The organism is Streptomyces sp. NPDC002680 (assembly GCF_042889145.1).
Taxonomy (GTDB): domain Bacteria; phylum Actinomycetota; class Actinomycetes; order Streptomycetales; family Streptomycetaceae; genus Streptomyces; species Streptomyces adonidis.
The window spans coordinates 168,383-224,524 of the sequence record NZ_JBIAQP010000015.1; the positions used below are offsets into that span (position 1 = coordinate 168,383).

General features: G+C 68.8%; 62 protein-coding genes (2 of these 62 only partly in view). 12 read left to right on the forward strand and 50 right to left on the reverse strand.

Features of this window, described 5'->3' with window-relative positions; genetic code table 11:
* The 17 genes from ACFYXF_RS34745 to ACFYXF_RS34825 all read right to left on the reverse strand — a co-directional run.
* Positions 1-324 carry the 5' portion of a hypothetical protein gene (locus ACFYXF_RS34745; protein ID WP_389355762.1) on the reverse strand. It extends 219 nt beyond the left edge of the window, so the window shows 324 of its 543 coding nt (coding positions 1-324); its start codon is at positions 322-324; its stop codon lies beyond the left edge, outside the window.
* A 24-nt stretch (positions 325-348) separates the two neighbouring features.
* Entirely contained in the window at positions 349-528 is a 180-nt protein-coding gene (locus tag ACFYXF_RS34750) for a hypothetical protein (protein ID WP_389355764.1), read from the reverse strand.
* Positions 525-1,031: a hypothetical protein gene (locus ACFYXF_RS34755; protein ID WP_389355765.1), complete on the reverse strand. Its 507-nt coding sequence runs from the start codon at positions 1,029-1,031 to the stop codon at positions 525-527. The genes ACFYXF_RS34750 and ACFYXF_RS34755 overlap by 4 nt, the downstream gene beginning before the upstream one ends.
* A gap of 54 nt (positions 1,032-1,085) precedes the next feature.
* Entirely contained in the window at positions 1,086-1,523 is a 438-nt protein-coding gene (locus ACFYXF_RS34760; RefSeq protein WP_389355766.1) for a hypothetical protein, read from the reverse strand.
* Positions 1,520-3,067 carry a DNA cytosine methyltransferase gene (locus ACFYXF_RS34765; RefSeq protein WP_389355768.1) on the reverse strand — a complete coding sequence of 516 codons (1,548 nt, stop codon included), beginning with the start codon at positions 3,065-3,067 and terminating at the stop codon, positions 1,520-1,522. The genes ACFYXF_RS34760 and ACFYXF_RS34765 overlap by 4 nt, the downstream gene beginning before the upstream one ends.
* Before the next feature lie 57 nt (positions 3,068-3,124).
* Positions 3,125-3,484, reverse strand: coding sequence for a hypothetical protein (locus ACFYXF_RS34770; protein ID WP_389355770.1), 360 nt, complete (start codon positions 3,482-3,484; stop codon positions 3,125-3,127).
* A 65-nt stretch (positions 3,485-3,549) separates the two neighbouring features.
* A complete protein-coding gene (locus ACFYXF_RS34775; RefSeq protein ID WP_389355772.1) occupies positions 3,550-4,221 on the reverse strand; it encodes a hypothetical protein in 672 nt (223 codons plus the stop codon).
* Between the two features lie 87 nt (positions 4,222-4,308).
* Positions 4,309-4,818: a hypothetical protein gene (locus tag ACFYXF_RS34780; RefSeq protein WP_389355774.1), complete on the reverse strand. Its 510-nt coding sequence runs from the start codon at positions 4,816-4,818 to the stop codon at positions 4,309-4,311.
* Between the two features lie 188 nt (positions 4,819-5,006).
* Positions 5,007-5,909, reverse strand: coding sequence for a hypothetical protein (locus ACFYXF_RS34785; protein ID WP_389355775.1), 903 nt, complete (start codon positions 5,907-5,909; stop codon positions 5,007-5,009).
* Between the two features lie 64 nt (positions 5,910-5,973).
* Complete coding sequence (locus tag ACFYXF_RS34790) at positions 5,974-7,119, reverse strand: PD-(D/E)XK nuclease family protein (protein WP_389355777.1); 1,146 nt, start codon at positions 7,117-7,119, stop codon at positions 5,974-5,976.
* 59 nt (positions 7,120-7,178) lie between these two features.
* Positions 7,179-8,369 (reverse strand): AAA family ATPase, encoded by a 1,191-nt coding sequence (locus tag ACFYXF_RS34795; protein ID WP_389355779.1) that lies wholly within the window; start codon positions 8,367-8,369, stop codon positions 7,179-7,181.
* A 27-nt stretch (positions 8,370-8,396) separates the two neighbouring features.
* Entirely contained in the window at positions 8,397-8,750 is a 354-nt protein-coding gene (locus ACFYXF_RS34800; protein ID WP_389355781.1) for a hypothetical protein, read from the reverse strand.
* A 230-nt stretch (positions 8,751-8,980) separates the two neighbouring features.
* Positions 8,981-9,538, reverse strand: a complete 558-nt coding sequence (locus tag ACFYXF_RS34805; protein WP_389355782.1) for a hypothetical protein — start codon at positions 9,536-9,538, stop codon at positions 8,981-8,983.
* A 160-nt stretch (positions 9,539-9,698) separates the two neighbouring features.
* Positions 9,699-9,941 carry a hypothetical protein gene (locus tag ACFYXF_RS34810; RefSeq protein WP_389355783.1) on the reverse strand — a complete coding sequence of 81 codons (243 nt, stop codon included), beginning with the start codon at positions 9,939-9,941 and terminating at the stop codon, positions 9,699-9,701.
* Complete coding sequence (locus ACFYXF_RS34815; protein WP_389355784.1) at positions 9,938-10,162, reverse strand: hypothetical protein; 225 nt, start codon at positions 10,160-10,162, stop codon at positions 9,938-9,940. Before ACFYXF_RS34815 ends, ACFYXF_RS34810 begins: the two co-directional genes overlap by 4 nt.
* Before the next feature lie 85 nt (positions 10,163-10,247).
* Complete coding sequence (locus ACFYXF_RS34820; RefSeq protein WP_389355786.1) at positions 10,248-11,093, reverse strand: peptidoglycan-binding protein; 846 nt, start codon at positions 11,091-11,093, stop codon at positions 10,248-10,250.
* A gap of 40 nt (positions 11,094-11,133) precedes the next feature.
* The gene (locus tag ACFYXF_RS34825) at positions 11,134-11,457 is read right to left on the reverse strand and encodes a hypothetical protein (RefSeq protein ID WP_389355788.1); all 324 of its coding nucleotides are present in this window, start codon (positions 11,455-11,457) and stop codon (positions 11,134-11,136) included.
* Positions 11,458-11,766: 309 nt separating this feature from the next.
* Here ACFYXF_RS34825 and ACFYXF_RS34830 point away from each other — a divergent pair, with 309 nt between their 5' ends.
* Positions 11,767-12,771, forward strand: a complete 1,005-nt coding sequence (locus ACFYXF_RS34830; RefSeq protein WP_389355790.1) for a hypothetical protein — start codon at positions 11,767-11,769, stop codon at positions 12,769-12,771.
* Positions 12,772-12,857: 86 nt separating this feature from the next.
* Here ACFYXF_RS34830 and ACFYXF_RS34835 read toward each other — a convergent pair whose 3' ends face one another.
* The 23 genes from ACFYXF_RS34835 to ACFYXF_RS34945 form a co-directional block, all read right to left on the reverse strand.
* Entirely contained in the window at positions 12,858-15,086 is a 2,229-nt protein-coding gene (locus ACFYXF_RS34835) for a hypothetical protein (protein ID WP_389355791.1), read from the reverse strand.
* A complete protein-coding gene (locus tag ACFYXF_RS34840) occupies positions 15,083-16,186 on the reverse strand; it encodes a hypothetical protein (RefSeq protein ID WP_389355793.1) in 1,104 nt (367 codons plus the stop codon). Before ACFYXF_RS34840 ends, ACFYXF_RS34835 begins: the two co-directional genes overlap by 4 nt.
* Positions 16,187-16,243: 57 nt before the next feature.
* The gene (locus tag ACFYXF_RS34845; RefSeq protein ID WP_389355795.1) at positions 16,244-17,173 is read right to left on the reverse strand and encodes a hypothetical protein; all 930 of its coding nucleotides are present in this window, start codon (positions 17,171-17,173) and stop codon (positions 16,244-16,246) included.
* 16 nt (positions 17,174-17,189) lie between these two features.
* Entirely contained in the window at positions 17,190-18,089 is a 900-nt protein-coding gene (locus tag ACFYXF_RS34850; protein WP_389355796.1) for a phage distal tail protein, read from the reverse strand.
* Positions 18,089-22,921, reverse strand: a complete 4,833-nt coding sequence (locus ACFYXF_RS34855; RefSeq protein ID WP_389355798.1) for a phage tail tape measure protein — start codon at positions 22,919-22,921, stop codon at positions 18,089-18,091. Before ACFYXF_RS34855 ends, ACFYXF_RS34850 begins: the two co-directional genes overlap by 1 nt.
* Before the next feature lie 2 nt (positions 22,922-22,923).
* Positions 22,924-23,229 carry a hypothetical protein gene (locus ACFYXF_RS34860; RefSeq protein WP_389355799.1) on the reverse strand — a complete coding sequence of 102 codons (306 nt, stop codon included), beginning with the start codon at positions 23,227-23,229 and terminating at the stop codon, positions 22,924-22,926.
* Between the two features lie 26 nt (positions 23,230-23,255).
* The gene (locus ACFYXF_RS34865; protein WP_389355801.1) at positions 23,256-23,771 is read right to left on the reverse strand and encodes a hypothetical protein; all 516 of its coding nucleotides are present in this window, start codon (positions 23,769-23,771) and stop codon (positions 23,256-23,258) included.
* Positions 23,772-23,857: 86 nt separating this feature from the next.
* Entirely contained in the window at positions 23,858-24,349 is a 492-nt protein-coding gene (locus tag ACFYXF_RS34870; protein ID WP_389355803.1) for a hypothetical protein, read from the reverse strand.
* Positions 24,350-24,495: 146 nt separating this feature from the next.
* Positions 24,496-24,933, reverse strand: coding sequence for a hypothetical protein (locus ACFYXF_RS34875; protein ID WP_389355805.1), 438 nt, complete (start codon positions 24,931-24,933; stop codon positions 24,496-24,498).
* Positions 24,934-25,132: 199 nt separating this feature from the next.
* Positions 25,133-25,570, reverse strand: coding sequence for an HK97 gp10 family phage protein (locus ACFYXF_RS34880; protein ID WP_389355807.1), 438 nt, complete (start codon positions 25,568-25,570; stop codon positions 25,133-25,135).
* Between the two features lie 3 nt (positions 25,571-25,573).
* Positions 25,574-25,957, reverse strand: a complete 384-nt coding sequence (locus ACFYXF_RS34885) for a hypothetical protein (protein WP_389355809.1) — start codon at positions 25,955-25,957, stop codon at positions 25,574-25,576.
* 159 nt (positions 25,958-26,116) lie between these two features.
* Entirely contained in the window at positions 26,117-26,539 is a 423-nt protein-coding gene (locus tag ACFYXF_RS34890) for a DUF6093 family protein (RefSeq protein ID WP_389355811.1), read from the reverse strand.
* Entirely contained in the window at positions 26,536-26,976 is a 441-nt protein-coding gene (locus ACFYXF_RS34895) for a DUF6093 family protein (protein WP_389355813.1), read from the reverse strand. Before ACFYXF_RS34895 ends, ACFYXF_RS34890 begins: the two co-directional genes overlap by 4 nt.
* Before the next feature lie 131 nt (positions 26,977-27,107).
* Positions 27,108-27,608, reverse strand: a complete 501-nt coding sequence (locus ACFYXF_RS34900) for an NUDIX domain-containing protein (RefSeq protein WP_389355815.1) — start codon at positions 27,606-27,608, stop codon at positions 27,108-27,110.
* A 51-nt stretch (positions 27,609-27,659) separates the two neighbouring features.
* A complete protein-coding gene (locus ACFYXF_RS34905) occupies positions 27,660-28,805 on the reverse strand; it encodes a hypothetical protein (protein WP_389355816.1) in 1,146 nt (381 codons plus the stop codon).
* On the reverse strand, positions 28,802-29,008 hold the full coding sequence (locus ACFYXF_RS34910; protein ID WP_389355818.1) for a hypothetical protein: 207 nt from the start codon (positions 29,006-29,008) through the stop codon (positions 28,802-28,804). The genes ACFYXF_RS34905 and ACFYXF_RS34910 overlap by 4 nt, the downstream gene beginning before the upstream one ends.
* Positions 29,009-29,118: 110 nt before the next feature.
* Positions 29,119-29,670: a helix-turn-helix domain-containing protein gene (locus ACFYXF_RS34915; RefSeq protein WP_389355995.1), complete on the reverse strand. Its 552-nt coding sequence runs from the start codon at positions 29,668-29,670 to the stop codon at positions 29,119-29,121.
* A 215-nt stretch (positions 29,671-29,885) separates the two neighbouring features.
* Positions 29,886-30,677 carry a GntR family transcriptional regulator gene (locus tag ACFYXF_RS34920; RefSeq protein ID WP_389355820.1) on the reverse strand — a complete coding sequence of 264 codons (792 nt, stop codon included), beginning with the start codon at positions 30,675-30,677 and terminating at the stop codon, positions 29,886-29,888.
* A gap of 70 nt (positions 30,678-30,747) precedes the next feature.
* Positions 30,748-32,142, reverse strand: a complete 1,395-nt coding sequence (locus ACFYXF_RS34925) for a glutamine synthetase family protein (protein WP_389355822.1) — start codon at positions 32,140-32,142, stop codon at positions 30,748-30,750.
* Positions 32,142-33,650, reverse strand: coding sequence for an amino acid permease (locus tag ACFYXF_RS34930; protein ID WP_389355823.1), 1,509 nt, complete (start codon positions 33,648-33,650; stop codon positions 32,142-32,144). The genes ACFYXF_RS34925 and ACFYXF_RS34930 overlap by 1 nt, the downstream gene beginning before the upstream one ends.
* A gap of 56 nt (positions 33,651-33,706) precedes the next feature.
* Positions 33,707-34,681: a hypothetical protein gene (locus tag ACFYXF_RS34935; protein ID WP_389355825.1), complete on the reverse strand. Its 975-nt coding sequence runs from the start codon at positions 34,679-34,681 to the stop codon at positions 33,707-33,709.
* Between the two features lie 204 nt (positions 34,682-34,885).
* Positions 34,886-35,167 (reverse strand): hypothetical protein, encoded by a 282-nt coding sequence (locus tag ACFYXF_RS34940; protein ID WP_389355827.1) that lies wholly within the window; start codon positions 35,165-35,167, stop codon positions 34,886-34,888.
* A 296-nt stretch (positions 35,168-35,463) separates the two neighbouring features.
* Complete coding sequence (locus ACFYXF_RS34945; protein WP_389355829.1) at positions 35,464-36,021, reverse strand: ATP-binding protein; 558 nt, start codon at positions 36,019-36,021, stop codon at positions 35,464-35,466.
* Positions 36,022-36,311: 290 nt separating this feature from the next.
* Here ACFYXF_RS34945 and ACFYXF_RS34950 point away from each other — a divergent pair, with 290 nt between their 5' ends.
* From ACFYXF_RS34950 to ACFYXF_RS34965, 4 genes are all read left to right on the forward strand, one after another.
* On the forward strand, positions 36,312-36,437 hold the full coding sequence (locus ACFYXF_RS34950) for a hypothetical protein (protein ID WP_389355831.1): 126 nt from the start codon (positions 36,312-36,314) through the stop codon (positions 36,435-36,437).
* A gap of 393 nt (positions 36,438-36,830) precedes the next feature.
* Positions 36,831-38,147 carry a hypothetical protein gene (locus tag ACFYXF_RS34955; protein ID WP_389355832.1) on the forward strand — a complete coding sequence of 439 codons (1,317 nt, stop codon included), beginning with the start codon at positions 36,831-36,833 and terminating at the stop codon, positions 38,145-38,147.
* 24 nt (positions 38,148-38,171) lie between these two features.
* Positions 38,172-38,717, forward strand: coding sequence for a GNAT family N-acetyltransferase (locus tag ACFYXF_RS34960; RefSeq protein WP_389355834.1), 546 nt, complete (start codon positions 38,172-38,174; stop codon positions 38,715-38,717).
* A 91-nt stretch (positions 38,718-38,808) separates the two neighbouring features.
* Entirely contained in the window at positions 38,809-39,222 is a 414-nt protein-coding gene (locus ACFYXF_RS34965; protein WP_389355836.1) for a gamma-glutamylcyclotransferase family protein, read from the forward strand.
* Positions 39,223-39,784: 562 nt separating this feature from the next.
* On the opposite strand, the gene ACFYXF_RS34970 is transcribed toward ACFYXF_RS34965, so the two are convergent.
* The gene (locus ACFYXF_RS34970) at positions 39,785-40,735 is read right to left on the reverse strand and encodes a pentapeptide repeat-containing protein (protein ID WP_389355838.1); all 951 of its coding nucleotides are present in this window, start codon (positions 40,733-40,735) and stop codon (positions 39,785-39,787) included.
* A 407-nt stretch (positions 40,736-41,142) separates the two neighbouring features.
* Between ACFYXF_RS34970 and murC the strand changes: the two genes are divergently transcribed.
* Positions 41,143-42,474, forward strand: coding sequence for a UDP-N-acetylmuramate--L-alanine ligase (murC, locus tag ACFYXF_RS34975; RefSeq protein ID WP_389355840.1), 1,332 nt, complete (start codon positions 41,143-41,145; stop codon positions 42,472-42,474).
* Here murC and ACFYXF_RS34980 read toward each other — a convergent pair.
* The 5 genes from ACFYXF_RS34980 to ACFYXF_RS35000 are packed head-to-tail and all read right to left on the reverse strand — an operon-like array spanning position 42,443 to position 49,096.
* Positions 42,443-43,441, reverse strand: a complete 999-nt coding sequence (locus ACFYXF_RS34980) for an NUDIX domain-containing protein (RefSeq protein ID WP_389355842.1) — start codon at positions 43,439-43,441, stop codon at positions 42,443-42,445. The genes murC and ACFYXF_RS34980 overlap by 32 nt on opposite strands.
* On the reverse strand, positions 43,438-44,835 hold the full coding sequence (locus ACFYXF_RS34985) for a Mur ligase domain-containing protein (protein ID WP_389355843.1): 1,398 nt from the start codon (positions 44,833-44,835) through the stop codon (positions 43,438-43,440). Before ACFYXF_RS34985 ends, ACFYXF_RS34980 begins: the two co-directional genes overlap by 4 nt.
* Positions 44,828-45,634: an NTP transferase domain-containing protein gene (locus ACFYXF_RS34990; RefSeq protein ID WP_389355845.1), complete on the reverse strand. Its 807-nt coding sequence runs from the start codon at positions 45,632-45,634 to the stop codon at positions 44,828-44,830. The genes ACFYXF_RS34985 and ACFYXF_RS34990 overlap by 8 nt, the downstream gene beginning before the upstream one ends.
* Positions 45,635-45,647: 13 nt before the next feature.
* On the reverse strand, positions 45,648-46,268 hold the full coding sequence (locus tag ACFYXF_RS34995; protein WP_389355847.1) for a gamma-glutamyl-gamma-aminobutyrate hydrolase family protein: 621 nt from the start codon (positions 46,266-46,268) through the stop codon (positions 45,648-45,650).
* Between the two features lie 44 nt (positions 46,269-46,312).
* Positions 46,313-49,096 carry a PEP-utilizing enzyme gene (locus tag ACFYXF_RS35000; protein ID WP_389355849.1) on the reverse strand — a complete coding sequence of 928 codons (2,784 nt, stop codon included), beginning with the start codon at positions 49,094-49,096 and terminating at the stop codon, positions 46,313-46,315.
* Between the two features lie 233 nt (positions 49,097-49,329).
* On the opposite strand from ACFYXF_RS35000, the gene ACFYXF_RS35005 reads away from it, so the two are divergent.
* Positions 49,330-50,772, forward strand: a complete 1,443-nt coding sequence (locus ACFYXF_RS35005) for a transcriptional regulator (protein WP_389355851.1) — start codon at positions 49,330-49,332, stop codon at positions 50,770-50,772.
* A gap of 370 nt (positions 50,773-51,142) precedes the next feature.
* On the forward strand, positions 51,143-51,409 hold the full coding sequence (locus tag ACFYXF_RS35010; RefSeq protein ID WP_389355853.1) for a hypothetical protein: 267 nt from the start codon (positions 51,143-51,145) through the stop codon (positions 51,407-51,409).
* Here the strand turns inward: ACFYXF_RS35010 and ACFYXF_RS35015 are convergent.
* On the reverse strand, positions 51,393-51,554 hold the full coding sequence (locus ACFYXF_RS35015) for a hypothetical protein (RefSeq protein ID WP_389355855.1): 162 nt from the start codon (positions 51,552-51,554) through the stop codon (positions 51,393-51,395). The genes ACFYXF_RS35010 and ACFYXF_RS35015 overlap by 17 nt on opposite strands.
* A 253-nt stretch (positions 51,555-51,807) precedes the next feature.
* Between ACFYXF_RS35015 and ACFYXF_RS35020 the strand changes: the two genes are divergently transcribed.
* On the forward strand, positions 51,808-52,236 hold the full coding sequence (locus tag ACFYXF_RS35020) for a DUF6233 domain-containing protein (protein ID WP_389355857.1): 429 nt from the start codon (positions 51,808-51,810) through the stop codon (positions 52,234-52,236).
* A 14-nt stretch (positions 52,237-52,250) separates the two neighbouring features.
* Positions 52,251-52,454 carry a hypothetical protein gene (locus tag ACFYXF_RS35025; RefSeq protein WP_389355859.1) on the forward strand — a complete coding sequence of 68 codons (204 nt, stop codon included), beginning with the start codon at positions 52,251-52,253 and terminating at the stop codon, positions 52,452-52,454.
* Positions 52,455-52,595: 141 nt separating this feature from the next.
* On the opposite strand, the gene ACFYXF_RS35030 is transcribed toward ACFYXF_RS35025, so the two are convergent.
* Together ACFYXF_RS35030 and ACFYXF_RS35035 are read right to left on the reverse strand one after the other, a co-directional pair.
* Positions 52,596-53,234, reverse strand: a complete 639-nt coding sequence (locus tag ACFYXF_RS35030) for a hypothetical protein (protein ID WP_389355861.1) — start codon at positions 53,232-53,234, stop codon at positions 52,596-52,598.
* Positions 53,206-53,679, reverse strand: coding sequence for a hypothetical protein (locus ACFYXF_RS35035; RefSeq protein WP_389355863.1), 474 nt, complete (start codon positions 53,677-53,679; stop codon positions 53,206-53,208). The genes ACFYXF_RS35030 and ACFYXF_RS35035 overlap by 29 nt, the downstream gene beginning before the upstream one ends.
* 121 nt (positions 53,680-53,800) lie before the next feature.
* Between ACFYXF_RS35035 and ACFYXF_RS35040 the strand changes: the two genes are divergently transcribed.
* Positions 53,801-54,691: a DNA ligase gene (locus ACFYXF_RS35040; protein WP_389355865.1), complete on the forward strand. Its 891-nt coding sequence runs from the start codon at positions 53,801-53,803 to the stop codon at positions 54,689-54,691.
* Positions 54,692-54,789: 98 nt separating this feature from the next.
* Positions 54,790-55,020 (forward strand): hypothetical protein, encoded by a 231-nt coding sequence (locus ACFYXF_RS35045; RefSeq protein WP_389355867.1) that lies wholly within the window; start codon positions 54,790-54,792, stop codon positions 55,018-55,020.
* A 138-nt stretch (positions 55,021-55,158) separates the two neighbouring features.
* Here ACFYXF_RS35045 and ACFYXF_RS35050 read toward each other — a convergent pair whose 3' ends face one another.
* A protein-coding gene (locus tag ACFYXF_RS35050; RefSeq protein WP_389355868.1) for a PIN domain-containing protein crosses the window boundary here: on the reverse strand, positions 55,159-56,142 show its 3' portion. The gene runs 234 nt beyond the window's last position; the window shows 984 of its 1,218 coding nt (coding positions 235-1,218); its start codon lies beyond the right edge, outside the window; the stop codon is at positions 55,159-55,161.

The following is a 56,142-nucleotide window of genomic DNA, read 5'->3' on the forward strand; positions in this document are numbered from 1 at the left end:
GAGGCGTCTGTTCGGCTCGTCCAGCAAGTTGAGGTTGGCCATGGACAGGACGTGACGTCCGGTCAGGACACAGGCCAGGCGCAGGACCTGCCACTCCGAGAGGTCACCGGTCAGGGGGCCGTCGCCGGCGGACAGGCATGCGGAGGCCACCCGCCGCCAGGCGATGCGGGACTGGCCGTCGCCGTCGTTGTGGATCAGGCGGATGCGCTCCAGCTGGGGCAGCCAGTGGCCGTGCGAGGCGAGCAGCCATACGGCGGCCTCTTCATGCCACGATCCGGCGGCGCGTTCTCCCAGGCGTGCGGCGAGGGCGGTGATGTGGTTCATGGTGTCTCCAAGAGGTGTTGTCGGTCAGGTGCGGGGCTTGGGGAGGTGGCCGACGTGCCAGCCGCCGCAGGCGCGGTTGCGGCACGGGTAGGCGGCCAGGCGTACGGCGCCTTTGGCGATCAGCCGGTTGCGGTGGTCCTCGGCCTCCTCGCGGGCGGCGTGGCGGCGTTTGCCAGTGCAGGCACGGCCCTTGGTGCGGATCACCGCACGTCCGCCTGGGTCTCGGCACTCAGGCAGCCGGGGCAGCGGCGGGCGGGTGCCTCCCAGTGGGTGGGGTCGGCGACCCCGGTGATCAGGGCGCCGCAGGCGGCCACCGACCCGTCTTTGGCGTGGTCGCGTTTGTGGACGCCGCTGTCGGTGCTGGTGCGCCACACCCACTCGCCGCGCAGGCTCACACAGTTGACCTCGATGGGGGTCCCGCCGATATGGCCAGTCATCGTGTGGGAAAGCTCGCCGGGGCGGCTGGTGGGCCGGGGAGCACCAAAGTCGGTGGCGTCGATCGCGCGGGCCCACTGTTCGTACACGTTGTCGCCGGGGTGGTACAGGAACACGCGCAGGCCGAGCGGGTCGTCGCCGGTGGCGATACCGAGGTGATCGACCTCGATGCTGTCGGCGGCCAGGCCGGGGTGGGCGCTGGCCAGGACCGCGCCGGCGATCATCGGCTGTAGGACTTGGCGCATCGGGCGCGCGGTGGTGGGGTGGGGCATGGTCTCTCCAAGGCGAGGTGGGACCCGCCCCCCGGGCGGGAGCGGGTGGGTCGGTCAGGTGGTACCGAAGTCCAGCTGCAGCTGCCCTGGCTCCTTGGCCTTGTCCGTCTTGCGGCGTGCGGCCATTTCGCGTGCGCCCTGGCGGCAGGAGGGGCAGACGCGTTCGCCGTGTCGTTTGTGGTCCTTGGCTCCGGCCTCGGTGCCGCACGAGGCGCGCAGTTTGGGCTCGGCCAACTCCCCCTCGAACACGTCGTCGAGGACGGCGATGACCTCGCCGTTGCACCACAAGCGCCCGCCGGCGATCCCGTCGAACTTGGCCTGGGCAGGCTTGACGGTTGCGATGCACACGGCGCGGTACGGGCACGGCCCGCACGTGGCAAGCTGCGGCCCCAACAGGCGCTTGAGGTCGCCTCCGTTGGTCCAATCGTCCTCATTGACGGTGAAGCCGTCCTGGCCGCGGCAAGGCGCGCGAAGGGTCCAGCCGCCGCTCACAGGACGGCTGTGATGGACTCGCCGATGTGCCGGGCGACGTTGAGGCACACCGCGCCACCGGCCTGCGCCGTCTGCTCGGCCTGGGTGCCGAGGACGATGTACCCGCGAGGGAACCGCTGGGCTTCCAGCTGCTCGCGGGGCTTGAGCATCCGGAAGCCGCAATCCTCCGCCGCGGGCGCTGAGCGAAGAAGCGCCGCCGAGTCGCGGGTGGTCAAGGTGTGAACGGGCTCGGCGGCTGTCTTGACGGCGGCCTTGCGGTAGGGGATGACCAGCGTGTTGCGCAGCTCGGCCGGGACCGGCCCGCCAGGGACGACCAGGCCGTGATGGTTGCCCTGAGCGGTGACGGTGGTGACCGGCTCGGTGGCCAGCGCCGGGTTGGCATTCTGCCGATAGGTGATCACGAACGGCTCGGGGTCGACGGTGACCAGTGCCTCGCTCTCGCGGGTCATCCGGGTGCGCATCGGGTCGGCGACGTCGCTGCAGGCGGTGTTCCAGCTCCCACCGGTCGGCACGAGCAGCGCGTCGCCCTGCTTGATGGTGCGGGTGGTAAACGGCCGCTCGGCCACTGCATAAGCCCGGTCGGTGCCGTCCTTGCCGTGGTTGAGGGTCACCGAGGACGGCGTGTGGGGGAACTTGACCAGGCCTGCGCGGATGCGCTCCATGGTGGTGTCCGCCAGCGGCTTCTTGCGGTCGCCGATGCGCTGACCCAGGTCGTCCCAGTTGATGACGGAGGCGGCCGGACGCACGTACGGCTCGACGACAGCGTGGCGGCAACGGCGGTTGGGGCAGCGGTAGTTGTAGTCGCGCCGGTACTTGCCGATGCGGTTCCTGGGGTCGAACCAGGCTTTCTTCGCGCGGATGTCCTTGCCGCACTCGAAGCAGAACGCCAGGGGGCGGGGCTCCAGGTCCGGCTTGGGCATGCCTTTGAGGCGGAAGACGATGTAGATGCGGTCCCGCCACTGCGGGGCGCGGAGGTTGTCGTCGTCGCCGACATGCGCGGAGCTGGCGCACAGGATCTGCGGGGGCTCGTAGGTGAGCTCCGTCATGGCCTTCACCCAGGTCTTGAAGAGGACCCAGAGCTGGGCGAATTCGACGACGTTCTCGATCACGACGTACGGGAACCGCTTGGCCTCGCACGCCCGCACCACGCACCAGGCGGTCGCCCGGGTACGTTCGAACGCTTCCGGCGTCAGGGCCTTCCACGACTCGGCATCGTCGTCGTCGCCGAGCTGGTCGAGGATCTCGAACAGGTCGATCTGATCGGTCGGGTGGACGAGGCCGCCAGCCGGGCTGACCTCGGTGCAGATGATCGACGCCCACAAGAGCAGAGCGCGGGGCAGGAACCGCATCGGGTAGCCGGTGACGTCGGCGGTCAGGTGTTCGATGTTGGGGTGGTTGGCAGCGTGGGAGTCCATCGCGGTCTGCCAGTGGTTCATGGCGAGCTTGCCGCGCCAACCGGCCTCCACCAGGCCGGAGGAGGATCCGCCGGCCCCGGCGAGCAGGTCGTTGAACGTCAGCTCAAGGCTGCGGGGAAGAGTGGCCAACAAGGTGTTCTCCGAGAGGTCAGGGTGACGCGCCGTGGTGGCGCGGGGTGGAGGAGGTCAGGTGCGGGCGGGGCAGGGGCCGGTCAGCTGCGCCAGGAGCAGGGGCTGGGCCTGCAGGTCGCCGATGTCGCGGGCGTAGGCGATGGCCTCGCTGATCCGCTCGCGGTCGTCGGAGGTAACGGCGTGGGCGATGAAGCAGGAGCAGGCGGGCGCCGGGGCCTGCGTCTGGGACTCAGGCCGGGTGCAGTTGTCGTGGTCGAAGCAGCGGCAGCGAGAGCACCCGACGCACAGGTGATCGCGCTCGGTGTCGCACCGGCCGCAGCCGCCGCCGAGGGCGATGTCGAGGCTGTCGGCGAAGGTGCTGCGGTCGATGGGGTTGGCCATCGCCTCGGCGAAGTTGCGGGACCGTTCGGTCATGGGTGGCTCCAAGAGGCCGAGCGCCCGGCCCCGCTCGGTGCGGGGCCGGGCCTTGTCGGGTGGGGTCAGAGGAGGGGCTGGCGGCTGACGAAGACGACCTGCAGCACGTCGCGGCGCTGCCAGACCGTCAGGGGCCAGTCGGTGCTGCCCTGTTCGTGGGCCAGGTGCCAGCCGCCCTCCATGAGGAGGTTGGCCTGTCGGCCGTACTCCTTGACCGCTTCCGCGTGGCTGTCGAAGGGGCCGGTGATGACCCGGCCTCGGCCGGCGTGCTGGGAGTCGACGCCGAGGAAGCTGACGGCGAACCGTTGCGCGGTCGCCAGCAGTAGCTCGCCGAGCTTGGCTCCGGCCGACTGGGTGTCCGCATCGGTCAGTGACTTGAGGTACAGGGCGGTGGCGGCGAGCATCGAGATGATGTCGGCGCCGTACTTTTCGTGCTCGCCGCCCTTGGTGGAGTCGAAGACGGGGCCGTCGTGCGTCGGGTTGTCGTGGTGGCCGCGTCTCACGTGCCAGCCGGTGACCTGCTCCAGGCGGTCGGGCAGCGCGTCGTGGTCGGCGATGACCAGGTGCGTGCCGTCAGGCAGGTCGGCGTAGATGACGGTCTGGCCGCCGCAGGTCTCGATGTCGCAGACGAGTCCGGCCGCGCGCAGCGGCCTGGTGATCGGCTCGTACTGCATCCACAGGGACTGCCACTCGGGGCGGCCGACGCGGCCGTGGTCAGGAAGGGGTGCGAAGTTCAACGTGATCTCCAACGGGTCGTACGGAACAAGGTTGTGGCACATCTGATGCGGGGCGGCTGAGCTGCCCGCCGCCCCGCACCGGGTGGGTCAGGCCGTGCGAGCGGGCTTGGCCGCCAGGGGGAAGCCGAGCTCGGCGGCGATTTGCTCGGCACGCTCGGCGCTGGCCGCGTAGCGGCCCTCTTTGTGCTCGCGGGCGGGGATCTTCAGGCCGTGGAACTCGCCGTGCGCCTGGGTGATGGCAACCGGCCAGGCGGCGTCGAGAAAGCCGACGACACCCTCGGCCTCGACAACCAGGACGTCACCGTCACGGATGTCGTCGCGGCACTGGGTGGCTCCGTAGGCCTCGACGGTCGTCCCGTCGAAGCGGTGGACCCTAGGCAGGCGCGCGAGCTCCAGCAGTTTCGCCACGACGTGGTCGCGGATGGTCACCGCCCCAGCCTGCTCGGGGTAGTCCCGCACGGACTGGTCCGCGTTCTCCAGCTCCAGCAGACCCTCCCCCACCGGGAGGGGGTTGTCCGCGTAGGCGCGAGCCAGACCGGCGAGGACGGCGGCGACCGCCTCCGTGGCATCCTGCGCGATGATCATCGATTCCGTCATGCTGTTTGCCTTTCGGTTGACAGGCAGGGGGCGCTCCCCTGCTTGGTGTTCGTTCGAGTGGTGTGGCATATCAAGCGGGCGACGAAATCACCTACCGCCCACCCGTGCGACCCTCCGCGCGACGCCGTGCAATCGGGGAGCGTCCCACCCTCCCCACTCCTCTTATTCTACCTGCCTTCATGTGGGGGTCAAGATTTTTTTCCCGAGGAACGGGCGTCACGAGCCTTCTCCCGTCCCTGGCGGGCCAACTGACGCGCCAACTGCCGAGCCGCCTCCACATCCTCAGGCCTTTCCTGCACGACGCGTCGCGCCCGGTCGAGGTCCGCCTTGTAGCCGCTTAGCCAGTCCTGCTGAGCCTGGTGCTCCGCTTCCGCCTCCTCACGCTGGCTGGCCGCGCGAGCGGCGCGCGGGTTGGTGCCGCAGGCACGGCAACTCGCAGCCGGGACCGAGTGCCTGGCGCAGCCAGCGGGCTCCTCTGCGACGCCAGCTGCAGGGGGAGGGGGGGAAGGAAGGAAAGAGGAAGAAGAAGGAAAAGAAGGGGTTCCCCGGGGGGAACCCAGTGGGTTCCTCTGCGGGAACCCTGAGGGTTCCCCGGGGGGAACCCTGCCGTCGCTCTCCTCAGGGTTCCCCCCGGGGAACCCTGCCCGCTGCACGCCCTCGCCGGCGGCCAGCGCCCGGGCGTCGATGTCTTCGTACGTCCTCGCGGGCTTGGACGGGGCTGCCCGAGCGACGCCCGAGCGGGCCAGCCTCGGGTTCTTCGGCGCGGCGTCAGCCTCCTTGAAGCGGGCCTCCAGATCATCGTTGGAGGGGATGGGAGGCACCGCCAAGGGGAATACTCGGTAGACCGCCCGGCGACCGGCCTTGCCGGTCTCCACGCGCTCTATGAGGCCCTTGGCGACCAGCTCGGTGACGATGGTCATGCACCGCTTTTCACCCACGCCGACCCACGCGCGCAGCCTGCGCAGGCCCGGCTTGGACAGGCGGGTCTCGTCGTCGGCCGAGTCACAGATCTTCATCATGGCCAGCTTCTGAGACTGGGTCACCACGTCCTCGGGCAGGTACGCGGCGACGACCATCAGGTGAATGGACAACGGAAGTTCCCTCCACGGATGGCCGCTGCCCGGTTCCGGCCGGAACCGGGCAGCGGCCATCCGATCAGGCCTTGAAGGGCCGCACGGTGATGGTCCTGGGCGTGGTCTGGGCGCTCCGCTTCTCAGGGACAGCCAGGCCCGCCGCCTTCAAGTTGTCGACCATGCGTTTCTCGTCGGGCACCATCGGCACCGGGATGCCCGCCTCGTCGTGCACATCGACCATGGCCTCGACGTCGATGTCCCACTTGGGGTTGCCGCCGCCCCACCCCAGCTCGTTAGCGCCGTACGCGCCCGCCGGAGAGAGGTCGAGTTTCGCGCGTGCAAGCTTCTTGATCCGCTTGCCCTCGGTCTCCAGCTCGTGTCCGCGTACGTAGTCGGCGAGAGCCTGGGTGCGGTCGGCGTCGTTGTGGATGAGCACCGTCTGCACGGGGGCTCCAGGCTGCTTGGGCATACCCCAGCAGGCCGTCATGAACGGGCAGTAGTCGCATATGGCGTCCACGCCCGGCCCGTCGAAGTCGCGGCGTCCCTCCTCCGGGGAGTTCAGCTCACGCACTCGCTGTACCCACCAGCGGGCGCGGGTGGCCTCCATCGGGTCGAACGCGAACTCCTCGACGCACTCTTCACCGTTGTCGCGGTTGACGAAGCGGAAACGGATCCGGGCCACCTCCAGCGGGCCGACCTTGGCCAGGTACCGCTGACCGCGCACATCCTCGAAGCCGGTCGTACGCAGCAGGTCGGCGTACAGGTACACCTGCCGCAGCTCGGCCTCGGTGGGCCCGTAGCGGCGCACCTTGTCCCACAGGAACGTCGACTTGGTCTTGACGTCCTCCACCGTCACTCCGTGCTGCGCGGGCACCCTGGGACGGTGGCGAGCGGGGACGCGGGCTGCGGTCGCCTCATCGAGCTGCACGGCGTCGATGTGGCCCTTGATCATGCCGTCGGCGACGGCCCTCTCCACCAGCCAGCCGTACTCGCTGCGCGCAGCGCCGAGCAGGCCCTCGTGGATGTAGGTGCCGAGGATCGCGGCACGCTTTTCGTTCTCGTTGGTCGGCGCGGTCCCGGCCACGATGTAGGCGGCGCGGCGCTCGCACACCGTGTCCGAGGCGCCGAGCTGCCGCTGTAGGGAACGCGGCCGTCTGGCGTCGACATCGTGTGCGGCCGTCCACAAGGACGGTGTGGACTCCGTGAACTCCACAGGCTGAGCAGTCATCAGATACTCCAGAGGTCGTGGGGCGGGCCGAGCCGTAGGGGCCCGGCCCGCAGGGCAGGTCAGCTCCGGGCGGCGGCTGGCTTGGCCGGGGTGCGCCTGCGGGTGGGGCTCGGCTTGTCGGCTGTGCGCTTGGCGGGGGCCTTGCGGACCGGGCGTCGGTCCGAGTCGGGTTCGTCTTCGGGCTCTTCGTCGCCTTCCTCGGCTCTGCGCTCGACGGCGGCCCGCAGCCGGTCGGCGTCACTGAGCGGGCCCTGGCCCATTTCCGTGGGCGGGTTCTCGAGCTCGGTGACCTTCCGTTCGATCGCTGCGCGGATCGAGACGACCTCGGCGCGGGTCAGGCCCGTGTCGTCCTCGGCGGCCTCCCACCACAGCTCGCGCAGCCGCTCGACGTCTCGCAGCTCCGTCACGTCGTTGTCGTCCAGCCACGCCTGCACGCGGTCACCAACCAAGGCGGGCATCTGGCGGGGCTGTGACTCCACCGAGCAGCCGAGCCGGTCGAAGACCAGGTCCTCGATGGTGAAGTTCGGCAGGTCCAGCGGTTGGCCGTCCTCGACACGCAGCTTCAGCGAGCGGGCCTTGATGACTTGGGGGGCGCGGCCCCGACGCATCCGCACCCACACGGAGGCGTCGAATGCCAGGTCCTTCTGCGCCTGGACCTTCCACTCCTTCAGGACGCGACCGCGGTCCTGGATGGGCTTGCCGTTGTCGTCGATGGCGGTGATCTGCTTGCCGCGGGCGGTGATGATGGCGATGCCGGGGAATGTCTGCAGGAGGTGGATGACATCCAGCCACCGCTCGGTGGCGTCGTTCCACAGGTTCATGCCGATGTCGATCGCGGCGTCCGGGTCGTCCTGCAGCCGCTGCGCGTTGCTCTTGCCGCGCCGGGCCCGCTCGTTGGTCCAGGACTTGAGCATCCGCCACAGCGAGGATCCGGAGTCGACCGACAGCACCACCGGCACCTCGCCGGCTATGGCGGCCCGGCGGGCCTCGGCGTGCACGGCGCGGATCTGCTCCAGGATGTCCCGGTAGGAGCCGTCATGGTCGATGATCAGGTAGTGGGCTCCTGGGATCGCCGCGTACTCGTCGGCGCTGCCCTCTGCCAGGTCGATCCAGTACATCTGGCCTATCCGCTTCGAGGCGGAGAACTCGGCGGCGGAGTACGTCTTTCCGGCGCCCTCGTCTCCTTCGAGGAGGATGAGCGGCCACGGCACGATGCCGGTCGGTTCGCGGGTTTTCAGTTTGATGCCCATCTGGGCTGCTCCAAGAGGTCGTTGGTCTCATGCGGCGCGCAGGGCCCTCGTCTCGAACAGGTGCGCCCACTCGCGGTGGCGTTCGATCAGGAGCCGCACGTACCGGCTGCGGTAGTCGTTGTTGAGGCGGAAGGCGTCGCCCTGGGTCGCCTGTCCGTAGCGCCAGCGCAGGAGCTCGAAGAGCATCCCGATGCCGACGCGCTTGAATCCCTTGGCGACGCAGTCGGCGGCCAGCGCCTCCAGATGCCGCAGCACCCAGGGGTTGAGGGCGTGGAACGCCTCGAACCGCTGCTGGATGGGCTGGCCGGGGTGAATGACGGGCTGCTGGACCGGCTGGATGCCGTCGTCCAGGTCGAGCACTTGCTGTTCATAGACGGGCACGACACCCCCGAAAGATTCACTACATACGAATGTTGTGGCATATCTTTCACGAATGGTCCGACGCGATCAACCAGCAAAGTGCACCGAATCCCGCACCTGGCCGTCGGCGACCGGGCCGCAACTGCGACAGCGTGCATCATTTCTCCCAAAGACAAGAGCAGCGGCGCCGTCCGGCGCCGCTGCTCTTATTCTATCTCAACTATGGTTCGTGTCGAGTGACTTTCCGCAGGTCACGAGGCCTTTGCAGCGGGCCCACGGGGGACTATCGCAGAGCCTGGTCCGGTGTAGCGCCCCTGCCGCAGCGCCGCCTCGATCTGCGGCACGATCGCCCACATCACCTTGCGTGACTTCGCCCGGATGTCGGGGGCGGCCTCGATGAGAGTGTCCAGCAGCCACAGCGGCGACCCCGACAGCTGGTAGTCCGCCGGCGCGAACCGGCCCTGCCGCACCACCGCCGACAGGTTCTGCTGGCTGGAGAGGCCGAACAACTGCGTCGCCTCCTGCAGACCGCACAGCGGCGGCACCTCGTCAACGCCGCGCGCCCACACGCCAGGCTCCTGCGCGGCCACCAGCTGCTGTAGCACCAGCTGGTCCAGCTCTTTGGGCCTCGGCTGCGTCTGGCCGTAACCCCGCACGAACGACAGCAGCCAGTACGGCGACCCCGACAGGATCACGGCATTCTCGTAACCCAGTACGCCTCGCCCCAACCACTGTGTGACCTGCTGCCCCCTCACCCCGTACAGGGCGGCGAACTCCTGCCTGCCTGCCAGGAACGGCTTCTTGCTCACCACCGCCGACCCCCTCTCTCTCCTCCTGATCTGCACTCAGATTCTACCTAGAACGGTCAGCAGGACCGTTCTAAAGACTGCTACTCTGGATGCTCCAAGAGGTCGAGGCCCCCACCGCACGCGGTGGGGGCCTTGGTCGTTGCCGCGCCGGTCGGCCGTACTACACGGCGAGGTCGTACTGGTACTGCGGCGGCCTCGCGTAGCCCAGCAGCCACCCGAACTTCGGTGACATGTAGTGCTCGGCCAGACGGAACACCGCGTAGTAGCAGAACGCGGCCAGCGGGATCAGTACCCCGGACAGGGCCTGAGCGTCGAGGCCCAGGCCGTGGTGGGCGGCCAGCGCCACCAGCCAGCTCACCAGCGCCGGGACGCCGGTACGGATCAAAGACACGTACAGGTTCACAAGGTCTCCTTGGGTTGTCGGGCGAGGGCGGCGTCCGCCCAGAACATGACCTCTTCGAGGCGGAACATCGCAGCCTGCTTCTCCGCGCCGGCCGGCAGCTCCGCATGCAGCATCAATGCCAGCTCCAGGCACCCGGAGCGGACGTCCTCGTGGGCCTGGCGGCGCTCGGCGGTGTCGGCCGGGTGCAACGTAAATCGGTTGATGATCTCTGCGGCGTTCATCGGGGCCTCACTTGCCGCCGTAGACGAGCCTGAAATGGTCGTCCGGTGGACGTCGTTTCGCCTTGGCGCGTTTCGAGCCCGTGGATCAGGCGAAGAGACGGCGCCAGGTCTCCGGGCCGGGGTAGCCGTCGGCGGCGGAACCGGCCCACTTCTGGGCTCGCTGGAAGGCGGCGACGTTGCGCCGGTCAGCCTCGCCCCAGTCACGGGAGGGACCGACCTGGTAGTGCTGGCCGTAGCCCTTGCGCACGAGTTGCTGCCCCAGTAGGAGAATCGAGGTGTTCGACTTGCCGGGGCCGAAGGCGCTGCGGCCGGGGAACGCCGGCGGGCCCGGCTTCGGCGCCGACGTACCACCGGGCCATTTCGGCATCGGGCCAGGATCGGTGTGGGTGTTCTCGGGCGTCTGGCCGTGGCCGTAGTGCCCGCCTTCGGCCTCCCAGGTGCGCTCGCTGCGGTTCGCCTCCCAAGTCGGGGAACCCATCGGCCAGACGTCCGGGACCCCCCAACTCCGCGCCCAGGCCAGGATCTTGTCGAGACCCTTGGCCGGGGTGTCCTGGACGGTCGCGTACGTCCGGCCGTCTACCCGGCAGTGGGGGAAGAAGAGCGTTTCGACCTGGAGGCATACCCGTCCGGTGCGGTTAGTCCGGGTCCCGCCTGTGGTGTCGGCGAGCGACTTGGACCGGCTGTTCGCGGGATAGAACTGGGCGGTCCTGCCGGTGAAGGGATCCCAGAGGAGATGCGGGGCAGTTCCCTTGCCGCCACCGGTGAAGTACTGCACGAGCCGGTCGAACGGCACGAGGTCAGCCGGCTTGGCGGCCGTAGCGTTCTTGTCCCAGGTGATGTGCCAGATGACGCGTGGGTCGTACTGCGCGTCGGTGGGTGCGGTGTCGCTGAGCGGGTGACGCTCGGCTCCAGGCAGCCAAAGATCAGGCATGGCGCGTTCCTTGTTCTCCCCCGCGCCTGCTGTTCTGAGCCTACAGTCCGAGCTTGCCGGTGACGATCGCGACGATCACCCCGACCACCACGGGGGCGACCAGGGCGGTGACGGCCAACCGCCTGACGTTGCGGGCCTCTTGCCGTTCCGTCTCGCGCTCGCGCTTCATGGCGGTGATGTCGTCCTCGACGGACTTGATCTTCAGTTCGTCCGCGCGCCGATCGGCGTCGTACTGGATCTTTGTCACCATCTCGGCGAGTCTCGCACCGAGTGCGGCGAAGTCAGCGCGCAGGTCGTCGCGCATCTGCTGCATGGTCCGCAGCAGTTCCCACGGTGTGGGGTCCTGGCCCTGCGGCTCGGACACGGTGCTCCCTTCGGCAGCCCCGCGCCTCCAGGAGATCAGTCTATGACGGTCTTGAAAACGGCGGGCTGGACCAGGACAGCGATCTCCCCCATGCCGGAATTCGCTGAAGGGATCGGCGATCGCAGTCTGGGCCAGCCAGGTCGCCCGTTCTCCCCAGCCGTAGGACACAGACAGCGCCGACACTGGTCAACCGGCGGAAAACGGACCTGCCTTCACCAAGCCGGTCCGCCCCTGCAGTCAGGACAACCCCATGTCCACCGTCCGAGGACTCTCATAGGCTTGTCTCACCGTCGAAGTCGGGGGAGACAAGTGGCTTCTGCAGGCCAACCATCCTGGATACACCCGATTTTGCGAAAGCATCACCGATCTGTCGAGAAGCAGGTGACAGCTGCTCAAGCCGCCGCGGCGGAGTTGAACATCAAGCTGGAAGTCGACACCATCCGCGCCGCGCTGGCGTATGAGCGGGGCCAGCTTCCACGGATAGCACTCAAAAGCGCCGGCGCGCTGATCGCTTTTCTTCTCCTGTTGATAGCGATCAACCGCGGAGCATGTACGCCAGGTGGAATGCTCGAACCGACTTCCAGTGGAGACTGCACCTCGGGACCCGACGGCAGCTTCTTTTGGAAGTCCATCGGCATGTTCGTGCTCGTTCTCAGCGCGCATTGGAATGGGGCAGCGGAACGGGGCGAAATCATACCGCGCTGCTCGCGGCCGATTTACCCCTTGCTTGAGCTGCTGACGACCAGCGCAACCGTCGCCCGACCAACCACGCGATACACAGAAGGCATCAAGCTCAGCCAACAAGTCTCCCACTTGGGACTCCCGCTGCGGACGCTCGCCCGCCACGCTGCCGCAGATTTCGGCAAGCGTCGCGCCCTCCGGAGCGCACTGGCCACGCATCTCAGCCGTGTCGACGCCACCTTCATCGAGGCAGCCGACCGGCTTGTCGCCGATCGCGCGGCCTCTGCCAAACGGTTGGCCGAACTTGCAGCTGTCACCGCCAACAACATCGCCGCCGGCCGTTTCACCGAGCTGCTGCCAGCCGAGGCCCTGGCCGAGGAGGCCGCCGTCGAACCGGACCGGCTCGACGGGCGCCGCCTGGCAAGCGCCTGCCTGTGGGCGGCAGCGATCGTGATCGTGTCCTTCCTCGGCCTGTCTTCCCTGGGGGCGCCTGCGGAACTTCTAGTGCCGCTGGCGCTGGTGGCATTCCTCGTGATCGTCTACGCACTGCTGGCCTTCCTGCACGGGCTGTCGGAGGCCACGCGGTTGACGCGAAGCATCGGCGGATTCTTCTCGCCGAGCCCACCTATGTAGCGGGTAGGTGGCTTCGGGCCGTCCTCTCCGTTGTCCTCAAGGCTGTGTGAGGCGCGGGCCAGATCCGGATCACTGTGTTGGGGCGGTCAGGTGATGGCCTGTCCGCTGTAGTCGTCAGCGGAGCCGCAGTCCTCCACCAGGAGGTAGGCGGTGTTGCTGCTGCTGGCGGTGATGGTCCATGTCTGGGCGACTGTGCCCTGAGCACCGCTCCAGCACAGTGCTGTTGTGATGTCGCTGCCGGTGGTGTTGGTCAGGATGGTCTGGACGGTGACGGCTGCGCTGGCTGAGGAGCCTTGGAGATTGTTGATCCGGATCTGATCCTTGTAGATGGTCCCCGCCACGGTGTTTTTCCGGATCCGGTACAGGGCGTAGTTGTCGCTCGCCGCGCTGTGGAGCGCCGAGATGGAGACGCGGTAGGCGCGGCCGGTTTTGAAGGTGATGCTGCCGGTGGTGATGAGGGCCGTCTCGGTGCTGGAGAAGGTGACGTTCGCGGTGAGGGTCCGCTGTGCGACGAACCCGCGGCCCTGGTCTCTTCCGTGGATGCTGAGGTCGCCGTCGAGGGCGAGTCCGCGGGAGGTGAGTGTGGCGGTGGACCGGGCCGAGCCGGACGGTGCGTCTCGGACATGTAGTTCGATGGAGGAACCGGCAGTGGAGGTGTCGGCGCCGTAGCCGTTGATGTATGCCACTCCGTTGCCGCTCAACTCGTTGGCGTACAGGTTGAATACTGAGCCCGCGTAGCCGGGGACGTGCGCTTGGAGGAACAGGCCTGTCTCCTGCGCCGAGCCGTTCACCATGGGGGCGCTGAGGGAGAGGCTGGGGATTTCGTAAGTGACGGAGCCTTCTGAGCTGTAGGCGATGGCGGTGTTGAGTTCGGCGGGGGCGGACTCGTTGGCGCTGCCGGAGTAGAACTCGATCGATCCTGTCTCCGGGTTGGTGTTTCCGGGGCTGATGACCACGCGCTGTCCGGTCGCCGCGGTGCGCAGCACGCCGCCGGTGATGATGGCGCCCTTGATTGTTTTGCCGTTGATGGCGTCGGCGTCCAGCATGCCGGCGTTGATCACTCCGGCGGTGAGCAGGGCGAGCCGGGCGGAGTTCACGTCCAGGTGGTCGCCGGTGATGGAGGCAAACTTGATCTCCCTGCCGGTGAGGGTCTGGGCGACGACTTTTTCGGCGACGACGGAGTCGGCTGCGAGTTCGGGGGTGCCGACCGATCCGGCGAGGATGAGGCCGGCGATGACGACGGTGCGGATCTCCGCGTTGTCGAAGTAGGCCTGGCCTGCGGCAGATTGGTAGGTCTCCAGCCACACGGTGGCGCTGACGGTGTTCGCGGGGGCCCGGACCTGTCCGCTGATGCGCGTCCAAACAGTGGCCGGCGTGGAGGGTGCCTGGACGACGCCGAAGCCGAGGGTGGCCCCGGTGGCGTCGAGCCAGCGCAGGTAGAACTTGGCTGCTGACCCGGTCCAGTCGGCGGACGTCTTGTAGTCGACCGCGAGGAAGAACCGTTCTCCCGGCAGTGCGGGCAGGGTCGTCAGCCGTAGGCTGCGGGTCGTCTGTTGCGGTGCGGCGGCGTTCACGCGCAGGCAGCGGGCCGAGGCGTTGCCGGGGCTGTCGGTGAACCAGTCGCTGTTGTCTTCGATCAAGCTGTCGGTGTACGGGCCTTCGAAGCTGGCGTCGGGAAGGAGGTTGCCGGTGCCGATGGCCATGCGGTCGGCGTCGACCGCGCCCACGGCGATCTTGTTGCGAGTCACGGCGGCTTCGGCGAGGGCGAGTTCGTCCACGATGCCGTCCATGACCTCCTCAGCCACGACCGCTCCGGGTGCGACCGGCCCGGCCTGCCCGGACGGAGCGGAGGCGGTGCCGGAGGTCGAGCGGGCGACCAGCCGGACGTACAGCGGCTGGCCGGCCGGAACGAACAGGGTGCCGCCCTGGGGAGATTCCAAGGTGGCCCGCAGCGTCGCCGGGGTCGGCTCAAAGCCGTTCACGACGGCTGTGTGGATCTCCAGGCGGGCCCAGTCCAGCGGCACGACCGCGGCGTCGGTAAACGCGCCGGCCCAGTTCACGGCGATCCCCCCGAGAACCGAGACCACCGCCGGAGCCACCGGGGTCGGTGGAGGCGGGCCGTTGACGGCGATGACGCCGCTGGTCCCGTCGGGCTGCTGGCCGACGATCGCGCGCAGGGAGCCGTCCTCGTCGAAGACTTCGACCGCCCCGTTCTCGATGGACGAATACGCCAGGCGTGCGGTGCGGGTCGTGCGCGCCAGCTGCCGTTCCAGGACGGCGACGCGGGCGGCCAGCCGGGCGATGTCGCTGCTCACGTGGTGCCTCCGCCGTAGGTGAAGCGGTCTGCGCGCTGGAGCTGGAGGACGGCCTGCTCGGGGTCCTCGCCGGAGGCGGGCCGGATCTGCCAACCGACGATGCGGCACCAGGCGTCAAGGTCGGTCCACTGGTCGTGGACGCGGACTCGTACGTCGTCACCGGTCTGCCAGGATCCGTAGCGGGCAGCGGGGTGGTCGCGGACGGTGATCTCGGTGACCTCGCCGATGACCTGGCGGGAGACGCGTTCTTGGCGGGCGCGGGCGGCCAGCCGGTCGTTGGCCTTCTCCCCCGGTACGTCAAGGAGGTGTTCCAGGCGCAACCGTCCGTCGCGTACGGCGTCGACGGCGCGGCGCCGGTTGCGGCCTTCGCCGGCTCCGAGGGCGATGACGACCTGGGCGAGGTTGTCGGCGTCGTATTCGACGGGGACGGCCTTGACGATGTTGACGCCGGACTCGAAGTGGATGTCGGTGCGGCGCCGTCCGAGGCGGGGCCACCCGATCCGGATGCGGCCCTGGGGGGTGCCGTTGTGCCAAGCAGCTTCCTCGGTCCACTCGGGGCCGCCCTCGACGGCGGCCATGTCCGCGACGACGTCGCCGAGCGAGGGGGTGTCCCACCAGTCGATCCGGTAGGGGTCCGCCGGGGTACCGACGGTGACCTTGGAGGTGGTGTCGTCGACCTGGATGCCGAGCCGGCCGTCGGGTGTCTCCTGGCAGTACGCCCACACGTCGCGGATGACCTCGCACGGGTCCGCGTGGGTATAGGGGCCGCGCGCGTTGAGCTGGCCGTGGACGTCGTAGCGCCGGTAGGGGTAGGAACCCCAGCCGGAGGCCTCGATGTTCAGCTGCTGGCCCTCGGGGTCTGCGCGCCAGATCAGGCCGCCCCACAGCAGCCGACCGTCACGCTCAGCGTAGATCTTGGTATTGCCGGGCTCCAGCTGGGAGCGGACGAGATGGGCCAGGCGCGGTTCGACCGCGCCGGTGAGGCTTCCGGTCGCGGACAGTGCGGGCCCGAACTCGACGCCGGTCAGCGGCAGGTCCCAGGCCAGGACCTTGTCGGTGAGCGCGTCGGTAGTGAGATAGCGGTACGACGGCGATGCCATCGGGCGCGTTCCTGCTTCTCCCCCGCGCCGTGGTCTGGTGTTGCCGGTGTCGTCGTGTCAGAGGAGGCCTTCGGTGAACTCCACGTCGGCGATGAGGGACGTCGCCGCGTCCACGCCGAGGTTGCCCCACTCGGCTTTGGAGGGCTGGGTACGTATGTACAGGTCTTGGGTGGTGCCGCGCAGGGCATCGGAGAGTGTGATGGTGTCGGCGAGGACCACGGTGTTGCGGCGGATGTTGGCGCCCTGGTCGTCGTCGATGGCGGTGCTCTGCCCGTAGTCGGTGCCCAGGGCGGTCTGCATGTTGGCGAACACGTCGGCCTCCGACAGGCGCAGGCCCGCGAGGGTCACCACCAGCTTGGCGCCCGTCGCCCAGCTCGGGATGGGGACCTTCCAGCGGGCTGCGGCCGGCCAGTTGTACCACTGGCCGTTCTGCGCGACCAGTCGACTGAGCGAGCCCGGGTAGGCGGTGTGGAGGGTCCGTTCACGGCGCGGGTTCGCAATCTGCCGCAGGTCGGTGATCATGGCGCTGGTGACCGTGGCCGTGTTCGCCGGCAGGTCGAGCCGGGCGAGCGGGATCGCCGTCATCCCGGCCGGGACGGCTCTGGTCGAGGCGGAGACGCCGGACACGACGTGGAAGTAGCCGATCTCGTCGGCGGCCGGGTTCCGGTTGCCTTCGTATTCAGGGTCCTCCACGCGCAGGCACAGGAAATCTGAGCGGGCCGACGAGCCGGTGGGGGCGATCGGCACGGAGGCATCGCCCACGTTGTACTGGGTGTAGCTGCCCTGGCCCCAGGCGGCGCCCCGTACGACGGCCGAGCCGTCGCCGACGCGGACGCCGGCACCGGGGGTCGCCCACGCTCTGACCTTCAGGTCGTTGCCTTCGGTCACACCCTGGTTCCCGGACGCGAGGTCACGGATCATCATCCGGAAGGCGCGCGCGGGATGGGTACCGCCATGGGTCAGCATGGGCGGCTGTATCAAGGCCATCTGGGAGTGCTCTCCTCTACAGGGCGGTGTGGGCGTCGCGCCACGACACCGTGAGGCGCGTGGAGTTGGTGTAGTCCGCGCCGATCCACCGCAGTTCGCTCGTCCCCGGCGGGATCTGGAACAGGTCGAGGCGGGATACGGAGGAAAGGGCGGTGGCGACGTTGCCGCCGTTACGCAGGACCCAGCGTGTTCCGGGCCGGGTGTCGATCTGGAGGATGTCGCTCTCACCGAGCGTCAGCGACAGGTCCAGGACCCGCCCTGTCTCGGTGATCCAGATACGCGGGTTCACCACCGGGCCCTTGATCCGCAAGGAGGGCCAGGCGGGCAAGTCACCAGCGTTGGTCGCCCACCCAGGACGCTCCACCGGATTGGAGACGCCGGTTGTGATCGGCGCGGTCACGGGAGCAGTGAACCCTCCGTTGTCGTCGCCGCGCGCGAGGGGAAGAGTGACCTGCTGCTCGGGTTCTCCGTGCCATACCGGGTCGGTCACTTCGAACACAAGGTTCAACGGGATCCAGCCGAAGACAGCCTGTGCCATGGACACCGGCTCGACGTCGCGAATCCTTCCCAGCACGCGCTTGGGCCCGGCGCGGCCCGGCCAGAACACGCGCAGCGTCTGCAAAGCCCCTGCGGTTTTGCGCGTCGTGGGGTCCGACGCGGCACGCTTCAGCTCAGCCAGGGCATCGCCAGCGGCGGCCGGATCGCCCGGTGTGCGGATGCCGGCTTCGATCGCCACCGTCTGGGTGCCGTAGTAGTCCACGCCGGGGAAGGCGCCGTCCTCGGTCGGCAACTCGACATCCTGAGAACGGGCTTTGGGCGTGCCAAAGCCGGTGATGTCACCGACGGGGTAGCGGGTTCCGGGGCCCAAGAGGACACCGGCGAAGTCGACCTGCCACTCCTGCGTGATCGTGGCCATCAGAGTCGACCTCCTCGCTGGGCGTTCCGAAGGCGCCGCATGATCTCTGTGCCGACGCGGTCGGCCGCTTTGGCGTCGGCGCCGCCGTTGACGGTCACGGGCATGGCTCCGACGAGCGCGGCGGGCCGCTCCTCGCGGACGACGACGACCTGCACACCGGACTGTGGGCGGGCGTCGACCATGTGGATGGGCCCTGCGGCGCCGGACGGTGTGAGCTGGTAGCCGAAGCGTCCGGCCACGTCGCTGAGGACTGCGGTGGCCGGGCGGCGCTGGGCCTGGCCGAGCGGGACGAACGCCTCCCCCTGGGTGGCGGGTTCGGCGAACCGCACGATGCCGTTCGACGTGGCGTAGATGCCGGGGGTGAGGATGCCGCCGTTGAGATAGGCGAGACCCTTGGTGGCCTTGTCCAAGTCGGACAGGAACCGTCTGGACTTGCCGCCGAGAGCGTTCTGGATACGGGCCCTTCCCACGGTGGCGATCTCGATGACGCGGTCCTCGTCCAGTTCAGTGGCTTCGGCGACGTCGTGCAGGCCAGTCTTCGGCGTCTTGATCGCCCCGATGACGGCCACCAGGTCGGGGAGGTCCTCGTCGGGGATGGTCTTGTTCGCGGACTTCGCCGCGTCGTTGGCGGACTTCGCCTTCTTCCGGGACTTCACGGCCTCGGCCGCGAGGGCTTCCGCGTCCATGTCGCCCTGCTCCGCGAGCACGCCGGCCAGGTCGGCGTAGCCCAGCGCCGACAGCTTCGCAAGGTTCGTCTCGAACGCCTGCTGGTCCCTGACCGCGTTCTTCAACTGGGTGGTGAAGTCGCCCAGGGTGGCCTTCGCGACCGCGCCCAGGCGCTCCAGATCCTTCGTCATCTCCTGGACGTAGCGGGAGCTGCCGGTGGCCATCTTGCGGGTCAGCTCCACACCGTCCTCGCCCATGGCCTCCAGGGCGTCGGCGACCTCCTGCCCCGCGCGCCGGGCCACGGTGGCGAGGTTGCGACGCCAGGCCGCGGCCTTCTTCGACGCCTTGTCGAGGTTCTTCTCGAACAGGGCCAGGTCGAAGATCTCGACCTCCTTGCCCCGGCGTTTGACCGTTCGCATCGAGTCCCCACGGATCGACGACACCGAGGCCAGCTCCGGCCGGGCGGCGGGACTGTAGGACCAGCCCGACAACCCGCCGTCGGCGTACCAGTCGACGTCCTTACCGCCGAGGCGCCGTACGACTTCCGCGGTGATCGCCCGGGACCGGGCGCGCTTGTTGTGGGCGAGCGGGATGTACGCCTCCGGTCCTGCGGCTTCCTCGGCCCACACCCGCCACGAGCCGGCTCGGGCTATCTGCGCGACGTGGTTCTCGCGTTCGCGTACGCCGCCGTCGGCGTAGAAGTCGAGGACCGAGCCGTTGGCCTGCTTGACGGGTGCCTGGATCGAGTCGGGAACACCGTTGGCGTCGCGGTCCCACGACGATCCCTGACGCTGGATGATGAGCGGCACGACCACGGGCGGGGGCTGGTTCGCCCGCACGCTGACGGTGACGGTCTTGCTGCCAGGAATGTTCTGCACCGAGACCCCGATGGCGTCGAGCTGGGTCCTGACCGCGGCCATGTCGCCGGACAGCAGAGCGGACGTAAGCGACGCGGCGGCCTGCGAGCCCTTTTCCTTCGACACGATCGTGACCAGGTCGAGCATCCCCGCCCAGGAGTCCCGGGCGTTCAGGCCCGCCGTGCGGAAAGCACCGACCACACCCGCCAGGTCGGGGGCCTTCACCTGTGCGTCAGCACCCCAGACCGACTGCAGGGTGCCCATGGCCTCCTCGACGCGGCCGTCGAGGAGAGCATTCTTGAATCCGGCGGCCGAATCCTTGCCCTTGCGGCGGGCGACCTCCGCAATCAGTTCCATACCGCGTTCCAGCTCTTGGCGCGCATCCGCCGAACTGGCCTTCGCGGCCTCGCCGAGCTGGCTGAACGCCATCTTCGAGGTGACCCTCGCGAACGCGGCCGGGTCGTTCGTCTCGGAGGCCTTCGCCCACTCGCGGGCGATCTTCTCCCCGTACTGGGCGGCGATGGCGGGCAGCAGGTCCAGACCCTGCTTGTACGCCTCGGTGGACCGCTCGGCGTCCTCGGTGACGATCGCCTGCATCTCGTCGGCGATCTTCGTCTTTCCCGCTTTCAGGTTCTTGACGAGCTCGGCGAGCATCGGCGCCGAGTCGACGCCGAGTTCCGCGAAGTGGCCCGTCAGGTCGCTGTAGCCCTGGATGGCCAGCTCGGACAGGTTCGACTGGAAGTTCCTCTGTGCCTCGGCCTGGGCGCGCAGTTCCTTCATGTAGTCGCGAAGCGACACCTTCGCGTCGTCGGCGTCCTTGCCCGCCTTGCGCATCGCCTCGCCGGCCTGGGTCTGCGCGTCCTTGAACGCCCTGGACGGGTCGACCGCGTCCCCGACGGCGGTTGCCAGGGCCTTCATGTCGTCCGTGTACTGGGGGGCGCCGTTCTTGTCGAGAGGGATCAGCTGGTCCAGGTTCCATGCCGAGTTGCTGGTGGCCTGCTGCTTGATCTTCGCGGCGATGATGCGTTCCTGCTCCAGGCGCTCCTGGTAGTCCTTGATGGACTGGTTCCAGATCGTGCGCCGGTCGTCGAGCGCCTGCTTCGCCTCGGAGAACTTGGTGACGTTCTCGACGCCACCGGGCTCTTCCCCGGCGAGGACCTTCCGGTTGTACTCCAGGGCGTCCTGGTCGAGCCGCGCCTTGAGCGCAGACAGTTTCGCTCCGCCCGAAGTGATCGCGTCGACGGCATCGTTGATATCCACCCCAGCGTCCTTCAGCGTGTCGAGGTCGTCCCCGCCGGTGATCTGCTCGACCAGCTTGCGCAGCGCCAGACCGCTGCCCTGCTGCTCGCCCTCCGACTGCAACGCTGCGACGAGTTCCTCCGTCGCGTCCTTCGCCTCCTGCTTGGACGCCGTATAGGCCGCGTATCCCAGGGTGCCGACCGCGAGCAGCGCGGTCAGCCCGGACACCGCCAGGCCCGCCCCGCCCAAGACAGTCGGCAACAGCGCACCACCGGCCCGGGTAACGGCCAAGTTGTTGCGGAATCCGGTGACTTGGAGGCTCAGTTTCGCGAACGCGGCCCGCGCGATCAGGGTGGTGGCGACGAGGACGGCCAGCCCTGCTGCCACGGTCTTCACCGGACCGGGAAGGCCGTTGACCGCCCCGGCGAAGACGTTGAGGGTTTCACCGACCGCCTGCAGCGCGGGCAGTAGTGCTCGCCCCAGGTCGATGCCCACCGCGCGGGCCTGGTTGCCGAATAGCTGCCACTGCCCGGCGGTGGTGTCCATCTGGATGTCGTAGGCCCGCTGCGTGGCCCCGGCCCGCGCGACCTCGTTGGCGATGCCCGCGTACGTGTCCGCGTAGTTGTTGCCGTCCGCCGCCGCGAGCGCCAGCGCGGCACGCGTCGCCCGGATGTCATGCCACAGGGTCGACAGGTTCTCCGCCGAGCCGCCGACTGACTGGTTCAGCTTGTTGACCACCACATACAGGCCGTCCTGCTCCACAGCGGACGCGGTCGACTCATACCCCAGCTCCCGGATCTCTTCCTTGAGTTCCCGGGTCGGCTGCATCAATCGCGTCATCAGCATGTTCAGTGCCGTCGCGGACTCAGCGGCGGGGATACCGGCCAGCGTAATCGCGGCCAGCGCCGAGGAGAGGTCGTCGAACTCCACGCCGGCCGCGGCAGCCATCGGCACCACGTCACCGAGCTGCTGCGCCAGGTCCTCGTAGCTGATGACGCCAAGGTTGACGGTCTGGAACATGACGTCCATGACGTCGGCCGCGTCCGACGCCTCAAGGCCGTACGCCTTGAGAACGCCCAGCAGCGCGCGGGCGCTCACCTCGGACGTGGTCAGGCCTGCTGCAGCTCCCCGGGCGGCGATCTCCAGGATCGTCATCGCCTCGGCGCCGTCGAAGCCCGTGCTGACGACCTGGTAAAGGCCCTCCGCCAGTTGTTCGGCGGTCTGCGGGAGCTCGGTGGACAGCTCCACGATCTGGTCGGTGAACTGTCCGACCGTGTCGCCAGTGATCTGCTGGCTGATCGTCAGGATGTTCGCCATCGCCTTTTCCAGGCCGATGGCGCTGGCCACCCCGACGCCCAGGACGGCACTGATGATCAGCCCGGTCTGGGCGAGGGAGACGGCACGCTGGTGACGGGCGGCGGCGAGCCCAGCCTCCGCCCGGGCGGTGCGCTGCGCCGAGGCCGCCGCGTTGCGGGCGGCGGCGAGCTGGGCTTCGTCGCGCGCCGCCACCGCGTTGCGGGCGCGTCCTTCCGAGGTCGCCACCACGCCGGCGGCGCGGGCGGCTGCCGCCTGGACGGCCGTGGTTCTGGTCTGGGCTGCCGCGTGGGTCTGTGCCGCACGGGCCGCCGCCGTCTGAGCGGTGGCCGCCGTGCGCGCCGCGGCCGTGGCACCCCGGCCGGTGACGGTGGCGGCTCGCGCGGCCATGGTCTGCGCGAGCGTCTGCGCGCGGGCGGCACGCTCCCCCGCCACGGCCTGGGCCGCGGCGGCGGCCTGCGCGCGGGCCGATGTCCGGGCGGCGACCGCCTGCGCGCGGGCGGCTACCTGCTGGGCCCGGGCGGCACGCTGCGCGGCCTGCGTGACCTGGGCCTGGGAACGCACCATCTGCGCCGAAGCCTCCGCCTGCGCACGGGCGAGCTGCCGGGTGGCGTTCTGGACCCGGTTCAGGCGGTTGTCGACACCGCCGAGTTGCCCGTCGAACGCGCGGAGCTGGGTTGCTCCCGTGCGCAGACCACTCGTCAGGTTGCCGAAGTTGGCCATCATGTTGACGTACAGGTTGTAGGCGCCGGCCACGGCTACGTGTCCTTCCGGGGCCGAAGCCCGATCTTGACCCCACGCCCCTCTGGACCCTCCGGCACCTGGTCCCGCTCCATCTCGATCAGCTCGCACCCCGGGCAGCGCGTCGTTTCCGGGATGTAGGCGAACCGGTCTCCGCCGTTCGTCTCGTCCCACTCACCGGCTCGGGTGCCGCAACTGGCGCACACCGCGCGCGCATACGCCAGCCACGCCAGGGCCTTCGCCCGGTCCAGAGTCGACCAGCGCCCCTCGCCGGCCCCGGTGAACTGGCTGTGCGGGATGCCGTACTGCGCACACAGCTCCATCTCAGCCCGGAAGCCCGGATCATCCGTCAGCCTTTTCCCAGGTCGGCCCGCAGCGTCTGGTTGGGCAGGAGAGCGGCGGTGAACAGCGCCTTGGCATCCGCGTCAGACCACTCGTCCAGCAGCTCCTGCGCTTCGCTCTCCCCCATACCGTCCACCGAGCAGGCCGCGATCAGAGCAGCGGGGAACGACTCCACGTTGTACTCGTGGCCCATGTCCGCCTGGGCCTCGGTCGGCGGATGCTCGCCCAGCAACTGCGCCCACACAGGCCGGGGCAGCGCCCGGAAGGTGAGCCGGATCGTTCCTTCCTCCAGCGCGTTCTCAGCGGATTCCACCGCGGAGAGGGCAGCGAGCACGTTCGGGTGCGCCTGGATCCACTGCTCGCGCGCCTCTTCGGCCACACCCTGCTCGATCGATTCCGCCGAAGCGGACGTGCGGGCCTTGGCAAGTCCCAGCGCCGCTTCACTGACCCCCGTCTTCAGCCGAGGATCGTCGACGAACGTCACCGGACGCTGGGCCAGCTTCCGGGCCCGCAGGCGCTCCATCTTCGCGGACCAGTGGGCATCCCGTGCTACTGCCTGCGCGGGCGGTTCGTGTGTTGTGCTCGTGGTCATGTGACTGCCCCGCCCGGTCAGGCCGCGGCCGGGACGGCGGCGTCGAGGGTGGGCTCGGCTGTGATGGCGAAGCTGACCTTGAACTTCGCGGGCTCCGCGCTCGCCGTGAAAGCAGCCGCACGGCTGCCAACGCGGACGGGGAACACGTCCATCGATTTACTGCCGGCGATGTCGCCCTTGCGGAGGATGACCACGTACCCCTCCACGCCCTTGGACAGAAGGGACTCCAGCGTGTCGTCGACCTTGTCCTCGTAGAACGTCAGCGAGCTGTTGTCCGCCTTGTCCTCACCCGGGATGTTCGACGTGAACTCGCTCGCCATGTCCGGGGTGTCGATCGCGGTGTTCTCCAGCGCCCACCCTTCGATGTCGCTGATGGCCGCCGACAGCTCGGTGGCGTTGGGACTGACCAGCTCCGGCCGCACGGGGACGTTGTCGTCCGCCTTGATGGCCTTGAGGAAAAGGAACTTCGTGACGCCGCGGCGCATGTACCGCTGCTGCGTGATGGCCACTGATTCTCACTCTCCGGGGACAAGCCCCAGGAGCGTGCACCGGAGGCCCATCCCCCACAACTCGCATGACGCGAAAGAGGGATACGGCCCGTACCGGTATGGCCGGGCGTCCGCGACAGGGCCTCCGCGGTGAGGTAGCCGATACGTCAGGACCCGAGAGTGGTCACCGTAAGGACGTACCGCTGGACATAACTGTATACGCCCCCACTGACCGTGACGCCTTCCTCCTTGTCCAACTCCCTGCCGATCACCGCACATCCGGCGATGGTGATCACCGTGGCGAAGTCGCCCTTCGCCGTGCGGCCGAGGGTCGCGGTGCGGACCTTGTCGGCCATCCACTCCGCCTGCTCCGCCGTGGAGGCAACACAGGTGACCTGGAACAGCACCCGTGCGTCCGCGTCGGCGTCACCGTATGCCGGACCGGACGTGGTGATGCCCAGCGGGTACAGCACGCTGTACGGGATGACCGCGCCCGTAGGCGTACTGGATGCGGTCGGCGCAGTGCCGTATCCACATGACCGAGTCGTCGCGGTAGCGAGCATGGACTGCGCGGCCAGCGACACAAGCCGTCCAGAGACGGGCATACCTACTCCTCTTCGTTTCCGTCATGGGGACGTCCGGCAACCACATCGGATTCGGTATCGAACAGGGGATATCGAAGAATCTCCCCTGTTCTGACCTCCGGACCTGCCAGAGAACATCCGGCCAGCAGCCCGTACCCGTTCTGCTGGCACACCCCGGCGACCGCAGGATGCAGGTCTGTGCTGAACCTGCCGCTGCCGCTCATGGTCCGTCGCCGATCGTCTCGCCGAGCGTCACCAGGAACAACGGGCGAATCTCTTCCACGGCCGGGCCGACATGGGGGAACGGCGGCTGGTTGTAGACCCTTCCCAGCGAGTCCTGACCCACGAAGCCGAACTCCAGCCTTCTCGCCTGAGGTTTGTTGGTGCCCACCACAGCCGTGACGGCCACGCCGTTCGACGACACCTCATGCGTCCACGACCGGCGGTAGTCACCGGTCGGCGCATTCGGGCCCGGCCTCCCACTGGCCTTGGCCTTGATACGCGTCTCCAACAGCATCGCGTAGTGGCGGACTACCCCGGTCACCTCGGGCAGCGTGCTGACGGCACGGACCTCGAACTGGGCTGCGATCAGGGCCGCGTTGGAAGACGCGCCTCCTCCCGGTCGGGCGCTCGGACGGGCTGGAGGCAGGGAAGCCACCGGCTACTCCTCGTACGTCGAGGGCTCGTTGGCGTCCCGCCACTGCCCGAGCGCCCATTCCCTGAGCTGGGCCAACATGACTCGGATGAGCTCGTGCGGGCCGCCGTCCATCAGGTCGTGTCGGGCCAACGACGCCTTCTCCAGTTGACCGGCATCGATTGCGCCAAGGAAAGCGGCGGCAGCCGGACCGGGATCCGGAGGCTCGCCGACCACCACATGGGCCATTCCGTCAAACACGGCGCCGCCGGCAGCATGGGCCGCCAACCACACGACGACCTCGGGTACCTCACCGTCCCTCTGGCTGATCGTGTAGGCGGCCACCTGCCTGGAGACATCGTGCCCTTCGATCTCCACCACGGCGCCATGGCCCGAGGCAGTGACCTTCACGGGACGCACACCCAACTCCGATATAGGTTGGGATCTTTTCAGTGTTGTCACACATCTAAGGTACGGCCTACAGCTGTTGGTCCGATCTCTCTTTCCCCGGGCACCGCCAGCCTCGCCGCATCGCTCACGGACGGTCTCTCGGCACGCGCCCAAGCCCCATCACGGCGGAGTGATCTCGTCCAGGCGGGTAACCCTCGCGATCTCCACTGTCGAGGCCTCTGACGGATCAAGGACCTGCCACACCCGTCCCAGAGTCGCCGCATGCTCCGCCGCAGCCTCGACGACCTCCACCCGGTCGTAGCGCGACGGCACCGAGGTGGAGATCGGGGTAAGGAGCCGGTACCAGGACACCGTGTCGTCCAGCCACTCGCGCCCCAGAACATGCTGCGCTGTGACTTGCCCATGCCCGGACAGCACCGCGCCGCGACCTTCATAGACGAGTACCGAGGGGACCGGGCCAAGCAGCCCCGTCTCCGTATCCAGAACTGCGGTACCAGTCGGCCGCGTGATGCGCACGGTGTCGACCAACACCTCGGCCTCCAGGCGTTGCCGCTCCGCCTCCGTGTCGACGGGTGTGCTCACGAGGTGCTGCCACTCGTCTGCGTGACCTGGTCCAACCAAGTCGTACGCACCACGGCGAGCGTTGAAGTCTCGCCAACATCGAGCACCCGCCAAGTACGGCCCACCGCCGCCGGATCAGCGGCGGCCGTGACCGTCACCGTGTCCTCACGGGAGGCAACCGGCGCGGCAAGCGGAGTGAGCAGCTTGTACCGGGACTTGGAGTCGTCCACGTACGCCTGCCCTTCCAGGTGCAACACGATGCCCGGCCCGCCCTCGGGGAACACCCCGCCCCGTCCGTCGTACACCGTGACAGGCGGACCGGGCTCGTACTGGCCGGTGTCCGGGTTGAACACCGGCTCGCCGGGCCGGGAGATCTTCACCGTGTCGGTGAGGATCTTCCTCTCGATGATCTCGCTGACGGCCCCCAGGGTCAGCCCCTCATTCACTGGAACACTCATGCGTTCGAGCGTACGGAGTGTCGCGGACAGCCTCGGGCGCACCGCAGATCGCCAACCGGCTTCCCTCACTGAGACGCAAGCCGCTTGGCCCTCCACGACGCGCCGGGGAGCCGCCTCGTGCCGCGGGCGGGTCAGATGTGGCGGCCTCTGACGCGGTAGCCGCGCTGGGCGGGGTCGGCGAGCGCGGTCAGCGCCTGTGTGATCCTCCGGAGCTGGTAGGGCAGGCAGTAGTCGGCGAGCTGACCGGGCGGGACGAACGCCCATGCCGTCAGCTCGGGCTGCTGCCCTGGCCGCGGGGCGGGCAAGGTGATGGTGGTGTCGTCTTCGACGGTGCCGCCGTCGAAGACGAAGTTGATGCCCTCGGCGGCGCTGCCGTCGCCACTGGCCCGGATGTAGTCGGCGATCAGCAGTGAACCCACCGCCAGATCGCTCAGCCCGGTCTCCTCCGCGCCTTCCCGTAAAGCGGCAAGATGCGGCGCCTCGTCGGGCAGTGCCCCGCCGCCCGGCAGGATCCACCCATCCCGGTAGGAGGGGCGGACCAGGAGGACGTCCCCGGCCTTGTTGAGGATCAGCAGGAGACAGCCGAAGCGGCGGTGGCCGGGCTGCGCGTAGTCGGTATCGGCGTGTGCCATGGCGTCATGACCTTTCGTGGGAAGGGTTGTCGGTGGTCAGGGAGGGAGTCGTCAGGCGGCGGGGGCGCTCGTACGGTCTCCGGGGCCGGGAACACTCGTATCGGGCGTGGCCGGCTCGGGGAGCGGTGATTCCCGTGCGGCAGCCGCGTGCAGTCGGCGGTTGATCCACCAGGCTGTGGCTATGGGGATCACCAGCGCGATCCGGTAGCCGAAGGGCAGCAGTAGGAACGGTCCGAAGGCGAGGTTGAAGGCGCCGTGGCCGGCCATCAGGGGGATGAGCCGCCGGTAGCGCAGGTACAGCCAGACGCGGCCGATGCCATAGACAGCCATGCCGATCGCGGGCAGTCCCATGTAGGCGTGGAAGAGCACTTCGAGGGCGCAGACCAGCGTGTATATCTCCCAGGCGGGCCGGTGGATGGCTGTCAGCAGCGCGGTCGTGGCCGCGACGAGCACGATGTCCTCGATCGCCACGGCCCACACGACCGTGAGGGCGAGGCTGGTGAAGCGGCTGATCCCGAGCGTGGACAGCTGATCGCCCTGCATCACCGGTACGCCGTCGATACCGGTCCAGCGGACGAGCAGCGTCAGCACCGTGACGCACAGGCCCCCGAATCCGCAGGCGTAGAGAGTGCTTCCCGCGATCCTCCACTCGTGGAGACGCTGGGTGGCTGTGGCGGGAAGGCCGGTGCCCAGCGGGACGCCGTGTGCCCGGCACACCTCCAGGGTCAGCCACGCCAGCACGCACCCGAACACCGCCGGTCCCAGGGCAACCCTGGACGGGGTGAGGGGTGTTGCTGCCGTGTACATGGCCGCGATGCCGCAGGTGACAGCGGCGCCGCGCTGAAGCAGCCGCTGCCGCGGGGAGCCCCGGTCGAGTGGGGTTCGGGCGATCACCCTCAACGCGAGCCAGAAGAACACGAGGGCGGCGGCACCAGTCTGGGCGATGACGAGGACGAGGGCCTCGCGCCGTCCCCATGGCACGCCGTACATGTCGCTGACTATCGCGGCCCCGCTGGTCAGGGGGAGCAGGGAAGCGAGCAGGAGCAGCCCGATCACGTGCACGCTCACGCGCCGTGTCGAGGGGCCGGGTAACGGGCTGCCGGTTTCGACGCGGGGCCTGGCGGTGAGCGTCTCCTGGTCCTGCAAGCCGAAGGCCAGGAGTATCTGCTTGGCCTCTGCGGCGATGTGCGCTCTCATGCCCGCCCTCCAGGAGTGAAGGACGCGAAGGCGTCGGCGTCGTACGTGGTGAGGTGCGCCCACGGGTTGGTGCTGGAGCCGAATCGCGCGGCTTGCTGTGTCAGGTCGAACAGCAGGTCGAGTACGACGGCGGTGATGCGGTCGGCACGGCCTGGGCAGTGCTCGGCGGACTGGGAGACGACGCGGATCGGATCGTCGGGCATTCTCAGAAGATCTTCCTTAAAGGATCGGTCTGGTCCTTCGCTTCCCGGACTACCGTCATGCCCTGGAGAAGAAGAGGAGTTGGGCGGTGGCCCCACCGGAGGTCAAGGCGCTATGAGGGCGGGACCGATCGACGGACGAGCGTGCCCAGCGTGTACGCGCGGGATCCCATCAGGACCCGTTGCGTCTTCAGCGTCTTGACGGCCATGTGGACCGTGAACTGGCTGACGTCGAGTTCCTTGGCGAGTGTCACGCCGGATGGAATCCTCGTCCCCGGAGGGTAGGTGCCATCGTTCACTCGCTCCCGGATCACCCTCGCAACGAAGTGCTGGCGATTTTCTCCGTCGAGTCGGCGGACGGAACGGCCTTTGCGCTTGCTCCGGTCGGACAGCGGGCACCCGGGCGGGCGAAGGACTTGTGCCTGACTAAGGGTTCTCTGGACCACGCCGTACGAGCGCCCGGTTTCGGCAACGATGCCGCGTACGGTTCCACCAGCCCCGTATGAACGTGTGACCCGGTCGCGGAACTTGGCGGCGGCGTCGCCGGTCAGATGCTGGCCCGGCGTGTACGCGGGCAAGTCCTGCAAGATCTGCTTCCACTTCGGGAGGGAATCCGGTCCTGCGGAGCGGTCCGTACCCGGATCCGGTGGAGAGCTGGTCGCCATGCCGATGGATTTCTCAACGGCTTTCAAGGCTTGTCCTTCATTGGCTTCGTGGGCCCCTTCGCTCCTCGGCCACCGTCAAGGCCCGGGGAGCGAAGGGTGTCTGTGGTGGTGTTCCTCCCCGTCGCCGGACGGGAGTTGGGGCTTCGAGCCCGGCGACGGGGAGGCGGGGAACCGCGCGCGGCAGTGGACTGCGACGGGGCTGCCACGCGCGGGAGTCAGGCGGAGGCCTGGTCGGGAGGCCTCGAAGAAGGCGGCTGTTTGGACGCGGGAGCTGCGAACATGCCCTGCCTCGAAACGTGCTGGCAGATGAGGCGCTCTCTCTTCAGCGGTCTGAGCGCGTTCTGAACCGCGCTGACGCTGACGCCGAATTCGCCGGAGAGCGCCCCGTAGGTAGGCAGTCGTTCCCCGGGCGGGTAGGTGCCATCGGTCAGGCGCGTCTTCATGACGGCCCGGATGTGCGCGGCATTCGTGACACCTGGCCGGGGAACGGTCCAGATCTCTTCTCGGCCGCCCTCCACGCTCACGCGATGTGCAGACCCGGTTGACGGAACTCGTGGATCCGTCACGACGGTGCCCAGTCCCATCACGCTCATCACCAGTCCGGCGTCGGTCAGCCGTCTGATGGCCTGCTGGACTTTGTGCTGCGAGACGCCGAGGTCCTCACACAGCTGCGCGTGGGAGGGCATTTTCGTACCGACCGGGTAAGTGCCGTCGGCTATCCGCTCCTTCAGCATCTTCTCGGTCGGATCTTGTCCAGTCCGCTCCGTAGGGGCTTTCCGCGGCCGGCGAGTAGGGACCTCGGCTGGAGCGGCGGGATCGAGGACGTAGGTACCCAGAGGGTGTACCGACGTGACGAGGTCATCCGCGATCAGGCGTTTGATCGCGGCCTGGGCCGTGTAGGACGTGACGCCGAACTCGGCCATCAGATCCCGCAGGCCCGGCAGCCATGTCCTCACGGGGTAGGTGCCGTCGGCCAGCCGCGTACGCAGAGCCTGCTCCACTCGCACGACGCCACCGTGGGGCGCGGGGGGAGCCGGGGTGCGCTGGGCGGCCAGCTCCTTGGACCAGGTGGCGAGATCAGGCACGGAGGAATCCCCGTTCGCGGTCGATGTCCGTGACCTGGCCGCGCTCTGCGGCGATCTCGATCTCGGCGGCACGGGTGTAGTGGTCGACTACTTCGGGGCCGACCGCGTGCCGGGCGATGTGGCTCTCCCGGAAATCGGTCAGGGCCTCGTCGAGGGTGCGGGGCACCGGCATCGAGTCGACGTCGGTGTACGCGTCCCCGGTGACCGGCTCCGGCAGCTTCGGATGCCCGGCGAGGCCGTGGTTGATCGCCGCGATCACGGCGGCGAGGACGAGGTACGGATTGGCGTCGGCACCCGCCAGCCGTACTTCCAGCCGCGTGTTCTCGCGGTGGCCCGCGACCCGTACGGCGCAGGTGCGGTTGTCCACTCCCCAGGTGAAGTTCGTGGGGGCGAAGGAGTGGGTGGCGTACCTCTTGTACGAGTTGGTGGTGGGCGCGTACAGCGGTGCGAGGTGCGGCAGGGCGCCAAGGAGTCCGGCAACGGAATGGAGGAGCAGGTCGGGCAGTTCGCCGGGGGATCGGGGGGTGAAAGCCGGTACGCCGTCGCGCCACAGGGATACGTGCAGGTGCAGGCCGGAGCCGACGCCGGTCTGCGGGGCCGCCATGAACGTCGGCGTCATACCGTGGCGGGCGGCGATGTGGCGGGCGGCGTGCTTGTGGACGGTGTAGGTGTCACAGGCCCGGACCGGGTCCCCGTACGGCCAGGTCACCTCGACCTGACCGGCCGCTCCCTCCGTCTTGACCGCCTCGACCGGGGACCGGGCCTGGGCCTGGGCGTCCTGGAGGTCGTGGAAGAACGCGCGTAAGACCGGCGGGTGCTCCAGTGCGTAGTCGAGGTTGTGGGGCGAGGCGGGCGTCAGTCCCTGGTACCCGGCGTCGCGGATCTGGGCCTCGGTGCCCTGGTACAGCACGAACTCGCTCTCGACACCGACCTCCATGTCCAGCTGGTGCCGATTACGGAGGATCCTCAGCTGCTCGCGGAGCATCCGGCGCGGGGCGACATCGACAGCAGTGCCGTCGGGATGCTCGACGTCACCGAGCACGAGGACGGTGCCGGGCAGGTAGCTCAGCCGCCGGATGGCCTTCCGGTCGGGGACGACGTGGAGGTCGCCGTACCCGGTGTGCCAGCCCGCGAGGCCGAAGCCGCCCGCCGTGTTCATGTCCACGTCCGAGGCGAAGACGTACGCGCACATGTCCGGGCCTGCGGGGAACTGGGCCAGGAAGTGCACGGGGTCCAGGATCTTGCCCTTGAGGCGGCCCATCATGTCCGGGACGCCGACCATCACCGCGGTGATCTCCCCGCCGGTCACGAGGGTGGTGAGTTCGTCCACGGAGAGCAGGCCCACGGACTGTGCCATCGGGTCGTGCTGGGGATTCTGGCTGGTCATCAGACCATGCCTCCTGCGATCTTGGAGTCTTCAGCAGTAGAGGCCGGCAGAGGCATGGAGTAGTTCTTTCTGCCTGTGGTCATCCACGAGATCCATGCGAGCAGGAGCACGACGGCCAGGGTGACCGGCGCGTAGTTGAAGGACTGCGTGGTGAGGGGATAGGCCTGCGGCAGGCAGAAGAAGACGGTGAGCACGACCACGTAGGTGACCGCGATCACGCCCAGGGGCTTGCTGAACCGTCCCAGGTTCCACTGGCCCTGCTTGAACCTGTCGCCGGCCTTCAGCCGCAGGAAGACCGGGATCGCGTAGGCGGGGGTGATGCCCAGTACGTTGATCGCGGTGACCGCTGCGTACGCGGTCGGTGAGTACAGGCTCGGCAGCGCCAGGACCAGCGCGCTGCCCACGCACAGCCACACCGCGGGCGTGGGGTTCGCGGTGCGGGCGTTGACCCGGCTCCACAGCCTCCAGCCCGGCAGCGCCTGATTGCGTGAGAAGGCATAGGCCATCCGTGACGCCGCGGCGGTCTCCGCGTTGCCGCAGAAGAGCTGAGCCACGATGACGACCAGGAGCAGGGCCTTCGCCATGCCGGTGCCCAGGACGTCGATGAAGATCTGCGCGGGCGGGACTCCCGTGGCTGTGCCGAGCGTGCCGGTGTAGCTCTCCATGGCGAACAGCATTCCGACGATCAGCACGAAGCCCGCGACGCCCGACCAGACGATGGCGTGGACCATGCCCCACGGAGCCGCCTTCTGCGCCTTGGTGGTCTCCTCGGCCATGTGGGCGGAGGCGTCGTAGCCGCAGAACGTGTACGCGGCCATGAGGCACCCGACTCCGGCCCCGTACAGCGGGTTGCTGATGCCCGAGTCGTTGTAGTACTCGGTGAAGACGAAGGCCGGGGACTGCCGTTCACCGGGGGCAAGCAGGAGCGTGCCGACGATGAGGGTGACGCCGCTGAACTGCCACCACACGGATATCTTGCTCAGCACGTCGACCAGGCCCACCCCGAAGCTGTTCAGCAGGCCGTGCAGGAAGAGAACACACACGAAGACCGCCATGGTGTTCTCCGGCGTGGGCTCGAAGCCCCACTGAAGACTGGCGAACGCGCCGATGAAGGACGCCGCGCCGTAGTCGATGCCGGCGATGGCGCCGACGAGCCCGAGCAGGTTGAGCCAGCCGGTCACCCATGCCCAGCCGGGCCCGCCGAGGCGGTGAGCCATGTGGTACAGGGCGCCGGACGTGGGGTACACCGACGTCACCTCTCCCAGGCAGGCGCCCAGGACCAGGGTCATGGCGAAGATGCCGACCCAGCCCCACACCATCACGGCCGGGCCACCGTTGTGCAGACCGAACCCGAACAGGGTCATTCCGCCGGCCAGGATGCAGATGACGGAGAAGGAGACGGAATAGTTCCCGAACCCGCCCATCTTGCGGACCAGCGTGGGTGTGATGCCTTCAGCGATCAGCACGGCGTCATCGTCGAGCAGGGCTGCGGTTCTTCTTCGAGACAAGGGGATATGTCCTCGTGGTGTCGTAGGGGAGAGGTGGTATGGCCTGGAACGCCTGTTCAGTGACTGACGGGCTCTTGATTGAGGGCGTAGTCACGGGCCTTGAAGAAGCGGTCGGCCCAGTTGGGCCGGGGATCGAGGGTCTGCCACGGCATAGCGGTGGCGTACGGGCCGATGGCCCGGAAGACGGGGCCGGCGCCTTTCATCCCGCTCACGGTGAGCGCGTATGCCAACAGGTTGAGGTTGATCGAGAGGGCTGGTGAGCTGCACGTCTCGGCGTCGAGGTACTTGAACCAGCCGTCTCTCGCTCGCTTCACGTAATGCCGCACCCGCTGGTCCGTCCAGTACGTGAAGTCGCTGGCCTGTTGGCTGTTCCGCCGGTGCCGGAAGTCCTCGGCGTATGCGTACAACGGCAGCAACAGCAGGCTCGAACACTCTCCCGCCCGCATCGCCGTCCACTGCGCGAAAACGTGCGCTCCGGTACCGCGGGCGTAGAAGAACTGGAGCATGCGCTGGTAGGCCTCACGGTTTTCCGGATCGCGCTGGCGCACCGCCCAGAACAGGGGCCACGGCCCTTCCGGCAGGGCATCCTCGGTCTGCGAGGGCGCCCAGTGCTCCGCTTTCTGCTGGTATCTCGGGTCGGCGTCGAACTGCGCCAGTGCCAGCAGATCCACCCGTGGCACCGGATCCTGCGGACAGGCCCGTATGGCAACGTGGCAGGCGCGACGGGCGTGATGGGCCGCGTTGATCACCCTGGGGTCGTTCGCGGAGTGCTGGAGTTGGAACATGCGTTGCGTGACAACGCGGGCCCACATCATCAGTGCGTCCGGGTTGCGGGGTTCTTCCTGGTGCCAGTAGTCGATGGCCCGGGTCTGGGCGGCGTACAGGGCGATGACCTGGCTGCGGAACGTGCGTAGCTGCCAGTTGTGGCCTGTCTCGGCAAGTACTTCTTTCACGACCCGGTAGCGGTCGAGCTTGAGCTCCTCGAAGACGGGATACAGCGCGATGTCGCCGCCCGCGGGGTGATCCGTCAAGGACCTGTCATCGACAGGCATCGGCGCACCCCCGTATCGAACGAAACGGGGTGGCCAGAGGGATGCACTGGCCCTGTGTGCGTAAGAGGGACATGAGGGGTGAAGTCCTCAAAGCAAAGGGGGTGGAGCCGCCGAGCGGCAGCCAACTTGGTTCCCGGTCCGTGTGCTGGAGCCAGAGCCTGATGACTGCGACCCGGCGGCCGATCAGGGGGAATCGGCGAGCAGGGAGGAGCGTGGCCTGAGTCGGACCTGGACGATCTTCTTGTCCCCGTCGGGGGAAGGTCTCCAGGTGGTCGCGCCGCCAAGCTCCCGTACGCGGGGAAGTCCCGTGCTCTTCTGCGCGGAGACGGCCTCGATGAATCCGGGGAACTCCGGATTCTGGTCCGTCACAGCGATCAGGAGTGTCTCGTCTTCGGTGACGGTCAGATCCAGCACGATGTCGCCTGCGGGGTGCTGCGGCCCGACGTGTTCAACGGCGTTCTTCACCAGCTCCGAGACGACTTTGGTTGCGTCCTCTTGGTCTCCCGGCCAGCTCATCATCGTGAATCGCGTACGGGCGTAGGTACGTGCGGCCGGTACAGCATCCGGCTGGGTAGAGAAACAGCCGCTCCAAGTCTGCGGACGCACAGGCCGGAGCAGAGCCTCCGGGGAGCGTTCGCGCGCGCCTGAAGCCACGGCGTGTTCCATGTCATCGTCCTTCGCGCAAAGGGTCGTTGCCGATGGAGCGGGTGAGGAAGAGGCCTCAGCCGTCCTCGTCATTGGGGAAGTCTCCGAGTCGGCGGTCATCGTGAGGACCCCGGGAGTGGCGCTGGACCCACTCGTGCCGGCGTGAGCGGTACCTCGCACCAGGCAGTCGCGCCGTCCGGAGTAAAGCCCCAAGCACCGCCCAACTCCGTGATAAAAGCATCGACCAGGAGCAGGCCCCGGCCGCTCTCGGCCCCCGAGTCAACGTGCTGTGGCGAGGGAACCGCCGAGGGGGCGTCCCGCACTTCGAGGCGGACTCGGCCATCGGGTCCCATCCGGCCGCGCAGCCCGAACTCGTCGACACGGCCATGCACGATCGCGTTGGTACACAACTCGCTGATCACGACCACAAGGACGTCAGTACGGTCCTCCGCCATCAGACACCGCCGACTCAACCACGCCTTAGTGATGCGCCGCGCATGCTCGACACGCGACGGATCGGCGCGTACAGCAACGTCAAAAAACGACGGCAGTACGACCGGAGCCTCCATCACGCTGGTTGATCCAACAACGCTGGAGGCACCGGAAACTTCCTGATTCATGATCTTGCTCGGACGTTCACTCTCAGCCAGTACGGCGGTCGTCATCATCATCATCAAGTCCTCTGGGGGGAGTGCAGGAGAGTCCTGACGGCCGACACGGTCCTACGCAAAGGGGGGCGTTTGCTTGGACCGAGGAGGGCCTGGGCCTCCGTGATGCACCGTGCGAGCGGGACGGGGCTGGTGAGCAGCGGCGCGCCGCCAATGATCTGCTCGTCGTCGGGCGGCTCCAGCCACTGCGCGAGCAAACTGGCTGGCCGGGGTGAGGGCACGAGGATCACGTGCCCGACGCTGAGGCAGGCGGGTCGGGGCTGACGTTCGGGCCATTTGGCTGTGGCCATCAGTCCATGCCAGCGCGAGGCGGTGCCTACCGGCACGAGCACAGCCGCGGAACGGAGGTTGGTGAACAGCACTGCGGGGCCAAGCGGCTGCTCGTACTGGGCGAGAAGCTGGTACGCCATACCCACAAGTGACCTGTCGGCCATCACTATGTCGAAGGCCACGCCGCACTGAAGTCGCCGGGGGAGATGGGGGTTCTCCTCCCAGAGGCCGATCGCCGTGTTCGGGTCAGGAGTCGCTGTCGCAAACCACGCGGACAGTGCCTCAGTCTCGGCCCGTTCGCAGGTTTCCATGAGCCCTCCCGGCATCACGACGACACACCCGGTGTGTGCGGTGTGACCCAGTGCAGCGAATGCGCCGCGCGGTGAACAGGTCTTTTCCCCGGAACTCTGCCAGCCCTTAACCGGCCCTTCGGCGGCCCTTTCACCGGCCCTTTCCTTCTGACCAGGGCTTTTCAGTGGGGACCCCTCACGCACCGGCACCAGAGTCGCTACCGTGAGGGCGAAACCAGACGGCAAGGGGTGGCCATGCGTGAACTCAGGCGGTTACGCATCAGAGCGAACCTGACTCAAGAGGCGATGGTCGACAAACTCACCGTCCTTGCCCGGCGCCTCCGCGATGAGGGCCGTATCGGCTCGCTCCCCACGTTCAGTGCAAGACAGCTGCGCAAATGGGAAGGCGAGGAGCCTCCCCCTTGGCCGCACCCGGACGCCCGCGCGGTACTTGCCGCCTACTGGAAGCGCCCCGTGGAGGAACTCGGGCTGCGACCACCGCAGCCCGATGACGTCCCCCTGGTACTTACGCCGGTACCGCTGGCCAGTCAGGCTTCTTCGGCAGGCCCTCTCTTGATCGCATCCGCTTCAAGCCCGCTAACAGATGAGGCGCCACCACCGTGGCTAGCCGAGACCACCACCGGTACCAACCGCTCTGGTGAGTGGCGGATCGCTCCGGAGGAAGTGGAGCTACTGTCGGCCGCCGCAGACGACAACTACGCGATCGACCAGCAGTTCGGCGCGAACCGGCTCTGGCGTCCAACGCGGGCGCATCTGCTCTGGACGCACCACATGATCGACCGGGGCATCTACGACGAGCCGCTGGGGCAGCAACTGCATGCCCTAGCCGGAAAGTTGACCACGTCGCTCGGCTGGTTCTGTTACGACGCCGGCCTCCAGACCCAGGCGCGTCAGTACTTCTCCGAGGCACTGAATTCCGCCAACTTCTCCGGCGACGACGTACTTGCCAGCCGCACACTGAGCAACATGGCCCGACAGGCCGTCGACTTGAACAAGGGACGAGAGGCTGTGCGCTTCTCCAAGCTCGGCCAGCGCCACGCGGAGCTGTGGGGTGCGCCCAGCCGTGTCGCCGCCCTCCTCTCGATTCGAGAAGCGCAGGGGCACGCACGGCTGGGGGACGACTTCAACTGCGAGGCCGCCATCAAACGGGCGTGGACGGAGTGGGAGCGCGGCGACAACGAGCGGGACCCGGACTGGGCCTTCTTCCTCAACCTCGCAGAGCTGACCTGTCTGGAGGGCATGTGTCGCCTCGACCTTGGGCAGACGGCGCGCGCCCAGAAACTCCTGGCACGGTCGGAAGCACTACAAGATGTCACCCACTCCAGAAACCGGGGCATGTGCCTCGGCCGACTGGCAGTCGCGGCAGTCGCGAACGGCGATGTCGATCACGGCATGTCGGCCGCGTCCGACGCCCTTCGACTTGTTGAGAGCGGAATGTCGTCTGCCCGAACAGCCGGACAGCTGAAGATCATCCATGACGGGATGCTCCCCCATCGCAGCGCCCGAGGCGTTGGGGATCTACTCGAACAGATTAGTACTCACGTCGCGTGAGCCAGCAAAAGGAGAGTGCACACCGTGGACCCGGAGTTCCAGCGGCACGACGCGAAGTCGGCGAAGAACATTACTTCCGAGCTGGTCGACGTGTACGCCAAGGTGTACGACGTCCCGCCCTACATCGGTGACGAGTTCTTCTCCGTCGACACTTTCCGGACCCGCCTCGAAGCGGCCTTCGACACCAAGGGATTCGAAACCGTCACCGCCTGGCTCGACGGGCGAATTGTGGGATACGTGCACGGCGCGACCCTGCCCGCTGACAAGCCTTGGTGGATCTCCCTCGACGACCGTCGGCCCGCCGAACTGATCGACTTGGCCGAGGCCGAGGGCATCTTCTGGCTACGGGAGCTGATGGTCCTCCCTGAGCTGCAGAACCAGGGGCTCGGACGTCAGATCCACGACACGGTCATTGCCGGACGCGCAGAGAGCGTCACCGCCCTGACCTGCATCGTCGACAACCAGCCTGCCCACGATGCTTACCTGCGATGGGGGTACACGATTATGGGACAGATCAAGCACGCCGAAGAGTCACCCCTCTACGACGCGATGTACCTGCCCTCCACCTAGCCCCGGAACGCACATGACACAAACGATCACAAGTCCCACCCCGGTCCCGGAGACCTCTGGTCGCCGGGACCGACTCGCGCACGCTCCCGACGTGCTGTTCGTCTACGGCACGCTCCAGTTCGATGCCGTTCTCAAGGCCCTGTTGGGCCGAATACCGGAGCAGGTACCTGCCTCCGCCCCCGGGTACCGTGCGGCCAAACTCAAGGGCCGGGTCTATCCAGGTCTTGTCCAAGCGGGCGGCAGATCGGCTTCCGGCGCGGTCTTGCTCAACCTCGACAACCACGAGTGGCGCATCCTCGACGCATTCGAGGACGAGCACTACGAACTCCGGGAAGTCCCCCTGTCTAACGGCAAGTTGGGGTGGGCGTACGTCTGGCCAGGCGGAGACGTCCAAGCCGCCGACTGGAGAGCCACAGAGTTCGAGGAACATCACCTTGAGGAGTACGCGGCGCGGTGCGCCCGAATCGCTCCCGGACTAGCAGCAGGCGAGCCGAAGAGCGAATAGGCCGGCACGGCGTACGGCGGGCAGCCCGTCGTACGCCGCTCTGGTGTCCCGGGGCCCAGGCAACAGCCGCTGACTGTGCGCACGGGTGCGGGCGGCCTTGTCGGGGTCCCTGTGGCCCGCCCATCCGCATGGCCTTGGTGATCGATGCACTTCCCGGGCTGTTGACCAGCGGATACGGCGAAGCCGTAACAGGAATCGGTACTCCGACGTACAGGGCTGAGGGCTGCCCGTCCTCGCCCGAACAAGGAGATGCCTCTCCATGAACACCCCTCGGCCCGTGTCCCTGCAGTGGTACGACAACCGCGGCATGCCCGTTGCACCGACGTGGGACCGTGCCCACCTGGTGGACAAGGTCATCAATACGTACGCGCTCAACGGCACCCTCCTCGACCGCGATGTCGTCGACCTCTACCTCGCCGAGGCCGCCGACAAGGCAGCGTGTTCCCTGTTGAGGGACCAGTGGAAAGACGGCTTCCCAGTCGCTGCGTACTCCAAGCTCCTCTCGGCAATTGCCGCGCTGCGGAACCTTCTTGGCTACCCCCTGAGCCGGTCGCACAGCCGGTTAATCTGCACGCGGAAGCCCGCGAGCGCCGTTCCGTGTCGCGCCAGCCAGCTTCACACCGGTCAGCGTTGCGCCACGGAAGTCCGCGTAGGAGAGGTCCGCGCCACGGAAGTCCGCGTGGGAGAGGTCCGCGCCACGGAAGTCCGTCCTCTGCATGTACCCTCCGCGAAGGTCGGCGTCGGCCATCTTGGCATTTCGAAGGTCCGAGCCGTTCAGGGTGACGTTCTGCAGGTCCGCGCAACCCGTCTCCGTATCAACATCGATAATAAATTCGCACTCCAGGACTGCTTCGCGAAGATCCGCGCCCGGTAGCCACGCGGCGGTAAGTTTCGCCCCTGTAAGGTCGGCGCCCCTGAAGTTCGTCTCACCAAGGACGGAACTGTGCAGGTTCGCGTTAGCGAAAATCGCCTTGCGGAGGTCCGCACCGGTCAGGTCGGCCCAGCGGAGGTCCGCGTCGGAAAAATTCGCTCTTGGAAGCCTGATGGAAGCCGCCTTGTCTGTGAAGACAAGGCCGCGGAGATCGGTCTTGCTCAGGTCGACGACCGTTCCGCCGTCGCGGTCGGCGCGGCGTTTTGCCAGGGCGGCGGTAGCGGCCCGGACGTCGGCCTTCGGTCTGTGGGCGTCGGGTTCCTCCGCCAGCGGTTCCTTCAGGCTGCCCTTACTCGACCCGGCGTGCTGCTGTGCGAAGGCGGCCAGCACGGAGACGACCGTGGGATGGTCGCGGGCCGAGTCCTCCATGATGCGCTGCAGGGCGTAGATGCCGCCCAACCGGACGTCTAGGGACTCCGATCCCAGATTGCCGATCGCGGCATTGAACCGGCTGGTGATCTGCCCCTGCTCAGAAATCCGCAGTTCCTTAGTGGCCTGCCCCACCTGCATCCAGGTGAACAGCAACGCAGCCAGAGCGGCGAGCCCTGGCAGGCTGACGGCGACCAGCCCGACCAACTCCATCCGGTACCGGCTCTCAGACGTGGATGCCGCAGACCGGGGAGGTGGTCGACGCCGACAGACACGTCGCCGATGGGCCATACGGCAACGACAACCTTCGATGCCAGGTTTCCCCTTCACCTCCTCATCGCATCTCGCAGGCCGAGAGGCCGCAACTCCCACTACTCCAAGCACTGCCACCTCAATGACACCGCACAAGGAACGTGCCGCGGCCGGGTGACAGTTCCAGTCGCGGCACGCCACAGTTCATGCTATGGCTGCCGGTTCATCACGCCCCGGCTAGCGACTCGCACAAATGCGCCTCTTGACAGCACATCAGCACCACTTAGCTACTCGGCATCTGCGCCGCGCCGCCGCAGGCGCCCTTGACGTACGCCGGGGCCGAGGGGTGCGCCGGTAGGCTCCGAGTCATGCCAGATATCCGTAAGCCGTTCGCTGACCGTCGTCTTCACTTCATCGGGATCGGGGGGTGCGGCATGTCTGGGCTGGCCCTCGTGGCCCGGGAGCTGGGCGCCCACGTCAGCGGCAGCGACGCCAAGAAGACCATCTACACGGAGTCTCTGGAGCGCAACGGCGTAACAGGGGTGACGATCGGTCACGACACCGGCAGCGTCCCTGACGCACCGGCGGAGGTGGTGTTCTCCAGCGCCATCAGGCCGGAGAACATCGAGCGTGCCGAGGCCAGCCGCAAGGGCCTGGGCGAGCTGCACCGCTCGGGGCTGCTGACGCAGATCACGGCTCTGCACGAGACGGTGGCGGTTGGCGGGGCGCACGGCAAGTCGAGCACGGCTGCGCTGCTCGCGCACGTACTGGCCTTCTGCGGAAAGGACCCGAGCTACGTGGTAGGCGCCCTGCTGCGCCCGCCCGGGGTGCACGCGGCCGCAGGATCCGGCGGCACTCTGGTGATCGAGGCGGACGAGTCCGACAAGAGCCTGCTGAACTATCAGGTGCACACCGCGGTGGTGACGAACGTCGACCTGGACCATGTCGGGGACGGCGGCGCCTACCAGAACATCGCGGACGTGGCGCGGGTGCTGGGCGAGTTTGCCGCCAAGGCGAAGGTGGCGGTGGTCTCCGCGCAGGCCGCCGAGCACCTGCGGCCCTTTGTGCCGGACATGACCGTAGCGGAGCCGGAGCTCATCGATGGTGAGCCGATGCGGTTCCGCCTGGACGGCGAGGTGTACGAGGTCAACCAGCCGGGCGTGCACCAGCTGCACAATGCCGCGCTGGTGGTCGAGATCGCCCGTCGTGCCGGCTGTGCGACCGGGGACGTCCGTAACGCCCTGCTGGCCTTCCCCGGGCTGGCACGCCGGTTCGAGTTGCGGGGCAAGACCGCCTCGGGGGCGCGGGTGTATGACGACTACGCCCACCACCCGGTGGAGGTGGCCGCCGCTTTGGCGGCGGCTCGCCAGGTCGCGGGCCGCGGGCGGGTGTTGGCCGTCTTCCAGCCGCACCTGTTCAGCCGCACCCAGCAGTTCCAGACCGAGTTCCTCGATGCGCTGGCCACCGCCGACCTGGCGTGGGTTGAGCCGGTCTACCCGGCCCGGGAGAACCCAGAGGAGTGGACGCACGTCGCCGAGCGGCTCGCGGCCGACGTCGACGGCAGGGCCCCCCAGATGCGGATGTCGCCGGGCCGGGACCAACTCGCGCGACAGCTCCAGGACGAGGCGACGGGCGGCGACGTGGTGATGCTGATCGGCGCCGGCGACGTCAACGCCCTGGCCGAGCCCTTGGTCCGCTGACCTGGCCCGGGACCTCCTCCGCGCTCGCCGGTGCCCATCCTCGCTCAGGGACGCAGCGGAGTGCGGCGGACGGGAGCGTACGGCAGTGATCGGTGACGGCGGCCACCTGGGCATCGCCCTCCGGGCCCCAGCCGAGCAGCAGATTGGCCTGCCGGGCCGGAACAAGGACACGGCGGTAGGTCTCACCGCTGTCCGGATCAGGCGCTGCCGGCCCCAGCCCCAGCAATGGCGCGGTCATCCGCAGCTGCGCGTAAGGCGCTTGGTTGTGCTCGTCGACCTGCTGGAAGCCGAGCAAGACCGGCGCACCGAGGCAGGCGGAGGACTCCTCGGCAGCTTCCCGGGCCATGGCGTCGGCCCAGTTCTCGCCGGGCTCGGGCTGGCCTCCGGGCAGACTGGGCGCCCCGAACCGGTCCAGCAGGACCAGGACACGGCCGTCAGGATCGGTCAGCCACCCCCACACCTGACGGACCGGGTGCCCCTCGGGTACGTGGATGGCCGGGTGCCAGGCGAAGCGGGCCCCGGTGCGCTCCGCCTTGGACGGCCGGATGCCGGGACGGCGGCCGCAGTGAAGTCGGACGGTGTCGCCGAGGAGCCCGGCGCGGCAGGCCGCCCGAACCCGACCTGCCTCCCGCTGACGGAGTGCAGCCAGGGCCTGGCCGACCGGCACTGTGCGGTAGGGCGTCGGCGCCGTCCACGAGGCTGGGAGCGGGCCTCGCCACATGATCCGGTGCTCCGTCACCGTGTCGTTCTCTCCTCCTGCGAGGTCACACGCCGCCATGCGGGGCATCGCGTCGTGAGACAGACCGAGGCGGTCTTCCAAGCGCCGCACCGCGCTGGACTGCTCTTCGTCGGGCGGGAGTTCGGTGGTCGGGGGCGATCCGTCCGGGCCGACGACGAGGCGGCCGTCGGCCAAGGCTGCCACCAGGGCGAGGGTGACCCGTGTGCGGGTGAGGTGGCGGCCGCTCATGAGGCCGGGGCGGGCTGAGCGCCGAAGGCGGTGACGGCTTGGTCGTGGAGTGCGGAGAACGTCTCCAGGCTGGCGTCATACCCGGCGGTGGCGATCAGCACGGGCTCGGTGGTCCGGCCGTCCGGCAGCGGTAGTTGTCCGCTGCGGCGGATGGCGTAGGCGGGGGTTCCCTCCAGACGGATGAGTTCGGCGAGCCGGATGTCAGCGTCGGGTGCCTCGCCGCCGGGGACTGCGGCGTCGCCCACGGGCAGCACCCACACAGTGTCCGCCTCGGACAGGCCCAGTGCCCAGGCCGAGAGGTCACGTTGGTTCTTCGTCCCCCAGGGGGCCACCGCGACGACGATGTGCCGGTCGGGGTATGCCTGGCGTAGGGCCTGGAGGAGGGCTGCGGCCTGGCCGGGCTGGCGGGCGTTGTCGTCGACGAGGACGAGTTTGTCGTCGTGGTGCATGGTGCTCATCCGGCGGCGCGGCAGCCGGAAGCCGGCCAGCGCCTCGGCGCTGTCGGCGGGGCTGATGCCCAGGTGCAGGGCGGTGACCAGTCCGCACGCGGCGGCGGTGACCAGATGTCGGCCCGGGGCGGGCACGGTCCACGTCCCCGCGTGGGTGCCGTGCTGGGCGAGGGCGAAGGTGGTGCTGTGCGGGTCGGCGCCGGTGATGTCGACGCTCCAGTCGGCGTCCTCGCCGACGGTTTCCACCGTCAACCGTGTCTCGGTGGCTGCGAGGTGGGGTTCGAGGAGGGCAGCGACCTCGTCGGGCAGGACGGCGAGGCGGGGTGGCGCGGGCGGGGCGGTGAGGAAGCCGGTGAGGCTGCGCTCGAAGGCGGCTGTGCCGGGGCCGAAGTGGTCTTCGTGGTTCTGGACGAGGTTGAGCGCGATGACGATCTCCGGTGTGAGGGCGCGGTAGGCGGCCTGGTATTCGCATGCCTCGACGATCGCCCACTCGCCCGCAGCGAGCTGGCCGCCGCACAGGAGGCCGGGGACGTCGGCGCCGATGTACGCCGACGGGGCGTAGGGGGTGAGGATGCGGTGCAGCAGAGTGGCGGCGGTCGACTTGCCCAGCGACCCGGCGACGGCGATCAGGCGCTTGCGGTGGGCCGCGAACAGGTGCTGGACGAACTCCAGGCGGGCCATCCGCCGCGGGCCGGTGTGAGGGCCGGGCGGCAGGGCGGCGCTGGCGACGTGCAGGCTGGCCCCGTCGGGGACGGTGTTGGCGCCGATGGTGACCGTGACGCCCTCGGCCGCGAGCGCGCGGGTGCGGTGGTTGGGCACCATGTCGTCACCGGTGACGATCATCCCGGCGGTGTGGGCGAGGGAGGCGGCCGGGGCGATGCCCTTGCCGCCCAGGCCGGAAAAGTGCACGTGCTCACCAGCAAGCGGCATCCGGGGATCAGCCATCGCGTACAACTCCTTCGGGGGCGGTGGTATTCAGGTCGCACAGGCCGTCCAGCTCGCCGTGGGCGTGCAGGTCCTCGTAGACGGCCAGGTCGTCGGGGGTGTCGATCTCCAGCCAGCCGCCGGGCACCGGCACAGTGGCCGCGTGGCCACCCGCCCGCAACCAGGCGGCGAGCAGGGCGGTGGTGTCCCAGCGGGCCGCAGCCTCATCCCGGCTCAGCGCGCGGCGGTAGAAGCTCATGAGGTCGGCGGCACCGGCCCGGCTGAGGCGCACGATGCCCATGAACTGGGCGTGCACCTCGTCCAGGCCGGCGGGGGTGCCACCGATGGCGAGCAGCCGTCCCTCGGCGTCCAGGCGGAGGCGTTCGGCGTCGTCGAGGGGGTTGTCCATGCGGGCTTGCCACAGGGGCAGCCAGCCGGTGTTGACCGGCAGGCACACATCAGCGGCGGGCGCGGCGAGCAGGGTGGTGAACACGGCCGGCTCGGCGACGATGTCGCCGTAGGTGACGATGGCGTCCTCGTCGAGGGCTCCGGCGTCGGCGGCGGCGAGCAGGCTCGCGGCGATGCTGGTCTGCTCCCAGCGTGGGTTGTGGACAGTACGGCACCCGCCCGCGTGGGCGGCGAGTACGTCGGCGCGGTAGCCGGTGACGAGGGTGACCGGTGTGCATCCCGCGGCGTGGAGGCTGGTGAGCAGGCGGGTCAGTAGCGGGAGGCCGGCCAACGGCAGGAGGGGCTTGGGGCGCAGGTCGCTCAGGGGGCCGAGGCGGGAGCCTCGGCCTGCGGCCAGGATGACGGCATGCATGTCAGGTGCACCTTCAGACGGGTCGGGTGGCTTGGTGATGGAGCAGGTGGTGCAGGGCGCGGGCGGCGGGGCCCGGAGGGTCCTCGCGTTCGGGGTGCCACATCAGCCCCCACCAGGGCAGGCGCCGGTGGACGAAGGCTTCGACGGTGCTGTCGCCGTCGGCGAGCGCCAGCACCCGCAGTTCGTCGGGCAGGCCCGCGGCGGGCAGGATGTAGCGGTGGTGGGAGGAAACGGTGAACGTGTCGGGCCACTCCCAGGGCGTCTGGGCGACGGTGTGCACCCTGTGGCGGGTTCCGGCATGGCGGAGGCGGCCGTCGGCGACGCGGGCGCCTGCCCGTACGGCGAGTGCCTGGGCGCCGCGGCACACCCCGATGACCGGCACCTGGTGCCGTTGGGCGTGGTCGAGCAGCCAGCCCTCGGTCTCATCCCGTTCGGGCGCGAGGTCTGTGCCGCCCGGAGCGCCGGAGAGGTCGTTGCCGCCGGTCAGCAGGATCGCGGCGAGCGGCAGCCCGGCCAGGGTGCGGCGGACCGTGGCCAGGTGATTGGGAATCAGCAGCAGCCGGTGGCCGGTCAGGTGTGCCATCCACCGCGTATCGAGGTAGTCGCCCGCCTCGTCCCTGTGCTCGAATCGCACGTGGCGCTGGGTGACTGCGACCCAGCCCGATTCGGTGCGGGGTGTCATGACAGCACGTCCACGCGGCTGCCGCCGGCGTCCACGGCCAGGCGCCGCGCGGCAACACAGGAGGCGTGGAGGGCGGGGCCGGTGCCGATCGCGGCGGGGATGCCGAGTTCGGCGCACCGGATCGCCATGTGGCTGTTGGCGCCGCCGTAGGCGGTGACCAGCGCGGCCGGATGGTGGGCGAAGATCCAGTCGTAGCCGGGGTCGGCGGCCTCCAGCACGATCACGGCCCCGGGCGGAGGCGGGCACGCCGGTGTGGGCACGGTGTGCACCGGCCCGGACGCCTTCCCCGTGCCGACGAAGTTCGTACGCCCCAGACCGCGGGCGAAGCAGTCCAGGTCCGACACCCCGGTGATCACGTCAGGCAGTTCGGCCAGCGCGCACACCTGGGCGCGAGCCCGGCGCCGGGCGATCAGGCCGGGCCACCGGCCCGGGTGGACGGCAAGGACCTCGCCGATGTGCAGGTGCCGCATACTCTCGCGGTCGATGCCGCGCACGCTGCCGCGGGCGGCGACGGCCTCCAGCACCGCGCTGACCCAAGCCGCGTAGGCGGCCTTGCCCCGCTCCCGGCCGGTGATCGCGGCCCGGCAGAACGCCTCCAGCCCCGTAGCGTCCACGCTCAGCGGGGCAACCGCGCGGGCGACGGCTTCCGTATGGCCCGCCGTCCATGGAGCCACCACGTCGGTGCTGGGGGCGGCGGGGACTGTGAGCAGCGGGCGCAGGTAGCCGTCGGGGTCGTCGCCGTACGCGGGCACGGTCAGGTCGTAGGTGCCGGGTCGCATCCACCGGTAGCGGGCCACGAACTCCTCCCACGCCAGATGCCCGGAGGCGGTGCGGGCGGCGTCGTGCTGCAGCACCGCCGTGACCGTGCCCAGGCCGCGCATCCACGCAGGCCCCAGTTCGCCCAGGCCCTCGTCGTGGATCGCCCGGAGAAGGTCAGTGGCCACGAATGCGGCCCGGGCCAGGTGTGCGAACCGCACGGCCGCTGTCCGTGCGGTGGCCAGCGTCGCCTTGAGCGTCTCCGGCCGTGCGTCCGCAATGGTTGGCCAGCCCGTACGGTCCATCGCCGCCGCATCGGCGGGTAGCCGGTCGATGCCTCGCCTCGTCACGAAGAGCAGGTGTTCGGCCAGCCTGCGGCGGGCGGCTGAGCCGATCCCGGCCCCCGCCAGGTAGGCCGTGCGCTGGCCAACGCGGGGTGTCCAGCAGGTCGCCGCGATCTCGAACTCGACCTTGTCATGCGCGGTCGGGTCATCGGCCAGCCGTTCGGCCATCGCCGTGAGAACGGCCTGCGCCAGCGGCTCCTCCACGCCTGCCGGGATGAACGAGGTCAGGCTCGCGGTGGCGTCGATATAGGGGGAGCCGGCCACTTGGTGCAGCAGCGGGATGCCGCGCAGGTCGCGGTAGCCGTACTCGGCCCGCTGCACCGCCCAGGTCCGGTCGGTGATCAGTATCCGGTACAGCGAGACGGCCAGCGGCGAGGGGCGGCGGCCGAGCATCTCCGCAGGGTTCCAGTCCGCCATGTTCGACAGGACAACCGGCGCATCGCCCAGCCGGGACGCGCGGCGCAGGGCCAGCCGCTCCACATGCCGCGCGGCCACTTCCAACACGTGCTCGACGGCGTCGTCGTCGGTCGTCCGGACGGCGGCCAGCGGGCGGGCTTGCAGCAGATGTGCCGCCCCGTCCGCGAGTGCGACCTCCACATCCAGCCGGCTTGTGCCGGCACAGGCCTCGGTCTCCACTGCGGCCTCCAGTAGCTGCGCCACCGCCGCCGGCAGCCGGTCCGCGCGGACCGGACCGGACCCGCAGCTGGCCGCCGCGCGGCGCACGTACCAGGTCTGCACCCCCTTGCCGCACCCGGAGGTCACCGTGTCGGTCCTGCCTGAGACCAGGTCCACCGTCGCCGTGTAGTACGGCGCCCCGGCCAGGGTCCGGGTCGTGACCACCCCGGCTGCCTGGACCGGATTCAGCCACCGCTGCACCAGCACCCGAGCCTCCGGCCCGCCCCTGCCGTAGGAGGCGAACACCTCGCCGACCGCGCGCGCGACGGCCTCGGGTTGTGCGGGGGCAGGGACCGGCACGCTCGCGAACGCCCCCGCGCCCGAGCGTTCCCATCCGTCCTCGCCATCGGCGCAGGACCGGACGATCAACGGCTCGTGCCCGTAGCGGTCGGCGATCGCCCCGTGCACCCGGCCCGGATCGCTCGCCCACTCCCGCCAGAACACCGACAGCCCCGTATCGACCCGAACACCACTGAGCAGGGCCGCGAGCCGCCGCAGCGCCACGTCCTTACCGCCGAGCAGCAGCCGAGCCCGCTGTTCGCCATCCCGCCACCGGGCCAGCCCGGCGCGGGGACCGGCCAGCGGCACCCGGTGGTGCTGCACCAGATGCCGAGCCGCAGCGGCGGCGCTCGCCTGCTGCGGGCCGCAGCCGCGCCTCACACACTGCGAGTGCGCCTCCAGGGCCTGCGGCCCGAAGCTGTAGGCCCTGCCCTGCGGCCCCCACGGGTCTTCGAGCACCCCGGTCCACACCCCGACGCCGTGCCCGCGCAACACCATCCGGCGGCACGCCTCCGTAGGGATCGCGCCATGCGGCAGCCACAATGCCGCCTCAATCCTGTCCCGGCCCAGGATGTCCCCGGTGACGGCTGGCTCCACTGTCAGGTCGATCGCGGCCGACGGCCGGTCGAGTAACTGCGCGACAACCTGACGCAGCCGCACCGCATCCGTCCATGCCTCCGTGCCGCCCAGCGGCCGGGGCCAGACCACGGCGAGGTGAGCACCCATCAGCAGCCCTCCGTCTCCCAGTAATCGATGGGGGCCACCGTGTGCGCATCCCACCTGGCGGTCCAAGACAGCGCGCCCTCGGCGAAGCCCCGGCGAAACGGTGGGCGAAGTGCCGGTGCCCTGAGCGCCGTTGCGCGCGCTCTCGACCCGCCCGGACGCCGCCCGCATAATGTGCGCTACCTTCAGCAACACCCCGGTCACGCACCATCCGTCCCGCCGAGAGGACCGCGGCCGTGCCCCACGACCAGGCGCCACCCCCGCCGCCGACGGGCGACACGGACGCCCAGCTGTCAGGCGAGAGCGCCCTGCGCTACTGGTTCCGCCTCTCCGGGATGTCGAAGAACGCGCTTGCCCGCGCCATCACCGAGCACGCCGCCCTGGTTGGCCACCGCCAGGTGCGTCCCGACGGCTCCCGCGTACGCCGCTGGATCGAGGATGGGGAGCAACCGCGCGACCCGGTCCCCGGTCTGATCGCCGAGGTCCTCTCCGAGCGCACCGGCTACCGCCTGTCGGCAGCCGACCTCGGCCTCGGGCCCGCCGCCGATTCAGATGAGGCCCGCTATCGCGGCCCGGCCGAGATCCTCACCGACCTCAAACGCGCCACCAGCGCGACCCTCGCCACCGGTCCGAAAGCCACAGAGCAGGCCGCCTACGGCGACGTCCCGCCACCCGCCGAGCCGCGCCACCTGCTCACCGCACTGGAATCCTGGTCCTGGAGCGCGCCCCGCCCGCTGCCCGCCACCACCCCGAGCGGTCGCCTCGGCCAAACGGACGCCGAACGCATCGCCGCCCACACCACCGCGCTGCGGCAGATGGACAACCAGCACGGCGGCGCCAGCATGCTCTACATGGCCGCCGCCCACCTGGCCACCACCAACACCACCATCAAAGACGGCACCTACGCCGAATCCGCGGGCCGTTCGCTCTTCCGCGAGCTCGGCGATCTCGCCGGCGTCGTCGGCTGGGCAGCCCACGACGCGGCCGACTACCCCCACGCCGTCACCTACCTGACCCTCGCCGTGCACGCCGCACGCGAAAGCGGTGACCGCAACCTCACCGCCCACCTCCTGCAATGCCTCGCCCGCGTCTGGGGCTATGTCGGTCACCCCCAGCTCGCCCGCGACTGCATCGCCCTCGCCATGTACGGCACCCGCAACACCGCCAGCCCCGTCCTGCGCGCCGGACTCCACGCCCTCGACGCCCGCTTCGCCGCCCTCCTCGGCCTGCCCCGCGACGCCCTCCGCGCCATCCACCTCGCCCAGGAGATCTTCACCGAGGACAGCCCCGGCCCGGCCCCGGCCTTCGTCTCCTACCTCGACGAAGCCGAACTCTCCTCCACCCTCGGCGAAGTCCTGCTCTTCCTCGCCCGCACCACGGACAACCCCCGGCACGCTCAAGACGCGATCGGCCTGCTCGCCAGCGCCGCAGAACAGCGCGCCGAACACCGCGTACGCTCCCGCGCCTTCGACGCCATCGCCCTCGCCCGAGCCCAGCTGTTCACCGGCCAGTTCGAAGCCGCCCACGCCACCGCGGAGCACGCCGCGGCCGTCGGCACCGGATTAGGCTCCGCCCGCGTCCGCCGCCGCTACCGTGACCTCGCACGCGAAGCCGCCGTCCACGCAACCGTCCCCCACGCCCGTGAGATCCACGAGCTGCTGGCCACTGGCCAGCCGTAGCCCCCGGCTACCGCCCGGGCCGCCGGGTCGTCCGTGGACACCGTGCGCAGCGGTCGGTGACTCTTGTACGAATGCCCTGGCCGCGTCACCCAAGATCGACCGCACTACCGCGCGGCCGCGACGAGCGGATCGGCTACGAGGCTGCGCAGTCCCGGGCTGCGTCGGCTCGTATTCGAGTCGACCTCTCCGCGTGAGCGGAGGTGATCCGTGGGCCGCCCATGGGGCTCGGCGAATGCTGTGCCTTCTCCGCGTGAGCGGAGGTCTACGAAGCCCCACCCCGCACGGGGCGCGGGGCTTTGCCGCGTTCGCGCCGCTTTCCCGACCCTCTCCCCGCCCCGCCCGGCAGCCCCATGCCGATACGGTGCCGTCCGTGAACAGCACCCCCCTCCTCCTTGCCGCCATCGCCTACCTCTGCGCCGGTACCGGCTTCCTCACGGCGGTGGACTACCTGCCCGGCCCCATGCTGGACGGCGAACGCTCCCGCCACCCGGACATCGACACGGCAGCCCGCCTGCTTCCCGGCGTGGTGGCCGCGTTCTTCACGGCGGGCTGGCTGATCATCCTCGCTTTGTGGCCGCTGTGGGCTGTGGAGTGGACAGGGCGGTGGGCGGCCGGTGTCATCAGGCGGCCTCGGTGACGCTCGTGGAGGTGGGCAGGGTGCGCGGGGCGACGGGGCGGGGGTCGATGCCGCGGGCGCGGTCGACGGCCAATCCAGCACGGCCTCCGCGGATGCGCTGCACGGTGGCGGGCGGCAGCGAGGCGAACAGGCCGACGTAGTGCACGCCGTATCCCCGCAGGACAGTCGCCTGGCGGGGTCCGATGCTGGACGACTGAGGAGAGCTCCGCCAGCAGCTCCAGGACCTGCCGGAAGGTGTCCTCGGGCAGCCGGTCTGGGCAGCGCAGGTGCATCACCGTCGACACCCCGCGCACCTCTCTGTCCACGCTCACGAGACCCACCTCCCGCTCCACACGCCATCGAACAGATAATCGAACACGCGAGGCGCAGGGGCGGATCGTGGGCATAGAATCAAAAATGTGTTCGACGATCTTCCGTCCGACCTGGACCGCCTGCGTACCCTGCGGGTCTGGCACGCCCTGTGGCTGGAGCGCATCGACCACAAGATCGCCTACCTTCAGCAGCGGCAGGTCGAAGAGGAACACGGCCGCCGCAACCGGCCGCAGCCCCCGGACTGGATCGTCGAACTCAGCAGGAGCACGGGCGAGCCGATCCAGGTCCACGGCGGCGACTGCGGCATGACGGGCAAACGGCACCGTTCGATCAGCCGCGACGAAGCCCGGCACCTCCTCACCGCAGGCGAGGTACCCGCATGCCCGTTCTGCCACCCCGACACCCAGCTGCACATCGACTTAGCCGCCCTTCGAGGCCGCCACGGCGCGGCCCCGAACACCCGTGCCATCCCGCCCGTTATCCTGCCGACTGGGCGACTTGCGATGATCGTCTAGAACAGGACCTGCCGATGACCACGACTCCCCCGCCGCCCATCAACGAGCCGGACCCGTCCGCGCTGACCTGCCCCGGCGACCGTGTCGGTCTCTGCGCCGGGTGCCAGCGCAAAACCCACCGGTACGGCTCGGGCGGGTGTCCGCTCTGCCAGTGGTGCATGACGCCAGCGATGGAACGGTGGGGTCCGGGCGTGCGCTACACCAGCATCCGCGCCTAGAGGCTGTCTCCTTGAAGTGGCGGTGAGCTGGTGTCACCGGCACGGGGGTGAAGCAGCTCGTGGGTGCACCACGAGAACGACCAGCACGCGGAAGCGCGACTCTGCGCCAGCGCCGAGTCTCGTCCGGCCAGTTACTCTCGATCAGCCGTGTGTCGACCCATCGAAGTTTCGGTTGAGGCCATGGCATCCCGCGAGGCACTTATCGCAGCTGAGCCTCACTCCCGGCCGAAAATTCGGCCCAAGAGCAGCACGCAGCTCGGTAGACGTGGCGAGCTGCAGGCTGCCGAAGCGCGCATCCCGGAACCTCGGGTTAGCTACGAGGGCCACTGCCAGGATCTGGGCCTTCGTGATGAGGACGAGGCACTTACGGCCTTCGTACGACTCACCGGGGATGTGATCGCATTCGTCAGGATCAAGTCCGCAAATCGAGCACTCCCACTCGTCCACGCGTGTCTCCACGCTAAACCCGACCCGAAGATGCCCAAGATCGACTGGACACTCCCGGTAGTAGACGCCGTCGCGGTAGGCCATGGTGCAAGCCTTCGGATAAACCCGCCTCAGCAATCCGCCTACCTCGTCCAGCAGCTCATGAGCTCGGTCGAAGAGGGCAAGGTCGTGCTCTTCGGAACGGTCCATTACCTGCCGCAGCTCCCCCCTCAGCCGCCGCAGGATCTCTAGCGCAGCTGGATCGGGGTGGCGTGCAGCCTTGGCCTGCTCAAGGTCGACCTGGCACTGCTGGAAGACTTCGTTCTCATCCCTCGGGGAGCTGACGGCGCTCATCCTCAGAACCCCACCTCTCGATCCTGGTGATCGCTTCGAGGACCGAGTCGGCCGGGCCGTCCATCACCAGCTTGGTGGTCAGGTCACCCTGCCGGGTTACCTCCACGTGCAGAACGGGGGACGGAACAGTCACCTCTTCGCCGGACGAATCGCCCCTCCTGAGGATCTTCATCGTCGCGTAGGAGGAGACCAAGCCAGTCAGCGTTGCGATCAGGGTCTCTTTCCCGACGTCCCTGGCGAACTCAATGATCGGCAACCAGAACTCGGATGCGTCGTGGGTCAGGTAGGTGCGATCAGGCTTCTCGTCCTCGAACTCGACGGTCAAGCCAGCGGCTCGGATGAGCTTCGCCACCCTGATCGCTTCGTACGGGTAGTTCCCGGGGACATCCGAGCGGGACACGCTCGGCAGTCCGGCAACTCCGCGCCTGATCAGCACGTCAGCCAAGGTCAACCCCCTCGGGTTTCTTCTCAGTTGCCATGATTCCACAACAACGACACAGGCCTGCGAGGCCGGACGGACTGGCGGCTGACAGGCGGCGGTCGTCCGGCTGCCGCAGGCTGATCATGTGGACTGGCCCGTAGACGTCGCCCTGGCGCAGCCCGTGCCTCGGCTGCCGACCGAGCCCGGAAAATGGGCTTACGAAATCAAGGTCGACGGCCACAGAACCGTGCTGTGGCGCACCCAGGAGGGCGTTCGGCTGCAGTCGAGAACCGGTCGCGACGTCACCTCGATCTGGATGGATCTCGCCGTGGCCGCCATGCGGCTGCCACCCGGTGTGATCCTGGACGGTGAGGCCGTCGTCTACCTCTCCGCCGGCGAAGGCGGCGCGCGGATCAGCTTCGAGGCGGCGCAGTCCCGGGGGCTCTCCAGCCCCCGGCGCGCCCGCGAACTCGCTGCCCTGCACCCCGCCACCTACGTGGCCTTCGACATCCTGGCCCACCCCGACGTCGGCCCTGATCTTCGATCGCTTTCGTACATGGAGCGCCGCCAAGCCCTCCTGGACACGCTCACCGGCATCGGCCCGCCGATCGAGCCGGTCTGGTCGACGACCGATCTGAGCGAGGCCCAGCTCTGGTACGAGACGCTGGAAGGCACGGGCGTCGAGGGTGTTGTCGCGAAGCTCAGGACGTCGCCGTACCGGCCGGGGCGCGCCTCGTCATGGAAGAAGGTCAGGCACGCGGAAACAACTGACGCTGCTGTGGTCGGCTACACGGGGCCGGCGAAGCGCCCGAGGTCGCTCGTCGTACGGCTGCCGGACGGGCGAGTCCGGCTGACCCGGGCCATCGGTACACAGTTGGCTGCCCAGGTCGCGGCGCAGCTGACCCTTTCTGAGCCGGGGCGCACGGCCCGTTTGAGGACGGGTGAGGTGTACACGGCCGTGGTCGTCGACCTGATGGTGGAGGTGCTGGCCGACACGACCCGGCACGCCGTCGTGTCGGTGACGCGGTTGCGGTGAGCAATCCACAGACATTTGCGGTTATCCACAGGCGGTCACAGGGTGAGCCATTCCACCGTACGTTGCTGCCTCAGTGATCACGAGGACGGGGGTGCGCGATGACGTACAGGGTCGACCTAGCATTTCGGGTGGAGGAGGCGCTGGCCAATCTCCCGGACAAGGGCAGGCAGGAGATCTTCGAGACGATCGCGGCGGCCCTCGTCCGGCGGGACTCTTGGCCAGCGCCTGGCGGTCGGCACGGCGCACTCTGCTGGGGGCCGCTGTCGTGGGTCGCGTTCGCCACGTACCTCGACGGCATCGAGGTATACGACATGGGTTGGGCAGGCTGAAACCAAGCCAGCGGGCTTCCCGGCTTCATCATGATCATCAGGTACATCCGTAACCAGTCCTGAGCGGGAAGCAAAGCTCGTTTCACCTGTGCCCAGCGGAACGGCCGCGCCAGGGCGACAACTCAGACCCGGCCAGGCTCAGCGCAGCGGAGGAAGAGGCACGTCCAGACGACCTTCCGCGATGAGTCTCTCCACAGTAAGGCGGCCAGAGTGCTGTAGGCGTTGGACTTCCATCCACCTGTGCTCGTGGCTGATGAGGTTGGTGTAATCAGCGAGTTCTGGAGAAAGCACGGAGAACTGTCCTGCGGGCAGCGCACGGGTGCCCTGGCTTCGCAGGACAGTGAGCCGGGCGTCAGCGTTCGTCGTGCTCACGAGGACACGGGTCTCCCAGACACACCCGACGCCCTTGATTCGGAGGGTGCCTCTCAGGAGGGCGGGCCCGCTCAGGACCCACCGCACGGTAGCTGTGCACCAGACGTGGTCCCCGATGCGGTAGGCAGTCAGATCTGTTGCTTGATCGAACGCGATGAACGGGGGTACAGCCCAGCCCAGCACCCGCACGGTGTGGGTATCAATCAGCGTGCCCTCGCCCTCGACGAAGAAGCCCATCGTGCCCTCGAAGCCTGGCCCTTCTAGGCCCGGAGGCACGGGCATCAGACGAGTGACCTCAGCCTCGATCGCGCTGAGGCTTTCCGGGGCCTGGAGGATCGAACGCACCGCGGCCTCGTCAGCGTCGTCGGTCCGCTGGGCGAACTTCTCCACGACGTCGTACCAGGTGGTGAGGAGCTCGAACCGATCCTTGATGCCGGCGAGGTCCTCGTTCATCGGGTACGGGAAGGCGACCCCGTCGCCGAAGTCCGTCGTGTTCTTGCTGACGAAGTAGACCGTCTCGTCAGGATGGTCCCGCGCGTACTCGACGGCTGTGAGCCAGATCGCGGCGTCCCGCCCGCCGATCTTCGCTGTGTCGCCGCCCTCGTTGACGGTGACCTGCTTGCACGGCGGCAGGAGGTTCGCCTCCCGCATCAATGCCTGCTTGAGCGCGCCCTCGCTTGTTGGGACGACGTCGACTACGTCGAGCCACTTCTCACGCCACTCGTCCTGGAAACGCTGTAGATCCATCTG

Bases quoted from the DNA above. Each gene is read 5' to 3' on its own strand.
- ACFYXF_RS34755 (WP_389355765.1), bottom strand. From the start codon at position 1,031: ATGCCCCACCCCACCACCGCGCGCCCGATGCGCCAAGTCCTACAGCCG.
- ACFYXF_RS34770 (WP_389355770.1), bottom strand. From the start codon at position 3,484: ATGACCGAACGGTCCCGCAACTTCGCCGAGGCGATGGCCAACCCCATC.
- ACFYXF_RS34780 (WP_389355774.1), bottom strand. From the start codon at position 4,818: ATGACGGAATCGATGATCATCGCGCAGGATGCCACGGAGGCGGTCGCC.
- ACFYXF_RS34790 (WP_389355777.1), bottom strand. From the start codon at position 7,119: ATGACTGCTCAGCCTGTGGAGTTCACGGAGTCCACACCGTCCTTGTGG.
- ACFYXF_RS34795 (WP_389355779.1), bottom strand. From the start codon at position 8,369: ATGGGCATCAAACTGAAAACCCGCGAACCGACCGGCATCGTGCCGTGG.
- ACFYXF_RS34815 (WP_389355784.1), bottom strand. From the start codon at position 10,162: ATGAACGCCGCAGAGATCATCAACCGATTTACGTTGCACCCGGCCGAC.
- ACFYXF_RS34820 (WP_389355786.1), bottom strand. From the start codon at position 11,093: ATGCCTGATCTTTGGCTGCCTGGAGCCGAGCGTCACCCGCTCAGCGAC.
- ACFYXF_RS34840 (WP_389355793.1), bottom strand. From the start codon at position 16,186: ATGGCATCGCCGTCGTACCGCTATCTCACTACCGACGCGCTCACCGAC.
- ACFYXF_RS34845 (WP_389355795.1), bottom strand. From the start codon at position 17,173: ATGGCCTTGATACAGCCGCCCATGCTGACCCATGGCGGTACCCATCCC.
- ACFYXF_RS34850 (WP_389355796.1), bottom strand. From the start codon at position 18,089: ATGGCCACGATCACGCAGGAGTGGCAGGTCGACTTCGCCGGTGTCCTC.
- ACFYXF_RS34860 (WP_389355799.1), bottom strand. From the start codon at position 23,229: ATGGAGCTGTGTGCGCAGTACGGCATCCCGCACAGCCAGTTCACCGGG.
- ACFYXF_RS34865 (WP_389355801.1), bottom strand. From the start codon at position 23,771: ATGGAGCGCCTGCGGGCCCGGAAGCTGGCCCAGCGTCCGGTGACGTTC.
- ACFYXF_RS34875 (WP_389355805.1), bottom strand. From the start codon at position 24,933: ATGCCCGTCTCTGGACGGCTTGTGTCGCTGGCCGCGCAGTCCATGCTC.
- ACFYXF_RS34895 (WP_389355813.1), bottom strand. From the start codon at position 26,976: ATGAGTGTTCCAGTGAATGAGGGGCTGACCCTGGGGGCCGTCAGCGAG.
- ACFYXF_RS34900 (WP_389355815.1), bottom strand. From the start codon at position 27,608: ATGGCACACGCCGATACCGACTACGCGCAGCCCGGCCACCGCCGCTTC.
- ACFYXF_RS34905 (WP_389355816.1), bottom strand. From the start codon at position 28,805: ATGAGAGCGCACATCGCCGCAGAGGCCAAGCAGATACTCCTGGCCTTC.
- ACFYXF_RS34910 (WP_389355818.1), bottom strand. From the start codon at position 29,008: ATGCCCGACGATCCGATCCGCGTCGTCTCCCAGTCCGCCGAGCACTGC.
- ACFYXF_RS34915 (WP_389355995.1), bottom strand. From the start codon at position 29,670: ATGGCGACCAGCTCTCCACCGGATCCGGGTACGGACCGCTCCGCAGGA.
- ACFYXF_RS34925 (WP_389355822.1), bottom strand. From the start codon at position 32,142: ATGACCAGCCAGAATCCCCAGCACGACCCGATGGCACAGTCCGTGGGC.
- ACFYXF_RS34945 (WP_389355829.1), bottom strand. From the start codon at position 36,021: ATGATGATGATGACGACCGCCGTACTGGCTGAGAGTGAACGTCCGAGC.
- ACFYXF_RS34950 (WP_389355831.1), top strand. From the start codon at position 36,312: ATGCCAGCGCGAGGCGGTGCCTACCGGCACGAGCACAGCCGCGGAACG.
- ACFYXF_RS34955 (WP_389355832.1), top strand. From the start codon at position 36,831: ATGCGTGAACTCAGGCGGTTACGCATCAGAGCGAACCTGACTCAAGAG.
- ACFYXF_RS34970 (WP_389355838.1), bottom strand. From the start codon at position 40,735: ATGGAGTTGGTCGGGCTGGTCGCCGTCAGCCTGCCAGGGCTCGCCGCT.
- murC (WP_389355840.1), top strand. From the start codon at position 41,143: ATGCCAGATATCCGTAAGCCGTTCGCTGACCGTCGTCTTCACTTCATC.
- ACFYXF_RS34980 (WP_389355842.1), bottom strand. From the start codon at position 43,441: ATGAGCGGCCGCCACCTCACCCGCACACGGGTCACCCTCGCCCTGGTG.
- ACFYXF_RS34985 (WP_389355843.1), bottom strand. From the start codon at position 44,835: ATGGCTGATCCCCGGATGCCGCTTGCTGGTGAGCACGTGCACTTTTCC.
- ACFYXF_RS34990 (WP_389355845.1), bottom strand. From the start codon at position 45,634: ATGCATGCCGTCATCCTGGCCGCAGGCCGAGGCTCCCGCCTCGGCCCC.
- ACFYXF_RS35000 (WP_389355849.1), bottom strand. From the start codon at position 49,096: ATGGGTGCTCACCTCGCCGTGGTCTGGCCCCGGCCGCTGGGCGGCACG.
- ACFYXF_RS35025 (WP_389355859.1), top strand. From the start codon at position 52,251: ATGACCACGACTCCCCCGCCGCCCATCAACGAGCCGGACCCGTCCGCG.
- ACFYXF_RS35030 (WP_389355861.1), bottom strand. From the start codon at position 53,234: ATGAGCGCCGTCAGCTCCCCGAGGGATGAGAACGAAGTCTTCCAGCAG.
- ACFYXF_RS35045 (WP_389355867.1), top strand. From the start codon at position 54,790: ATGACGTACAGGGTCGACCTAGCATTTCGGGTGGAGGAGGCGCTGGCC.